The organism is Streptomyces sp. NPDC044044 (assembly GCF_056434405.1).
Genome location: NZ_JBWKFG010000006.1, coordinates 572,448 through 628,052 on the forward strand (window position 1 = coordinate 572,448; position 55,605 = coordinate 628,052).

Consider the following 55,605-nt stretch of genomic DNA (forward strand, 5'->3'; position numbering starts at 1 on the left):
CCGCGCGCTCGGCGTTCGTGGCGTGGGGCAGTGCGCTCCTGATGACGGCGGCCGTCTTCAGCTTCATGGCGGGGATCTTCCACCAGTACTACACGATCGCCCTCGCCCCCTACATCGCGGCGCTGATCGGCATGGGCGCCACGGTCCTGTGGGAGGAGCGCGCCAAGTGGTGGGCGGGCGCGCTGCTCGGCGTGACCGTCGCCGGGACGGCGTGGTGGGGGTACACCCTGCTCGGCAGGACACCGGACTACGTGCCGTGGCTGCGCTGGGCGGTGCTCGTCGGCGGCCTCGTGGGCGCGCTCGGCCTGCTGCTCGCGGCCAGGCTCGGGCGCCAACTGGCCGTCGCGGCGGTGGGACTGAGCTTCGCCGCATCCGTGGCGGGTCCTGTCGCGTACACCCTCTCCACCGTGAACAGCGCGCACACCGGGTCGATCGTGACCGCGGGTCCCGCTTCGGCGGGCGGCATGGGCGGGCCCGGCGGTGGCGGGGGCGGCAGGCCGGGCGGCGGCGGTGGCGGTGGTGGCGGGATGCAGCCGCCGAGGCAGCAGGGCAATGGCATGCAGCCCCCGACGGGTGGCCAGAACGGCGGCGGCCAGAACGGCGGCGGCATGGGCCAGCCCCCGGGCCAGACCGGCCAGAACAGCAAGCAGGGCGCCAACTCCCAGGGCCAGCAGGGCCAGCAGGGCAAGCAGGGCCAGCAGGGCCAGCAGGGCCAGCAAGGCAAGCAGGGTCAGCAGGGCAAGCAGCAGGGCGGCTTCCCCGGCACCGGCGAGCGCGGCGGCATGGGCGGAGGCGGCGGCATGGGCGGCCTCCTCAACGGCGCCCAGGTGAGCAGCAAGGCCAAGAAGCTCCTGGAGGAGAACGCCGACGACTACACCTGGGCGGCGGCGGCCATCGGCTCGCAGAACGCGGCGAGTTACCAGCTCTCCACGGGCGACCCGGTGATGGCCATCGGAGGCTTCAACGGCAGCGACCCGTCCCCGACCCTCGCGCAGTTCAAGCAGTACGTCGAGGACGGAAAGGTCCACTACTTCATCTCGGGCGGTGGCATGGGAGGCGGCATGGGCGGCGACAGCGGCACCTCCTCCAAGATCACCTCCTGGGTGGAGGACACCTTCAAGAAGGTCACGGTCGGCAGCGCGACGTTCTACGACCTGACCCAGCCGAAGAGCTGACCCACGGCTGACGGACCGGACGGGACCGGACGGGTCCGGACGGGTTCGGACGGGTTCGGACGGGGCCGACCGCACGCCGCGGTCGGCCCCGTCCGCGCTGCCTGCCATGTCTGCCGGAAACCATCTTGTACGCCGTACGGGAAATGCTTTACGGTGTACGTCGCTGACCACACGTACACCGTATAAGCAGAAGGAGAGGGAGGCATGACGGCAACGACGACCGCCGAGACCCCCACAGCCCCACAAGGGCACCCCCAGCGCTGGCTGATCCTCGGCGTCATCTGCCTCGCCCAGCTCACCGTCCTCCTGGACAACACCGTCCTGAACGTCGCCATCCCCTCCCTCACCGAGGAACTGAACGCGTCCACGGCCGACATCCAGTGGATGATCAACGCCTACTCGCTCGTCCAGTCCGGCCTGCTGCTCACCGCGGGCAGCGCGTCCGACCGCTACGGCCGCAAGAAGATGCTCACCGCGGGCCTCGTGCTCTTCGGCGTCGGTTCGCTGGTCGCGGGCCTCTCCCAGTCCTCCGGGCAGCTCATCGCGGCGCGGGCGGGAATGGGCATCGGCGGCGCGCTCCTGATCACCACCACGCTCGCGGTGGTCGTGCAGATCTTCGACGACAGCGAGCGGATGAAGGCGATCGGCCTCTGGTCGACCGTCAACTCCCTCGGCTTCGCGCTCGGCCCGCTGATGGGCGGGGTCATGCTCAACCACTTCTGGTGGGGCGCGATCTTCCTGATCAACATCCCCGTCGTGCTCCTCGCGCTCGCCGCCGTCATCAAGCTGGTCCCCGAGTCCAAGAACCCGCAGGGCGACCGCCCCGACCTGCTCGGCGCGCTGCTCTCGACCATCGGCATGGCCTCGGTCGTGTACGCGATCATCTCCGGCCCGGAGCACGGCTGGACGTCGACGCAGGTGCTCGTCGCGGCGGCGGTGGGCGTGGTCGTCCTGGGCATCTTCGTCTTCTGGGAGCTGCGGATCCCGTACCCCATGCTGGACATGCACTTCTTCCGCAACCAGCGCTTCATCGGAGCGGTCGCGGGCGCCATCCTGGTCGCCTTCGGCATGGGCGGCTCGCTGTTCCTGCTGACCCAGCACCTCCAATTCGTGCTCGGGTACGAGCCGTTGGAGGCGGGCCTGCGCACGGCGCCGATGGCGGTCACCGTCGTCGCGCTCAACCTCACCGGCCTCGGCGCGCGCCTCCTCAAGCGCACGAGCACGCCCGCGACGATCGCCATCGGCATGACCCTGCTCTCCGCGGGCCTCGCCGGGATCGCCCTGTTCGGCGGCGACAACTACACCGGGATGCTGACCGGCCTCATCGTGATGGGCGCGGGCATCGCGCTCGCCATGCCCGCCATGGCCAACGCGATCATGAGCGCGATCCCGCCGGAGAAGGCGGGTGTGGGCGCGGGCGTCAACGGCACGCTCGCGGAGTTCGGCAACGGTCTGGGCGTCGCCGTGCTCGGCGCTGTCCTGAACTCACGGTTCGCCTCACTCGTCACGGTCTCGGCGGTCTCGCTGCCCGCGGCGCTCGCGGCCGCGGGATCGGACGCCGAACGCACCAGGATCGCGGACGCGTTCTCCTCGGGCCTGGAGACCAGCCAGCTGGTGGGCGCGGTGGCCGTGCTCGTCGGGGGTCTGCTGGCAGCCGCGTTGCTGAAGCGCGCGGAGAGGGCAGACTCAGCGAAGGCGGACCGCGCCGCGGCGTCCGCATAGCATCGACGGGTGGGCGATGGACTGGCTGATTCCGTTCTGTCGCCCGCCCCGCACGACCGGTACCAGTACCGGTAACAAGAGCTCATGACCAGGAAGGTGCGCCATGGCGAAGGCAGCCGACCGCGCGAAGCGCCCCGCGCGGACCAGCGTCTGGCTGGAGGGCAAAGCCCCCCGGAACGGTGCGGGCCGCAGGAGTGATCAGCCGTCGGGCCTCGACCGGGACCGCATCACCGAGGTCACGGTCCGCCTCCTGGACGAGGAGGGCCTCGCCAAGTTCTCCATGCGGCGCCTTGCGGCGGAACTGAACGTCACGGCGATGTCCGTGTACTGGTACGTCGACACCAAGGACGACCTCCTCGAACTGGCCCTGGACGCGGCGGCCGGGGAGATGACCCTGCCCGACCCGGACGCGGCCCCGGCCGACGGGTGGCAGGAGAGGCTGCGCGAACTGGCCCAGGAGTACCGGGAGTTGCTGGTCAGGCACCCCTGGGTGTCGCCGCTCGTCGGCAACTTCCTCAACATCGGGCCGAACTGGATCAAGTTCGCGCTCGCCGTGCAGGTGGTGGTCCGCGGGACCGGCCTGCCGGTGGAGAAGCAGGCCGGTGCCATCGCCGCGGTCTTCCAGTTCGTGTACGGATTCGGCACGGTCCAGGGCCACTACATCGCGCGGTGCACCGCGGCGGGGCTCACTCCCGGGGAGTACTTCAAGGAGGCCATGGGCGCGGTCAGCGCTCATCCTGCCCTGGAGGAGACCCTGCACAGCTCCGCCGACATGATGGAGGCGCGGGGCGGGTCCACGGTCGAGGAGATGTGGGAGCTGGACTTCAGGGTGGCGCTCGACCTGCTGGTGGCGGGCATCGAGGCGACCCTGTAGCGGGCCTCTAGGCCTTCGACGCGGGGAAGCCCCCGGTGGCCACCGGGCCCCACCTCTCCGGGGTGATCCGGATGATGGACTTGCCCTGCTTCACCATGGCCTCGCGGTACTCGTCCCAGTCCGGGTGTTCACCGGAGATGTTCCGGAAGTACTCGACGAGCGGCTCCACCGACTCCGGGGAGTCGATGACCTCGGCCGTGCCGTCGACCTGGACCCAGGGGCCGTTCCACTCGTCGCTGAGCACGATGACGCTGACCCGCGGATTCCGCTTGGCGTTCCGCGTCTTGGCCCGCTCCGGGTACGTGGACACCACGATCCGCCCGGAGTCGTCGACCCCGCAGGTCAGGGGCGATCCCTGCGGGGTCCCGTCCGCCCTCGCGGTGAGCAGGACGGCCCGGTGCCGGGGGCGGACGAAGTCCAGCAACTCATCAAGGGATACGGCGGTGTTGCTAGCGATATTGGGTGCCATGCGCGGCACGATACGCCGCGGGCGGCGGGTGGAGCGTGTACCTCACCCACCACTCACCCGTCCCCCGCATCCACCCCTGACCGAACAAGCCTTTCCCGCCCACCCACCCGATTGCCCCGCAGCGATCGGTGATTCGCCGCAGTCGGGAGCGCACGGGAGGGGACATACCGGCACGGCCCCGCACCCACCCACGAACCAGACCCGCACCGCCCGCCGCCCCCACTACACCTGCGGCAACCCATCCCCCTGCACAGCCTGGATGTCCAGCTCCACTCGCAGGGTGGTCCCGATGGCCGAGATGCCCGCCTGCACCACCTGGTTGTAGTTCATCGCGAAGTCCTCCCGGCGCAGCTCCGCCGTGGCGCGGAACGCCGCGCGGGTCCCGCCCCACGGGTCCGCCCCCGTGCCGAGGTAGCTCAGGTCCAGGTCCACCGGCCGTACGACACCGTGCATCTGCAACTCACCGTGCACCGTCCAGCGGTCCGAACCAGCCGGGGTCAGGCCCGTCGACCGGTAGACGAGCTCCGGGTACTGCTCGACGTCCAGGAAGTCGGGCGACTTCAGGTGGCCGTCCCGCATGCCGTTGCCGGTGTCGATGGACGCCGACCTGATGACCGCCTCGACACGCGACTTCTCCACGTCCTCGGCGATCTCCACCCGCCCCCCGAACTCCGTGAACCGCCCGTGCACGCTGGTGATCCCCAGGTGCTGGGCGACCGCGCCCACGGTCGAGTGCGCCGGGTCGATGGTCCAGGGACCCGGCGGCGGCAGCTCGGTGCCGCCCTGCCGGGCCAGGACGATGTTGCCCACCTCGGCACGGCCGCTCGCCGTGACGAGCGCGGTCGAGGCCACGGGCGCATAGCCGACCGCGGTGACGATCACGGTGTACGGGCCAGGGGACAGGTCGGCCGCATCGCGCACCACACCGTCCCCGTCCGCCGCGGCGCGCAGCACCTGCGCGCCGGTCATGTCCGTCAGGGTGACGACGGCGTGCGACACCGCCCACCCGTCACGCGTCCGGATCCGAGCGCTGAGTCCCATCCCGTTTTTCTCCTTGCTGCCAAGCTCAAAAAGAGTGCGGCCCCCGGCGGCGGTGACACGGCCGTCCCCTGCCGTGTACGTCACCACCAACCCGGGGGCCCTTTCCACAACCGGCCCGTGCGCACTCATCCGCTCGAAGCGCGCGCACGGGCCGGGGTCAACTACTCGCCCGGGTGGGCGAGTTCGATGTCGTGGTCGCCGACACCTTCACCGGAGACGGTCAGGCCCGTCGCCACCGGCGGGTAACCGGTCGCGATGACCGTGTACTCGCCGTTGTCCAGGTCGGTGAAGGCGTACGCGCCGTCCGACCCGGTGGTCGCCGTGGAGACGACGTTGCCCGCCGCGTCCACGAGGGTGACCCGCGCGTCGTTCAGCGGCCCGCCCTTGGCCCGCACGGTGCCGAGCACCTGCGAACCGGCCTTGAGCTCGACCTCGACCCGGGTGACGCCGACCGCGCCGACCTCGACGGGCAGCGCCATCGGACGGTGCCCCGCGGCGTTCACCGCGATGGTGACCTGTCCGGGCACCAGCTCGGCGAAGGTGAACTCGCCCTGCTCACCGGTGAGCCCGGTGGCCAGGACGTCGCCGCGGACGTCGGTCACGATGACCATCGCGCCGCCGACCGGCAGCTTGCCGTCGGAGGCCCGCACCACACCACTGAGGCCGCTCGTGCCGCTCAGCAGGATGTCGTACGCGAGGGCCTCGTCGGAGACGACGATCGTGGAGGCCTGCGGCTGGAAGCCGTCGGCCGACGCGATCAGTACGTACGAACCGGCGCCGGGGGCGTCGACCGCGTAGGACCCGTCGCCCTGCGCGACCGCACGGCCCAGCTGGCGTCCCCCGAGGGAGATCAGCGTGACCGCGGCCCGCGGGACCGGAGCGCTCTCCGCGCCGCGGACGAAGCCGTGCACCGGAGTGCCGCCGCCGATGGCCTGCGGGGGAGCCTCACCGGCGGCCGATGAGGCCACGGCGGCGAGCTTCTGCGTGCCGTCGGGACCCGCTTCGGTGTGCGCGCCGACGGAGGCGAGGACCGGCTGCTGGTCGGCGGCCGTGGCGGCCGCGGAGGCCGGGGTGGCCGCCGCCGGGGTGGTGTCCGGGGCCTCGGCCGACTCGGCGGCCTGGGCCAGCGCACCTGACGTACGCAACGGAACCTCCTTGATGAAGATCGTGATCAGGAAGGCGAGGAAGGCCAGCGGGGCGGCGATCAGGAAGACGTCGGCGATGCCGTGCCCGTAGGCGCTCTCCATGACCGTGCGGAACGGGGCCGGGAGCTTGTCCAGGTCCGGGATGCCGCCTCCGCCGGTGCCGCCGTGGCCCATCTGCGCGGCCTTCGGGCCGAGGTCGGCGAGGCCGTCCTTCACGTAGTCGGTGATGCGGGTCGACATCACGGCGCCGAGCGCCGAGACGCCGATGGCGCCACCGAGGGAACGGAAGAAGGTGACGACGGAGCTCGCGGAGCCGAGGTCCTCGGGAGCGACCTGGTTCTGCGTGGCGAGCACCAGGTTCTGCATCATCATGCCGATGCCGAGACCCATCAGGGCCATGAAGATCGCGATGTGCCAGTACTCGGTGTCGTACCGCATCGTGCCGAGCAGGCCGAGACCCGCGGTCAGGAGCGCACCGCCGGCGACCAGCCAGACCTTCCACTTGCCGGTCTTGGTGATGATCTGGCCCGACACCGTCGAGGAGATGAACAGGCCACCGATCATCGGGATCGTCATGACGCCGGACATCGTCGGCGACTTGTCGCGCGCCAGCTGGAAGTACTGGCTGAAGAACACCGTGCCCGCGAACATGCCCACACCCACGAAGAGCGAGGCGAGCGAGGCGAGGGTGATGGTGCGGTTGCGGAAGAGCCGCAGCGGGATGATCGGCTCGCTCGCCTTGGACTCGACGAGCAGGAAGAGCAGGCCGAGGACGATCGAACCGCCGACCATGGCGCCGGTCTGCCAGGACATCCAGTCGTACTTGTCGCCCGCGAAGGTCACCCAGACCAGGAGCAGGCAGACGGCCGCCGTGATGAAGAAGGCGCCGCCCCAGTCGACCTTGACGTCCCGCTTCACGACGGGCAGCTTCAGGGTCTTCTGCAGCACGATCAGGGCGATGATCGCGAAGGGCACACCGACGTAGAAGCACCAGCGCCAGCCGAGCCACGACGTGTCGGTGATGACACCGCCGAGCAGCGGGCCGCCGACGGTGGCGACGGCGAAGGTCGCGCCGAGGTAGCCGGAGTAGCGGCCCCGCTCGCGCGGGGAGATCATCGCGGCCATCACGATCTGCGCGAGGGCGGAGAGACCGCCCACGCCGATGCCCTGCACGACACGGCAGGCGATCAGCATCTCGGCGCTCTGCGAGAGACCGGCGACGACCGAACCGCCGACGTAGATGATCAGGGCTATCTGGACCAGGGCCTTCTTGCTGAAGAGGTCCGACAGCTTGCCCCACAGGGGCGTGGTCGCCGTCATCGCCAGGAGCGACGCGGTGACGACCCAGGTGTAGGCGGACTGGCCGCCGCCCAGGTCGCCGATGATTTCAGGCAGGGCGTTGGAGACGATCGTCGACGACAGGATCGCGACGAACATGCCGAGCAGCAGGCCGGAAAGGGCCTCCATGATCTGCCGGTGCGTCATCGGAGCACCGGAGTCGTGCGCCGCTCCGTGCTTGGCGTGGCTGCCCCGCACACCGGATGGTGTGGTTGTTGCCATGGGCTTCCTCTTCGTTACGCGGGTGTACGGGTGGTCTCTTCGAAGGGGAGCCGGGCCGAAGCCGCACGGCAGTCCCCGAAGCTGTCGCGCAGTCGCGCGAGCAGCGTGCTGAGCTGGACGACCTCGTCGTCCGACCAGTCATGCAAGTAGTGGGTGAGCGTTTTGATCGACAGTTCGTTCAGCTCTTCGAGCTTGGTCCTGCCCTGGGGCGTGAGGCTCAGGATGCGGGAGCGCTTGTCGGCGGGGTCGGGATCCCGGCGGATCCACTCCTTCTCCGCGACATGGGCGACGTGCCGGCTGGTCACCGACATGTCGACGGCGAGCAGCTCGGCGAGCCTGCTCATCCGCATCGCGCCGTGCCGGTCGAGCAGGACGAGTACGGCGGCCGATCCACCGGGGCAGTCGTGGGGCAGACCCCTACCGAGGCCTCGCTTCACCGCACCGATGGCGCTGAGCTGTCGGGCCAGCTCCTCGTACTGACGCTGCGCGGCCACGGCACCTCCTATGTTGTTGCTTAGGGCAACGATAGAGACAGTTGGTTGCCGCAGGCAAACTAAAACTGGACCAACGCCCTAAAGAGTCGGCAAAGGTCTGGGACCGCGCTCGTAAAGTCAGTGGTCAGCGGGGGTTGGGCCGACCCCCGATGGTTCGCTAGGGTCCTGCGCTATGGCACACAACCCCCAGGGCCCCCAGAACACCCCCGACCCCGCCGGCAGCACGCAGATGTTCCGCGCCTTCGTCGACGAGTCCCCGCAGGGCCGGGCACAGCAGCCGGCGGCGGCGCCCGCGGGCCCGCGCATCGGCCTGATCATCGGCGTCGTACTCGCGATCGTGGTGGTGGCGGGAGTGGCGTGGCTGGCGCTGAAGTAAAGGACGACCCGGAGCGCCCCGCCGGGGCGCTGTAGGGGCGTGGGGAACTGCGCGCTCAGCCACATGGGCCCGCAGGTCCGCAGGTCCGCAGGCCCGCAGGTAAAGAAGACCCCCTACTTCCACTTCACGGAGACGTCCCGCGTCTCCACATGCATCCCCAGCGGCACCCGCCACGCCTCGACGCACACGGTCCAGGTCTTCTTCACGGTCTTCCCGGCGTCGACCGGCGCAGGCAGCTTCTCCGTGGATTCGATCGTCGCCCAGTCGACGCCGAGCGCGCCGATCACGTGCGTCCCGAAGGTGACCGTGCCCGAGCGCACCGGTGATCCACCGGTGTTCTTGAAGGAGACGGTCACCTTCTCGCACCAGCGATCGGCCGCGGCCTTCCGCTGCGGTTCGCCGACGCCGAGCTTCGCGGGTCCGCTCGGTCCAGTGCTGGTGGCGGGCCCGGACGGGGTGGCTGGGGCTTCGCTCGTCCCGCCCTCCGGGCTTCCCGCTGAACTTCCCTCCGTGCGACCGGGCTTGGCGCCATCGGCCGAGGAGTCATCGCCGTTCGGGGTGGCCGGGGAGCCCGAACCGGCCTTGCCGCCCGCGGGCTTGTCGGCGGAGTCGCCCGAAGAGCTCGGCCCCGGGGCCTCGGAGCCGTCGCCGCCGCCCTCGCCGTCGCCGCCGCCGTCGCCGGGAGGCGCCTCGCCGTCGAGCGGAACCAACTCCACGTCACCGGTGGGGGCGACACCCTTGCCCGCGGCCCGCTCAGGGCCCGCCGCGGCCGGACCCGTGGCCACATAGCCGTCGCCGTCCCCGCTGCCACAGGCCGCAAGGAGGCCGCCCAGGCACAGGACAGCCGTGGACGCACCCAGTACGTTCCGTATGCCACGTCGCATCGCGCCAGTGTGGCTGACGGTCCGTCAATTAGGAACCCCGTCAGCAACTCCTGTCCCCCTGCGGCGCGTTGAGCCACAGGGGGAGTGCGATCAGTCCGCGATGAGCCCTTCACGCAGCTGCGAGAGCGTGCGCGTGAGCAGGCGCGAGACGTGCATCTGCGAGATGCCGACCTCCTCGCCGATCTGCGACTGCGTCATGTTCGCGAAGAAGCGCAGCATGATGATGCGGCGCTCGCGCGGCGGGAGCTTCGCGAGCAGCGGCTTGAGCGACTCGCGGTACTCGACGCCTTCAAGGGCGCTGTCCTCGTACCCCAGACGGTCCGCGAGGGAGCCCTCGCCGCCGTCGTCCTCCAGGGCGGGCGAGTCGAGCGACGAGGCGGTGTACGCGTTCCCGACGGCCAGGCCGTCGACCACGTCCTCCTCGGACACCCCGAGCGCCTTGGCGAGTTCGGGCACGGTCGGCGAGCGGTCCAGCTTCTGGGCCAGCTCGTCGCTCGTCTTCGTCAGCGCGAGCCGCAGCTCCTGGAGGCGGCGCGGCACGCGCACCGACCAACTCGTGTCGCGGAAGAAGCGCTTGATCTCACCGACGACCGTCGGCATCGCGAACGTCGGGAATTCCACGCCCCGTTCGCAGTCGAAGCGGTCGATCGCCTTGATCAGACCGATCGTGCCGACCTGGACGATGTCCTCCATCGGTTCGTTGCGGCTGCGGAAGCGGGCCGCCGCGTACCGGACGAGAGGGAGATTGAGCTCGATCAGCGTGTCCCTTACGTAGACACGCTCCGGGCTGTCCTTGTCGAGTGCGGCGAGCCGCAGGAACAGGGAGCGGGACAGGGTGCGGGTGTCGATGGCGCCGGGAGCCCCGGTCACAACTGAACTCACAAGCGCGTCGGGCGCCGGTTCGCTCTTCGTGAGCGTGAGCACCTTCGAGCTGCCCTGGTCTGCGGACATGCCACCCCCTTGAGGTCGCGGACGGTCACGGCGGACGCTCCCGTCGGAGGAACGCAGCCTCCACCTGAATACCGGACGTGGGACTGCGGCAAACGCGGTTCCAGCAGAATGTCACATGTCGGCAACACGCTGTAGTTACATGTCGACAAATAAGAGTGACATCGATGCAGGAAAGAGGGGGTCTGGGGCTTTTCTGCTCAGGGGAACGTCGGGAACCGCTGTGAGAGCAGTCCACTCGTTACGGTTACGCCTCGATACGATTTGCGGATCGAAGTCGCGCGAAGCTTCTGGCCAGCAGTCTTGACACATGCATCTGAGAAACGCCCAATTCGGCGCTGATCTGTGATTGCGTCAGATTGCTGTAGTAGCGCAGCAGCAGGATGCGCTGTTCGCGCTCGGGCAGTTGGACGAGGAGATGGCGGACGAGGTCGCGGTGCTCGACGCCGTCGAGCGCGGGGTCCTCATAGCCGAGCCGGTCGAGCAGACCGGGAAGGCCGTCGCCCTCCTGGGCCGCCTCCAACGACGTTGCGTGGTACGAGCGTCCGGCCTCGATGCAGGCCAGGACCTCCTCCTCGGTGATGCGCAGGCGTTCGGCGATCTCCGAGGTCGTGGGCGAGCGCCCGAACGCCGTGGTGAGGTCCTCGGTCGCCCCGGTCACCTGCACCCACAGCTCGTGAAGACGGCGCGGCACATGGACCGTTCGTACGTTGTCGCGGAAGTACCGCTTGATCTCGCCGACCACGGTGGGCATCGCGAAGGTCGGGAACTGCACTCCGCGGTCGGGGTCGAAGCGGTCGATGGCGTTGATCAGGCCGATCGTGCCGACCTGGACGACGTCCTCCATCGGCTCGTTGCGGCTGCGGAAGCGGGCGGCGGCGTACCGCACGAGGGGCAGGTTGGCCTCGATGAGCGCGCCGCGGACGCGGCCGTGCTCGGGGCTGCCCGGCTCGAGCTCCTTGAGCTCGCCGAAGAGCACCTGCGTCAGGGCCCGGGTGTCGGCGCCCCTGCTGCTGGAAGTGGACCGGGCGGTCTGCGGACCCTGTCCGCCCTGTCCGCCCTGTGAGTCGTGCACGTCCTGGAGGCCCGGGGCGCCCGTGCTGGGGGTGCTGGGGGTGCTCGGTGCTTCGGGGCTGCTCGCTTGCGGGGTCACGGGTGGTGCTTCGGGCGCAGTACTGGCCGGCACGGTCAACGCCACCCCTTCTCGGTCAAGCCCAGTCAAGTCCTGTCGAGCTCAGTCAAGATCAGCCGACCCTGGTCAACTCATCCGTCAAAAGCGGTCATAGCATCACAAGACATGTGCACTGTGTGCAAGCACCCGATAACTACGTGTTGAGGGGCAAGTTGGGCCGTAAGACGCAGAAAAGCCCCTCACCGTTCCGGTGAGGGGCCCGCTTCGCGCAGGGCTGCTGAGCCGGCCGGCTCAGAACTCGTAGTCCGCGATCACCCACGTGGCGAACTCCCGCCACAGTGCGACGCCCGCCTGGTGGGCGGGGTGCTCGATGTAGCGCTTCAGCGCATCGGTGTCCTCGACCGCCGAGTTGATGGCGAAGTCGTACGCGATGGGCCGGTCGGTGATGTTCCAGTCGCACTCCCAGAACGAGAGCTCCGGGATCTGCTCGCCGAGCGCGCGGAAGGCCTTGACTCCCTCGACGACGCGCGGCTCGTCGCGCTCCACACCGTCGTTGAGCTTGAAGAGGACCAGATGGCGGATCATGCGCACTCCTGGGAAGCGGGGAGAGGAGGTGGAGGACGGCGGGCGAACCGCTCAGTCCTTGCCTCCGTTGGCGACCCATGTCATGAAGTCGCCGATGCTCTGAGCGGCGTCCGAAACCGCCTCGAAGCCTATCTGCACATAGTCCGCGGCCTTGGCCGGGTCAGTGATGATCACGTAGAGCATGAAGACGACGAGCGCGAAGAGCCCGATCTTTTTCCACTGCACCGCCACGCTCCCGGCCTCCCCTTACCTGCTGCGCTCTGTGACCCCTGTGACGGGCGAGAGTCTAACCCGGCACGTCCTCACGGGGTCTTTAAGGACCAACGGCCCGGCAGCAGAGGCCCTTTGCCGGGCCGCTCCCGGTTGCGCGAGGCGCAGGATTGGTGATGTGCCCCAGCGGATCTGGCAGGAATCCGCGGGCACGGGACTGGCCCCACTGCGGGGCCACGCGCCGTCTGCTTCCCCCGAACGACGGCGCCGGCTTGAGGGTTCCAGTCCTCATCGGGGGAAGCGGCTTGTCCCCCCGATGCCGCTTCCCCCGTCCAAGGCGGGTCAGAGCCCCGGCGCCTTCGCGGCGCCGGGGCTCTCGTGCGTGCGGGGGCGGCTTTGCCTGCCGGCGGCCTGCCCCGGGAACGACGAAGGCCCCGTCCTCGCGGACGGGGCCTTCGTATCAAGAGCGGTAGCGGTGGGATTTGAACCCACGGTGAGTTTCCCCACACTCGCTTTCGAGGCGAGCTCCTTCGGCCGCTCGGACACGCTACCGAGAGGAACTCTAGCCCAAAGTGGGCCGTGGTCCGAAATCCGTTTGGCCGACGCCCCTCAGCGCCCGCGGAAGAAGCGTGTGAGCAGCCCCGCGGCCTCCTGCGCGAGGACCCCCTGGATCACCTCGGGGCGGTGGTTCAGCCTTCTGTCGCGTACGACGTCCCAGACCGAGCCCGCGGCGCCCGCCTTCTCGTCACGCGCTCCGTAGACGACCCGGTCGACGCGGGACTGGACGAGGGCGCCCGCGCACATCGTGCAGGGCTCCAGGGTCACCACCAGCGTGCAGCCGGCCAGACGCCACTCGCCGAGCGCTGCCGCTGCCCTGCGCAGGGCGAGCACCTCCGCGTGCGCCGTCGGGTCGCCGGTCGCCTCACGTTCGTTGTGGCCCGCCGCGAGCACCGTCGTGCCGTCCGGGGACAGCACGACGGCGCCGACGGGCACATCGCCGCCCCGGACGGCCAGTTCGGCCTCGGCCAGGGCGAGCCGCATGGGCGCCCGCCAGCGGTCGCGTACGGGATCGGCTTCTCGGCCAGTCTCTCGGCCGTTCTCGCGGCCGGTTTCTCGGTCGGTCTCGGGCGGGGTGATGTGGTCGTGGTCGTTCCGGTCGGTCACACCCGGAACCTAGCGGACTGTCTCGAGCACCTCCGCCGCCCCGAGGATCTCGGCGATGTCGCTGAGCGCGTCACCGGGCTCAAGGCCGAGCAGCTCCTTCTCGGGCACGCCGAGGTCGGTCAGGAGCTCCGGGTCGCCGAGGGGCCCCGCGGGCACCGCGTCGCCCGGGGTCTCCCCCGTGTCATCGTCGTCGGCGGCGGAATCGGGGGCGGCGTCGGACTCGGCGGGTTCGCCGTCCTCCGTGCCGTCCAGGTCGAGGGCGTCCAGGTCGACACCCGGGTCGTCGGTGCCCGGCTCACGGCCGAGCATCTCGTCGGTGAGCAGGATCTCGCCGTACGAACTCCGGGCGGCGGCGGCCGCGTCCGAGACGTAGATACGAGGGTCCTCCTCACCGTCGACGCGGACGACGCCGAACCAGGCGTCCTCCTGTTCGATGAAGACGAGGACGGTGTCGTCCTCAGCGCTGCCGGCCGTGGCCTCGCGGGCCAGGTCGGTCAGATCCGACAGGGTCTCCACATCGTCGAGCTCCGTGTCGCTCGCTTCCCACCCGTCTTCGGTGCGCGCGAGCAGTGCGGCGAAGTACACCGTGACTCTCCCACTGGTCATAGACAGTGCCGGTTGACGGTTTGGGTGTCCCCCCGGCGAGTTCGGGGAGCGGGGGAGTTGCTGTTCCAAGCCCCGCCCACTCGGAATCGTGGCAGAAACCACGGCCCGAGGAGAGGTCTTCCGCCCGCTGTGTCCGCGTCGCGTTCCACGGACGGCTCTCCGGTGCCTGCGTGAGAGGTGGCCAAGACGCGGCAGCTACCAGCGGAACGTGCGCATACGCATCTGCTGACGCATCCGTGCCGCCCGGGCGCGGCGCGGCTTCACACGGTCGCGGAGCTCGATGGCCTCGGCCCGTTCGTGCAGGAACTGGGCACGGCGGCGCCGGCGCTCGGCTTCGGTCTCGCGGTCCGGCTCTCGGCCGCCGGGCTCTCTGTCCGGCATGGGCAACACCACCCCAGGTCGTACGTCCACTTTCCCCCGTACGGCGGGTTTGATGCCAGCGCGAGGTGTTCTCGGGGGTCAGGAGCGGGGGTGTGGCCGACTGCCGCCGGAGCAGCCTGGGCGGTCCCGGGAGCGGTCGGGGGGCTCAGGGCGCGGTTACTGTTGACGGCATGCGGATTCACGTCGTCGATCACCCACTGGTGGCGCACAAACTCACCACGCTGCGCGACAAGCGCACCGATTCCCCCACCTTCCGGCGCCTCGCCGACGAGCTGGTCACCCTGCTCGCGTACGAGGCCACCCGGGACGTGCGCACCGAGCAGGTCGACATCGAGACCCCGGTCACCCCGACCACCGGCGTCAAGCTGTCCTACCCGCGCCCCCTGGTCGTACCGATCCTGCGCGCCGGGCTCGGCATGCTGGACGGCATGGTGCGGCTCCTGCCGACCGCCGAGGTGGGCTTCCTCGGGATGATCCGCGACGAGGAGACCCTGCAGGCGTCGACGTACGCGACCCGCATGCCGGAGGACCTCTCCGGGCGCCAGGTGTACGTCCTGGACCCGATGCTGGCCACCGGCGGCACGCTCGTCGCTGCCATCCAGGAGCTGATCAAGCGCGGCGCGGACGACGTCACCGCCGTGGTGCTGCTCGCCGCCCCCGAGGGCGTCGAGGTCATGGAGCGCGAGCTCGCGGGCACGCCGGTGACGGTCGTGACGGCATCGGTCGACGAGCGCCTCAACGAGAACGGCTACATCGTGCCGGGCCTCGGCGACGCCGGTGACCGGATGTACGGCACCGCGGAGTAGCACTCGCGCGGGACCGCGGAGCTGCACTGTGCACGGGACCGCGGAGCAGCGCTCCGCGGTCCTTCTGGCGTGGCGTACAGCGTGGCGTGGGGTTCAGCAGTCCTTGCGGCCGCTGGACGGCGAGGACGTCGGCTCGGGCTCGGCGAGTACCGCCAGGGCCTTGTCGGCGTCCTCTTTCTTTGCCAGATCCTTGAACTTCGCGCCCAGGATGAGGTCGACCTCGCCGCCCTTGCGGGCGTCCGTCCGGCTCTCGGTGCCCGCGAGCTGAGTGCCGAGCACCGGCAGGGCGGTGTCCGTGGCGGTCCTGGCGCCGAGCAGTATCCCGGTGCCCTTGACCTTCTTGTCGTACGCCTTCGGGGCGTTGTCCACCTTGCCGACGGTGAAGCCGCGCTTCTTGAGCTCGGCCGCCACGTCCTTGGCGAGGCCGCCGCGGGGCGTCGCGTTGAAGACGTTGACCTTGATCTGGCCCGGTTTGGGCAGGGCCTTGGGGGCGGGCGGCTCGGCCGATGGGCCGGGCTCGGCGGCACAGTCGCTGCGCGAGCCCGCCGCCGTGGCCTTGCTGCCGCCGGTGAAGACGTCGATGAGCTGCAGTGTCCCCCAGCCGATCAGGCCCACCGCGACGACGGACGCGACCACCGCGAGCACGATCCTGCGGCGGCCACGGGTTCGGCGCATACGCGGATATTTGGCCCCCGTGATGCGGTACTTGCCGCCCATGCCGGGGGGAGTGAGCATGCTCATGGGCGCAGCGTAGTGCGACGACGCCGTGATGCCTACTAAATGATCATTGACTTGGGCTCAGTCCAACCCGAAAGGGTCAATGAGGGCGTGGGTGTCCCTTGTCGCGGCTGTTCGCCGGGGTCAGCCCAGTTCGAGGACGCGGGCGTGCAGCACCTGGCGCTGCTGGAGCGCGGCGCGGACCGCGCGGTGCAGTCCGTCTTCCAGGTAGAGGTCGCCCTGCCACTTCACCACGTGCGCGAACAGGTCGCCGTAGAACGTGGAGTCCTCCGCGAGGAGCGTCTCCAGGTCCAGCTGGCCCTTGGTCGTCACGAGCTGATCGAGGCGGACCGGGCGCGGCGCGACGTCCGCCCACTGCCGGGTGCTTTCCCGGCCGTGGTCGGGGTACGGCCGGCCGTTTCCGATGCGCTTGAAGATCACACGGAAAGCCTACCGGGCAAGGCTCTCCGGGCGCAGCCATGGAGACGGAGTGCGACTCTGGGAAATGACGTCGTAAATCAGGGCAAACCGGGAACACGCACGCCGGGAACAGGGGCAGAAGTGAGCGACAGCCAGCCGATGCCGTCCACGACGGGGAGCGCGAACCCCTCTAACGAGTCTTCGCCGGTCGCGGGGGTGACGACCGGAGGGCCGGGTTCCGGTGGGGTGGGTTCCGGCGAGGTGGGTTCCGGTGAGGTGGCCGCCGAGGTCGTCAGTGGGGGTGCCGCTCTGCCGCGGGAAGCCATGGAGATCGTCTCCGGGTACGCCTTCAGCGGGCCCGCGTTGGATCTCGGCGCGCTCCTGTGGGACGGGCAGTGTCTGCCCGACGCCCAGATCCGCATCCCGCTGGCCATGCTCAACCGGCACGGCCTTGTCGCGGGGGCGACCGGCACGGGTAAGACGAAGACCCTCCAGCTCATCGCCGAGCAGCTGGCCGCGCAGGGAGTGCCGGTGTTCCTCGCCGACGTCAAGGGAGACGTCTCCGGGATCTCGCTCCCCGGGGAGAGCGGCGAGAAGGTCGCCGAGCGGGCGCGGGAGGTCGGGCAGACCTGGGAGGCGACGGGCTTCCCCAGCGAGTTCTACGCACTGGGCGGGATCGGTACCGGGATTCCGGTGCGGGCCACGATCACGAGCTTCGGCCCCGTGCTGCTCTCGAAGGTGCTGCAGCTGAACCAGACCCAGGAGCAGTCGCTCGGCCTGATCTTCCATTACGCGGACCAAAAAGGGCTTGAACTGGTCGATCTGAAGGATCTGCGGGCCGTGGTGACGTTCCTGACGTCGGACGAGGGCAAGTCCGAGCTCAAGGGGATCGGCGGTCTCTCCACGGTCACCGCGGGCGTCATCCTGCGGGCGCTGACCGCCTTCGAGGCGCAGGGCATGGGCGACTTCTTCGGGGAGCCGGAGTTCGACACGAGCGAGTTCCTGCGGGCGGCGCCTGACGGGCGTGGGCTCGTGTCGGTGCTCGAACTGCCCGCCGTGCAGGACAAGCCGCAGCTCTTCTCGACGTTTCTGATGTGGCTCCTCGCGGATCTCTACAACGACCTGCCCGAGGTGGGCGACGTCGAGAAGCCGAAGCTCGTCTTCTTCTTCGACGAGGCGCATCTGCTCTTCAACGGGGCGTCGAAGGCCTTCCTGGAGGCGATCACGCAGACCGTGCGGCTCATCCGGTCGAAGGGGGTCGGCGTCTTCTTCGTGACGCAGACGCCGAAGGACGTGCCCGGCGATGTCCTCGCCCAGCTGGGCAATCGGGTCCAGCACGCGCTGCGGGCGTTCACGCCGGACGACCAGAAGGCGCTGAAGGCGACGGTCAGGACGTTCCCGAACTCGGCGTACGACCTAGAGGAGACGCTGACCGCGATCGGCACGGGCGAGGCGGTGATCACGGTCCTGAGCGAGAAGGGCGCGCCGACGCCGGTGGCGGTGACGCGGTTGCGGGCGCCGGAGTCGTTGATGGGGCCGGTGGAGGCGGGGGCGCTTGAGGGGGCGGTGAAGGGGTCGTTGTTGTACGGGCGGTATGCGGAGGCGGTGGATCGGGAGTCGGCTTACGAGAAGTTGACTGCGCGTCGGGCGGAGGCGGAGGCGGCTTCCGCTGCCGCTGAGGTGGAGAAGTCCGTGGAGCGGGGCGAGCGGGGCAAGGGGCAGGGCTCTGGTTCCGGCTCTGTCGTTGATCAGGTCGTGGGGAGCGGGATCTTCAAGTCGCTTGCGCGGTCGTTGGGGACGCAGATCGGGCGGGAGATCTCGCGGTCGGTGTTCGGGACGGCTCGGCGCAGACGCTGAGGCCGGCGGGGGCGTCCGCGTCTGCGCCGGTGGGGCCGGCGGGGTCAGCGGCCGTTCTGCTCGGCGCTGTGCTTCTTCTTGCCGTGGTCCTCGTCGTCCTCGGTCTGTGACGGGGCCGGGGCGATGGCGTCGGGGTTGGGGGCGTTGCGTACGGCTTCGGCGCGGAGGAGGGCGTGCAGGGCCGCGTACGGGTCGATGGGCATGGGTGTCTGTCCTGTCGTCGGTTCGATGCTGGTGGTGGGTTCAGTCCGGGGCGGGGACTGTCAGCAGCGGAGGACGACGGAGCGTGGGGCGGGGAGGTGGGTACGGCTGCGGGTGGGGAGGGGGTGGCTTCGGCGAGGTTCGCGGCGGCGAGCGGCTGCGGTGGTGGCGGCGGGGGCGGGGCGTCTTGTGTTGACGCGGAGTGCGCTGTCGGCGGTGTCCTGGTGGGCCTCGCCGGTGGGCTCGGTGGAGACGGCCGCGGGTGGGGCGGGGGCGGGGGCGGCTTCGGCGGGGGCCGCGGGGGCGAGGACGGCGCCCAGGAGGGCCAGCAGGATGAGGGCAGCGCGGAGCCACGCGGGGCGGGGTGGCGCGGCGCGGCTCATGAGGGGTCATGTCCCCCGGCTGGACCCTGTTGGCATGGCCCGACGCCGAGATCCGCCCTCTTGGGCTAGGAACGCCGCGGGCGGCTGACGCCGGGTCTTGGGGGTGCTGCGGTGCTGGTCCGTGTGTGGGTGCGGGGCCGTGCCGGTATGTCCGTCCTCGCTATCGTCCGGTGGCCGTGGGGCTGCTGCGGCGGGGGAGTGCCGCGAGCCGTGCTCCGGGCGGACATACCGGCACGTCCCCTCGGGTCTCGCTGCCGACTGCGGGTGCGTGGGGGCTGCTGCGGTGCTGGTTCGTGTGTGGGTGCGGGGCCGTGCCGGTATGTCCGTCCTCGCTATCGTCCGGTGGCCGTGGGGCTGCTTCGGCCCCGGAGCGCCGCGAACCGTGCTCCGGGCGGACATACCGGCCCGTCCCCTCGCGTCCGCTGCCGACTACGGGTACGTGGGTCCCGAACCGCACCCGCCGAGGCTCGTCGCCCCGTCGGCCTGCACGGCTCGCCCAGCAGCCAGTGCCCCGCTGTACCCCCCACGCCACGGGCCCTGAGGGAATCCCCCGCCGCCTGCCCCCACACCGCGCGGACTGTCCATCTGCCGTTGCTGATCTACGCGCCCCCCGGCCGACACCCACCCCGACTGCCGTACGTTCTCGTCCGCTGTTCAGCCCTCGGGTGCAGGCCGAGCCCGGGGACCCCCTCCCTGCCGCAGGGGTCCCCACTCACCCTCGTGTGCTGTTCAGACCTCCGGGCGCAGGCCGCCCACTAGCTCTCCCTGCCGCAGGGGTCTCCCCCCACCCACCCGCCAGGCGATCACCCCACCCGCCCCCCTTGCCACCGCGGGGCAATCGGGTGGGTGGGTGGGAAAGGCTTGTTCGTCCAGGAGGATGCCGGGGGTTGGAGCCCAGGGGGTTAGTTGGTGGGGGCCTTTGCTGCTGCCTTTAGTTGTTGTTTGTGGGTGCGGACCCTTTGGAGGGATTCCGGGCCCGTGATGTCCGCTACCGAGCGGTACGCGTCCGGTTCTCCGTACGGCCCCGCCGCCTCCCGCCAGCCCGAAGGCCGTACGCCCAGCTGCTTGCCGAGCAGGGCCAGGAAGATCTGGGACTTCTGCTTGCCGAAGCCGGGGAGGTCGTTCAGGCGCTTCAGGAGGTCCTTGCCGGAGGCGGCGCCCTCCCACAGGGCGGTGGGGTCGCCCTCGTAGTGCTCCACCAGGTAGGCGCAGAGCTGCTGGATCCGCTTCGCCATCGATCCGGGATAGCGGTGCACCGCCGGCTTGGTGGAGAGCAGCGCCGCGAATGCGTCGGGGTCGTACGCCGCGATCTCATGCGCGTCGAGATCGTCCGCGTTCAACCGCCGCGCGATCGTATGCGGGCCGGCGAACGCCCACTCCATCGGAACCTGCTGGTCGAGCAGCATCCCGACGAGCGCCGCAAGCGGACTGCGGCCGAGGAGCTCATCGGCTTCCGGCTCCTGGGCGAGGTGGAGGGTGACGTCCATGGAATCGATCATCCCCCGTGGGGCGCGGCTTCGCACGGTGCCCGAAATCCGCGTGCGGCCCCGGCGCCCGCCCCGCTAGCCTCGTCGTATGTCTACGCCCCGCATCTCCTAGCCAGGACACCGGTCTCCACGTCACCCGTGTGTCCATTCGCTACTGCGGAGCGTTACCTCATGATCACCGCCCGACGCATCGACGTCCGCGGCGGCGCCCGCCTCCTGCTGGCCGGCGCCTCCTTCCACATCGCCCCCGGCGACCGCATCGGCCTCGTGGGCCGTAACGGCGCCGGCAAGACCACGCTGCTCAAGACCCTCGCGGGGCAGGTCCCACCCGCCGCGGGCAGTCTCACGACCACCGGCTCCGTCGGATACCTCGCCCAGGACCCCGCCGCCGCCGACCCGCACGGCACCGTCACGGCCCGCATCCTCTCCGCCCGCGGCCTCGACCGGGCGGCGCGGGACCTGCGTACCGCCGAGAGCGCGATGGCCGCCGCCGGAAGCGACGCCGAGCAGCGCCGGGCCATGGCCGCCTATGCGCGCGCGGACGACGCGTTCCAGACGCGGGGCGGGTACGCCGCCGAGGCGGAGGCCGCCCGCGTGGCCGCCGGGCTCGGGCTGCCCGAGCACATGATGGACGCACCGGTGGGCCACCTCTCCGGCGGCCAGCGGCGCCGCGTCGAGCTGGCCCGGATCCTCTTCTCGCGCCACGACACCCTGCTGCTCGACGAGCCGACCAACCATCTGGACGCCGATTCGGTGGGCTGGCTGCGGGGGTATCTGGGGTCATGGAGTGGTGGGCTCGTGCTCATCAGTCATGACGTCGGGCTGCTCGCGGACACCGTCAATCGCGTCTTTGTGGTCGACCCCGGGCGCGCCTGTCTCGACGTGCACAACACCGGCTGGCAGACCTACCTCGACCAGCGCGCCGCGGACGAGCGGCGGCGCGGCCGTGAGCGGGCCAACGCGGAGCGGAAGGCCGCCTCGCTGCGCAGCCAGGCGGAGAAGATGCGCTCGCACGTCGCCACCGCCACCGCCGCGAAGAACATGACCCGCCGTGCCGACCGGATGCTCGCCGCCACCGAGCCCGTGCGGAGGGACGAGCGGGTCGCGCGGATCCGGCTGCCCCGGCCCGCGCCGTGCGGGCGTACTCCGCTCGGTGCGGTCAGTCTGGTGAAGGCGTACGGGGGGCGTGGAGTGCTCGGCGGTGTCGATCTCGCGGTCGACCGGGGGAGCCGGCTCGTCGTCCTCGGGCTGAACGGAGCGGGCAAGACCACCCTGCTGCGCATCCTCGCCGGGGCCGAACTCCCCGACAGCGGACGGGTGGTGCACGGCCACGGCGCCCGGCTCGGCTACTTCGCGCAGGAGCACGACACCCTCGACGGCGGCATGACGGTGCGGGAGAATCTCGCCGCCGCCGCGCCCGGCCTCACGGACGGTGAGGTGCGGGGCGTCCTGGGGTCCTTCCTGTTCCGCGGGGACGACGCCGACAAGCCCGCCGCGGTGCTCTCCGGCGGCGAGAAGACCCGGCTCGCGCTCGCGGGGCTCGTGCACTCGGGGGCGAACGTCCTGCTCCTCGACGAACCCACCAACAACCTCGACCCGGCCTCGCGGGACGAGGTGCTCGGCGCGGTGGGGACGTATCCGGGCGCGATCGTGATGGTGACGCACGACGAAGGGGCCATCGACGCGCTGCGGCCCGATCGCGTGCTGCTCCTGCCGGACGGGACCGAGGATCTGTGGGGTCCGGACCACCGGGAGCTCGTCGCGCTCGCCTAGGGCCGCGCGTGCGAGAGCGGGCCTCGCGTACGACCTCGCGTACGAGAGCGGGCCTCGCGTACGACCTCGCGTACGAGAGCGGGCCTCGCGTACGACCTCGCGTACGAGAGCGGACCGCCGCCGGGGCATCCCGGTGGCGGTCCGCCGCTCGTGGGGCTACTGGATCTCGACGGGGCCGTCGCCCTTGCCGCCGTCCCTCTTGCCGCCGTCCGCCTGGCCGTTGGCGGGCGCGCCCAAGTAGCGCTTGATGTCGACCGGTTCGCGCTCGCCCCGCGCCTGCGTCTGCGCCTGCGCGGTGGGCGTACCGAGGTTGTTGCGCACCGAGTCCAGGATCGTCAGGCCCTGGCCGACGAGTCCGGCCGCGATCTCGCCGAGGCCGTCCGCGCCGTTCAGGACGTTGACGTTGGCGCCGGACAGGCCGGTCGCCGCCTCCTTCACGATCAGCGGCAACTGGTCGATCAGCATCCGGTCCAGCGCGACACGGTCGTACGACGCGGCCGCCTCCGCCTGGATCTTCATCCGCTCGGCCTCGGCGAGGGCGAGGACCCGGATGCGCTCGGCGTCGGCCTCCGCGGGCTTGACCACCTCGGCGACCAGCTGCTGCTGGCGCAACTGGGCGGCACGCTCGGCCAGTTCGGTGCGCGCGTCGAGGACCTCCTGCTGGGCGTGCGCCTCCGCGAGGGGGCCCGCCTGGGCGGCCTTGGCCTGGGCCCGCTCGACCTCGGCGGAGTACTGGGCCTGCACGATCGCGGTCTGGCGCGCGTACTCGGCCTGGTTCCGCGCCGCCTCCTGCTCGGCCTCGGCCGCGGCCTGGGTGGCCTTGGCCTGGGCGATCTGGGCCTGGCGCTGGATGGCGGCCTTGTGCGGGGCGGACATGGCGTCGATGTAGCCGGTGTCGCCGTCGTCGATCGACTGGATCTGCAGCGAGTCCACGTGCAGACCGATCTTCGCCATCTCGGACTTCGAGGTGTCGAGGACCTCGGTGGCGAGCTTCTGCCGCTCGGTGACGATCTCCTCGACGGTCATCGAGCCGATGATGGAGCGGAGATGACCGGCGAAGATGCGGCCGGTCAGGACGGACATCTGGTCCTGGTCGGAGAGGAAGCGCTGGCCCGCGTTGACGATGCTCTCCTTGTCGTTGCCGACCTTGAAGGCGATCACCGCCCGCACCTTCAGGGCGATGCCCTGCCGGGTCACGCAGTGCTCGACGACCTCCGCCTCGCACATGGACAGGGTCAGGAAACGGGTCTTGCGGAAGATGGGGAGCACGAACTTGCCGTGCCCCGTCACCACCCGGAACGGGGCGCCGCCGAGGCCTCGTCTGCCGCCGGAGATCAGCATCGCCTCATCGGGGGCGGGAACGCGGTAACCGAACATCGATCGACTCCTCAGCCGGCGCCGTCGGCGCGGTCGCCGTCCAGCGCGTTCAACGGGCCCAACGGGTCCAACGGATCCAACGGGTCTGCCCACTTGATGACATCGACCTGGCGGCTGCCCCGCGAATGGATCACGAGCACGGTGGCGCCGTGCGGCAGCGGCTCGTCGGACCAGGCGAGAAACGTCTCGGAACCTCCTCGGATCCGCACCAGGACCTCTCCGGGCCCCGCGGATCCGCGCGTACCGATGACAAGTTCACCGGTACAGCCGATCACAGCCTCATCCGGCGCCATCGGCGGCCGCCTCCCCCATGTCATGCAGGCTCTGTCTGATTCCTGACCATAGCGGCAGGCGGGCGGGGCGCCCATGCCCGGCAGGGTCATCCAACCGTCAAGAAACGGGGTGTGCCCCTGTGTTTGCATACGTCGATGCGCCACGACACCGCCCCTCGCATCCGCCCCCGCCGCGCCCCCGACCTCCCCGCCTGCGTGGCAGCCCTCGGCCAGGTGCACATCGCCGACGGATACCCCACCAACTGGCCCGAGCGGCCGGGCGACTGGCTGGCCGGGGGATCCCTGATCGGGGCCTGGGTGGCCGAGTTCGGCGGTCGCGTCGTCGGCCACGTCGCGCTCTGCCGGAGCGGGGCGGACGACGTGGCTCCTGCTCTGTGGAGCGGGCGCACGGGCCTGGCGAGGGAGCGGGTCGCCGTCGTCAGCCGGCTGTTCGTCGCGCCCGGGGCCCGCGGGCACGGGATGGGGGCGATGCTGCTGGACCGGGTCGTCGCCGAGGCGGGGGAGCTGGGGCTGGCCCCCGTCCTGGACGTCGTCGCGTCCGACACCTCGGCCATCGCGCTCTACGAACGTACGGGCTGGCGATTCCTCGGCGCCGGGGAGCAGCACTGGACTCCGCGGCAGACCGTCGTGGTGCGGTCCTACGCCGCACCCGAGGTCGAGGTCGAGGCCGACGCCGCCCCCGAAGCCTCGGCGAGCTGAGTCACCGCCGACCGCAGCGCCTCCAGGAGCCCCCGTACCGCCGGGCGGTCCGGCGCCGGGCCCCGCACCGCCGCGTAGATCGAGCGGACCGGAACCGGGTTGTGGACCTCGCGGACCACCACGCCGGAGTGGGGTGTGTCCAGGCCGAGTTGGGGGACCAGGCTGACGCCCAGGCCCGCGGCGACGAAGCCCTGTGCCGTGGCGTAGTCCCCGCTCTCCACCACGAAGTCCGGGCTGAAGCCGGCCGCGCCACACGCCTCGAGGATGGGGTCGAGGCACGGTCCCGGCGACTCGCTTGCGACCCACGGCTCGTCCGCCAGGTCCGTCATGTCGAGCAGCTGCTTCGCGGCGAGCGGGTGCCCCGCGGGGAGCACGGCGTGGTAGCGGTCGTCCAGGAGATGCTCGAACCGGACCCCGTCCACGCCCAGTTGGCCCCGCGGCCTGACCACCAGGGCCAGATCCGCCTGCCGGTCCCGGACCTCGGGCATCGGGTCGTCGGGATCCGACAGCTTCAACTCGACCTGTACGCCGGGCTGTGCGCGCCGCAGCGCGGCAAGGGCAGGGGCGACGAGTGTCGCGCCCGCCGTCGTGAAGTACCGCATCGAGACCCGGCCCGTCCGGCCCTCCCGCAGCTCGGCGAGCGCGGTCTCCGCCTCGGCGATCTGCTTGCCGATCGTGACCGCGTACTCGGTGAGCAGCCGCCCGGCGTCCGTCGGCCGCACCCCGCGGCCGGTGCGCTCCAGGAGGGCGATGCCCGCCTCCTTCTCCAGGGCGGCCATCTGCTGGCTCACCGCGGAGGGCGTGTACCCGAGGTTGCGTGCCGCGGCCGTCACGGAGCCGCTGGTGACCACTGCCCGGAGGACCTGCATGCGCCGCGTATCAAGCATGCAGTCCAGCTTAACTCTCCCCCATGAATTCTTACGTAGAACTAATGAGGGGGGTGGGCGAGCGGTGGATAAAGTCAGCATCCGGTGCGCGACAAGTGCGCGACAACTGACCGTGTCACCGATGAACGTGTCACGGACGAAGGAGCGGAACATGTCCTACCCGGAGCCGCGCTATCTCGGCGAAGAAGGCGAGATCAACGCGGTGTTCAGGCCCGCCGACCAGGAGCCCGAGCTGGTCCGCCCCGGCGGGAACGCCACGCACTACCTCGCGACGCACGCCTCCACCGGCGGCGAATTCGGCCTCTACAAAGTGGATCTGGGCCCGAAGTCGCCCGGCCCGAGCACCCACTTCCACAAGTCGATCTCGGAGTCCTTCTTCGTCCTGTCCGGGCAGGTCCAGCTCTACGACGGCGACCGCTGGATCACCGGCGGCCCCGGTGACTTCCTCTACGTCCCGGTCGGCGGCCTGCACGCCTTCAAGAACGACAGCGACGACCCCGCCTCCATGATCCTGCTCTTCTCGCCGGGCGCCCCGCGCGAGGAGTACTTCGAGCAGGTGGCGGAGATGGCCCAGAAGGGCGGCAAGGAGTTCGGCGAGTTCCTCGTCAAGCACGACAGCTTCTTCGTCGAGCGCTGAGGGACCCCGGTGAGGATCAGTCTGCTCGGGCCGGTCAGGGCCACTGCCACTGCCACTTCCACTTCCACTTCCACCTCCGCTGCCGACGCGACGCCGGTCGACGTGGGCGGCGTACGGCTGCGCATGCTGCTCGCCGTGCTCGCCGTCGAAGGCGGGCGTCCGGTCTCCGTCGACGCGCTCGTCGACGGTCTGTGGGGCGAGCAGCCGCCCGCGGACGCGGGCAACGCCCTGCAGGCGCTGGTGTCCCGGCTGCGCAAGGCCCTGCGCGGGGCCGGGACGGTGGAATCGGTCGCGGGCGGCTACCGCCTCGCGGTGGACGCCGACGACGTGGACGCCCACCGCTTCGAGGAGCTGGCAGGGCAGGGCAGGCGCGAGCTGGCCGCGGGCAGACCGGAGGAGGCCGCCTCGACGCTCGGCGACGCCCTCGCGCTGTGGCGGGGTGCCGCCCTCGCCGATGTCCTGGAGGCGCCCTTCGCCCGCGCCGCCGCCACCCGCCTCGACGCGCTGCGCTCCGCCGCCGAGGAGGACCGCTTCGACGCCGAGCTGCGCCTCGGCCGGTACGCCGACGTCCTCGCCGATCTCGAAGCGGCGGGCGCCGAGCGTCCGTTGAGCGAGCGTCTCGCCGCCCTGCGGATGCGTGCGCTGTCGGCCGCGGGCCGCAATGCCGAGGCACTCGCCGTGTACGAGGCGATGCGGGGCAGGCTCGACGACGAACTCGGCGTCGACCCGTCGGCCGATCTGAAGGACGTCCATCTCGCCCTGCTGCGGGGCGAGTTGGAGCAGCCCGCGATCCGGCCCGAGAGCGCGCCCGCGCCGAACCGTCTCCCCGCCAGGCTCACCAGCTTCGTCGGCCGTGACGGCGAACTCGAACAGCTCGCCGCGCTCCTTTCCGCCTCCCGCCTCGTCACGCTCGTCGGGCCCGGCGGCGCGGGCAAGACCAGGCTCTCGCTCGAAGCCGTCTCCCGGCACCGGGCGTATCAGCGCGGCCGGGTGTGGTTCGTGCCGCTGGCCGGTGTGGGCACGCCGGACCAGCTGGCCGACGCCGTGCACGCCGCGCTCGGCGCCGGGCTCCCCGGCGGTGGCGCGCAGGGCGGCGCTCAGGGCGACCGCGTGACCGAGGTGCTCGACGTCGGCGAGGCCGTCCTCGTACTGGACAACTGCGAGCACCTGGTCGAGGCCGCGGCGGACCTCGCGTACGAACTCCTCGACAAACTGCCGCACTTGAGGATCATCGCCACCAGCAGGGAACCCCTCGCCATCACCGGCGAGGCGCTGTGCCACATCGGCCCGCTCGGTGTGCCCGACGGGATCCCGGAGCTCGCGGAGGCGGCGGACTCGGGGGCGGTGCGTCTGTTCACCGACCGGGCCCGCGGAGTGCGGCCCGGCTTCGCGCTCGACGCGTCCACCGTGGACGCGGTGGTGGAGATCTGCCGCAGGCTCGACGGTCTTCCGCTCGCCCTGGAGCTTGCCGCGGCCAGGCTGCGCTCGATGAGCGTCGGCCAGATCGCGCGCCGCCTCGACGACCGGTTCCGCCTCCTCACCTCGGGCAGCCGTACCGCGCTGCCGCGCCAGCGCACGCTGCTGGCGGTGGTCGAGTGGAGCTGGGACCTCCTCGACGAGCCCGAGCGGATCCTCACCCGCAGGCTGTCGATGTTTCCTGGCGGGGCGACCGTCGCCGCCCTGGAGGCGGTCTGCTCGGACGAGACGCTGCCGGCCGACGACGTCCTGTACGTCCTTGGCGCCCTGGTGGAGAAGTCCCTCCTGGACACGTCCGACGAGGCCGACGGCGAGCAGCGCTACCGGATGTCGGAGACCGTGCGCGCCTTCGCCGCGGGGCGTCTCGCCGAGGCCGAAGCCGAAGCCGAAGCCGGGGCTGGGGCTGGGGCTGGCGCCCGTGACGGTGGTGGCGGTGGCGGTGGTCGGACCGCCGCGCGCTTCTGTGCGTACTACCTCGCCATCGCCGAGGAGCACGAGCCCGCCCTGCGCACCGGCGACCAGCTCCGCTCGCTCGCCCTCTTCGACGCAGAGCACGACAACCTGGTCTCCGCGCTGCGGGCGTCCTTCGAGGCCGGGGACGCGGTGCTCGCGTCCCGGTTCGTGCGCGCGCTGTTCTGGTACTGGGGGATCAGGGGGATGAGCACCCAGTTCGAGACGTTCCTCGCCGAGGTCCTCGCCCTCGACGAAGCCCTGCCGGGACAGGCGCGGGCCGCCTTCCGCGTGGTGCGGCTCATGGCGGGCACCCCGGGAGGCTCGGACGGCTCGGGGGGCTCGGACGGTTCGGACGGCGACGAGACGTCCGTACGGACGCTGATCGAGGACTGCGAGCGGGCCGACGCGGGGGAGTTCCACCCGGCGCTGCTGCTGTGGATCCCGATGCTCGCCTTCTTCACCGGCAACGCCGACCTCGGGGAGAGCGGGCTCCGGCGCGCGTCCGAGCGGCCCGAGCCCTGGGTGCGGGCGAGCGCGCAGTGGGCGCGTGATTTCGTGCTCACCGGGCGGGGCGAGCAGCCTGCCGGTGCCGAGGCGCGCCGTGCGGCACTCGGCGGCTTCGAGACGGTGGGCGACCGCTGGGGCCTAGGCCTCGCGCTGCTCGCCGTCGGTGGCGACCACTCCCTGCGCGGCGAGCACGCCGAGGCGATCGCCGCGTACAAGAGAGCGGTGACCGCCGCGACCGAACTCGGCGCGGAGGACGACCTGTTCAACAGCCGGGCCAGGCTCGCGGCACAGCGGCTGCGCGGCGGCGACCGGGACGGCGCGCTGCGGGACATCCGGGCGGCGCAGCGGCAGGCCAAGGAGCGGGGCTACCGGCGGATGGAGGCCGAGATGCTCTTCAGCCTCGCCGATCTGCACCGCAGAACAGGGGAGTTGGACCAGGCCGAGCTCGTCCTCGACCGCCTGGACGCCGTCGCGGGGCGGCTGGCCCTCCCCGAGGCCATGGCCCGCGACCTGATCGCGGGCGCCCGGCTTGCCAACCGGCTCGCGCAGGGCGACGCGGTGCGGGCGCGGGAGCTCCTGCCGAGGGCGGTGGGCGGTGCGTTCGCCCGGGGTGAGGTCGCGGACCTCGCGCAGGCCGCCGAACTCCTCGCCCGGCTGCTCCTGCTGGAGGGCGACGCGGCGGGGGCGGCCACCGTGCTGGGGACGAGCGAGGCCGTCCGGGGTGTGTTCGACGAGGGGGATCCGCAGCTGCGGGAGCTGGTCGCCGAGCTGGTGGAGCGGCTCGGTGAGGCGGCGTACGAGGAGGCGTACGGCCGGGGTGCCGGGCTGCCGAGGGCGGACGCGCTGAACCGGCTGACCGCGGAGGCGGGTCAGCCGGTGGCGTCCTAGCGGGGGCCCGAGTCGGCACGGTGGGGCTCAGGCGGCGCGCTTGCGGTACGCCCGCATCGCGAGGGGGGCGAAGACCGCGATCACCGCGGCCATCCAGGCCAGGCTGCCGAGCAGCGGTCCCGCGACCTCGCCGCCGTTGAGCAGACCGCGCATGGTGTCGGCCATCAGGCTGACGGGGTTGACGTCCGACCAGACCTGCAGCCATCCCGGCATGGTGCGGTCCGGGACGAAGACGTTGCTGGCGAAGGTGAGCGGCAGGACCAGGACCGTCATCAGGCCCTGCACCGAACCGGGGGTCTTGACCAGCATCCCGATGTACACCGACATCCAGGAGAAGCTGACGGCGAAGCCGATGAGCATGACGAGCGCGGCCGACGCGGCCAGCGGGTTCGTGTCCGTGCGGTAGCCCATGACCAGGGCGAGCGCCACGAGCGTACCGAGGCAGACCACGTACCGGACGACGTCGGCGAGCACCGCTCCGATCAGGGGCGCGGAGCGGGCGATCGGCATGCTGCGGAAGCGGTCGAAGATGCCGGTGCTCGCATCGGCGTTGAGCGAGACGCCGATGCCGATGCTGGCCTGGAAGACGGTCATCACCATGATGCCGGGCGTGATCATCTGCAGGTAGGCGTCGGTGTCGCCGCCCGCGATGGCGCCACCGAAGAGGTAGACGAACATCAGCAGGAACACGATCGGCGTCAGGACGACATCGACGAGGCGTGCGGGCGACTTGATGAACTTGGTGATGCCGCGCCCGGCGAGGGCGAGACTGTGCCGGGCGGCCTTGGCCGGGGTGATGCGGAGCGCGGAGGCGCTGGACTGCGGGGCGGTGGGGAGGGTGACGGCGCTCATGACGGGTCCTTCCGGTCGATGTGCTGGGGGAGTTGGGGGAGGGCGCTGCGGGGTGCGGACCAGGAGCTAGGCGGCCTTCTCGGCCTTCTCGGCCGTCCTGCCGGTCAGCGCCAGGAAGACCTCGTCCAGGCTGGGCAGCCGCAGCCCCAGCTCGTCGGCGGTGATCCCGGCCCCGTCGAGGCGTCGTACGAGGGCGGACATCAGCATCGGGTCGTCGACCGGCACGGTGAGCAGGCCGTTGTCCGCATCCCGCTGCGGCTTCGCGCCGGTGAGCTCGGCGAGGATGCCGCTCACGGCGTCCAGATCACGCTCGACGGTCGGCCGCACCTGCAGCGTCTGACCGCCGACCCGGCGCTTGAGCTCGGCGGGACGCCCTTCGGCGACGACGCGGCCACGGTTGAACACCGTGATGGAATCGGCCAGTTGGTCGGCCTCCTCCAGATACTGCGTGGTGAGCAGCACCGTGGCCCCGTCCGCGACGAGCCGCCGCACGACCGCCCAGACCTCCTTGCGGGCGTGCGGGTCGAGCCCGGTGGTCGGCTCGTCCAGATACAGGACCTGGGGCCGTCCGACGAGGCTCGCCGCGAGGTCGAGGCGGCGCCGCATCCCTCCGGAGAAGGTGCTGATCGGCCGCTGGGCGGCCTCGGTCAGCTCGAACTGCTCAAGGAGTTCGACGGCCCGCGCCTTGGCGTCCCGCCGCGACAGATCGAGCAGCCGCCCCAGGAGTACGAGGTTCTCGGCCCCGGACAGCTCCTCGTCGACGGAGGCGTACTGACCGGTGAGCCCGATCAGGCCCCGGACCCGCACCTGGTCCCTGACCACGTCGTGGCCCCCGACGGTGGCGTGCCCCGCGTCCGGCCGCAGCAGCGTCGACAGGATCCGCACGGTGGTGGTCTTCCCTGCGCCGTTCGGCCCGAGCACCCCGATCACCTTGCCGGCCGGGACCTCCAGGTCGACGCCGTCCAGCGCGACGAAGTCCCCGTACTTCTTGACCAGTCCCTCGGCCTTGATGGCGTACGACATCTTGTCCTCCTCAGACCCGCTCGGGCCTCCGTTCGGGCCCTCGTCGTTCTCGATGGACACGACGATGCCGACCGCCGCTGACAGCGTGCGGACCGCGCGCTGACAGCGACGGCCGGGGGCTGTCAGGACCTGTCAGGACCTGTCAGGGCAGGCGGGATGAGGGCAGGCGGGTCACCCGCCGATTGCGGGCCGGGCCGAGCGGCGGGATCCTGGAAGAGGTCAGCTCCGCTGCTGACGGGGGGTGCCAGGACGCCGGCGCACATCCGCTCACCGACGGCCCGACAGGGGAGAGGCCGGGTGGGAGAAGCGGTCCGCGTCTCGGCAAGGAGCCCGTCATGGACGGCACCACCCTCGACGACATGAGAGCCGCGCTCCGCGGCCCGGTCATCGGCCCGCAGGACTCCGAGTACGACCGGGCCCGCACGATGTACAACGCGATGATCGACAGGCGCCCGGCAGCCCTCGTGCGGTGCTCGGACGCGGCGGACGTCATGGCGGCCGTCGACTTCGTCCGCGACCGGGGTCTGGAACTCGCCGTCCGGGGCGGCGGCCACAGCGGCGCCGGGCTCTGCGAGGTCGACGACGGCGTCACCATCGACCTGTCGCCCATGCGCTGGGCACGCGTCGACCCGGTGGCGAGGACGGCCCGGGTCGGCGGCGGCAGCCAGCTCGGCGACCTCGACCACGCGGCCCACGCCTTCGGCCTCGCCACCCCCGCCGGAATCATGTCGACGACGGGCGTCGGCGGCCTCACCCTCGGCGGCGGCCACGGCCACCTCACCCGCAAGTACGGCCTGACGATCGACAACCTCGTCGCCGCGGACGTCGTCCTGGCCGACGGAAGCTTCGTCACCGCGAGCGAGTCCCAGCACCCCGACCTGTTCTGGGCGCTGCGCGGCGGCGGCGGGAACTTCGGCATCGTGACCTCGTTCCGCTTCCGGCTGCACCCGGTGGGCGACGTGGTCGTCGCGGTCACCGTGTGGCCCGTCGACATGACGCGCGACGTGCTGCGCTGGTACCGCGACTTCCTGCCGCAGGCCCCCGACGACCTGAACGGCTTCTTCGCCGCGCTCACCGTCCCGCCGGGTCCGCCGTTCCCGGAGGAGATACACGGCCAGAAGATGTGCGGTGTCGTGTGGTGCTGGACGGGCGACCCGGACGACGCCGAGAAGGCCCTGGCCGCGGTGAACGAACCGGGCCCGCCCGCCTTCCACTTCACCGCGCCGATGCCCTACCCGGCGCTGCAGAGCATGTTCGACGAGCTGATCCCCACCGGACTGCAGTGGTACTGGCGCGGGGACTTCTTCGACCGGATCACCGACGGCGCGATCGACGTGCACGCCAAGTACGCCGAGAACCTCCCCACCGACCTGTCGACCATGCACCTCTACCCGGTCGACGGCGCCGCCGCCCGCGTCGACCAGGAGGACACCGCGTGGGGCTACCGCGACGCGGTCTGGTCAGGAGTCATCGGCGGCGTCGACCCGGACCCGGCCAACGCGGGGACGATCAGACAGTGGTGCGTCGACTACTGGGAGGAGCTGCACCCGCACTCCATGGGCGGCGCCTACGTGAACTTCATCGGCGAGGACGAGAGCCACAGCCGTGTGAAGGCCACCTACCGCGACCACTACGCCCGGCTCACCCGCATCAAGAACGCCTACGACCCGGAGAACCTCTTCCACGCCAACCAGAACATCGCGCCCGCTTCGTGAAGGCCTGGGCGGACGGGGGCGGAGAACGTCGAAGGGCCCCACCGCGAACGGTGGGGCCCTGCAACGTTAGTGCCCGGTGAGGCACTGGCGGAGGATACGAGATTCGAACTCGTGAGGGGTTGCCCCCAACACGCTTTCCAAGCGTGCGCCCTAGGCCACTAGGCGAATCCTCCGCCGCAAACAATACAAGACGTTGAGGAGTGCTCGCGAACACGATCCGCCTCCGGTCCCGAGATCGCTCCCGAGATCGCCCCGAGATCGTCCCGAGGCGGGTGCCGGGGCCGGACCGACGTGGCTTCCGGCCCAGGGAATCCGCTAGGGTGGGCGTCAGCCCCTCACGTGGCGCTATCTGACTGAACTCCCCCAGGGCCGGAAGGCAGCAAGGGTAGGTTGGCTCTGGCGGGTGCGTGGGGGGCGCTTTGCGTTCGCGGTATGTGTTGTCAGTGGGCGCCTATAACCTCGTATGCGTGTCGTCTCTCGCGTTGTACCGCCGCTATCGCCCGGAGTCGTTCGCCGAGGTCATCGGGCAGGAGCATGTAACCGACCCGCTGCAGCAGGCGCTGCGCAACAACCGGGTCAATCACGCCTACCTGTTCAGTGGTCCGCGCGGCTGCGGCAAGACGACCAGCGCGCGCATCCTGGCCCGCTGCCTCAACTGTGAGCAAGGTCCCACTCCGACGCCCTGCGGCGAGTGCCAGTCCTGCAAGGACCTGGCGAGGAACGGCCCGGGTTCGATCGACGTCATCGAGATCGACGCCGCTTCGCACGGCGGTGTGGACGACGCCCGTGATCTGCGCGAGAAGGCCTTCTTCGGCCCGGCGAGCAGCCGGTACAAGATCTACATCATCGACGAGGCCCACATGGTCACGCCGGCGGGGTTCAACGCCCTGCTGAAGGTGGTGGAGGAGCCGCCGGAGCACCTCAAGTTCATCTTCGCGACGACGGAGCCCGAGAAGGTCATCGGGACGATCCGCTCGCGCACGCACCACTATCCGTTCCGCCTCGTGCCGCCCGGGACGCTCAGGGAGTATCTGGCGGACGTGTGCGGCCGGGAGCAGATGGCCGTCGAGGAAGGCGTGTTCCCGCTGGTCGTGCGGGCCGGTGCCGGTTCCGTGCGTGACTCGATGTCCGTCATGGACCAGCTCCTCGCGTCCGCGGCCACGGACGGTGTGACGTATGCCATGGCGACGTCCCTTCTCGGTTACACGGACGGGACGCTGCTCGACGCCGTGGTGGAGGCCTTCGCCTCGGGGGACGGGGGCGCCGCCTTCGAGATCGTCGACCGCATCATCGAGGGCGGCAACGACCCGCGGCGTTTCGTCGCCGATCTTCTGGAGCGGCTGCGGGACCTGGTGATCCTCGCGGCGGTTCCGGACGCGGCGGAGAAGGGGCTCATCGACGCCCCGTCGGACGTCGTGGAGCGGATGCAGGCGCAGGCCGGTGTCTTCGGCGGCGCCGAGCTCAGCCGCGCGGCCGACATCGTGAACGAAGGCCTGACGGAGATGCGGGGGGCGACCTCGCCCCGGCTGCAGCTCGAACTGATCTGCGCGCGCGTGCTGCTTCCGGCCGCGTATGACGACGAGCGCTCGCTCATGGCCCGCCTCGACCGGCTGGAGCGGGGCGGCAACTTCATGGCGGGCGGCCAGGGCGGCGGTCCCGGTCCCGCGATGGCGTACGTCCCTGGGCCCGATGTCCATGCGGGAGCGCAGCCGCAGGGTGGCGGTGGCGCGGGGCCGCAGGCGGCTTCGGTTCCGCCGGTTCCGCCGGTCCCGCCGGGGGGCGGGGCTGCGGCGGCGCGGGCTGCTGTGCGGGGCGGAGGGGCGGTGCCTGAGGCTGAGGCGCCGGCTGCTGCTCCTGCTCCTGCTCAGGCGGCACCATCGCCGCCGGTGCAGGCGGCTCCTGCTCCCGCACCTGCTCCGGAGGCTCCGGCTGCTGCCGCGCCGTCCGGTGAGCGCCGCCCCGGTGGGTGGCCCACGGCTTCGGCGCCGGGGAGCGGGCCTGCGCAGGAGGCCCCTCGTCCGGGTGGCTGGCCCACGGCCGCGTCCGCGGGCGGCGGTGCTCCGGCCCCGCAGCAGCCGGCTCCTGCTGCCCCTGCTCCGACGCCTGCTCCGGCTGCGGCTTCGGCTGCGCCCCAGGCTCCGGCTCAGGCTCATGCTCCGGCTCCGGTGGGCGGACCCGATCCGCGCACCCTGTGGCCGAACATCCTCGACGCGGTGAAGGGCCGCCGCCGCTTCACCTGGATCCTGCTGAGCCAGAACGCCCAGGTGGCGGGCTTCGACGGGACGACACTGCAGATCGGCTTCGTCAACGCGGGCGCGCGGGACAACTTCGCCAGCAGCGGCAGTGAGGACGTGCTGCGGCAGGCGCTGTCCGAGCAGTTCGGGGTGCAGTGGAAGGTCGAGGCGATCGTCGACCCCTCGGGGGGCTCCGCGCCGCCGCCCGCGGCGGGCAACTTCGGAGGCAGCGCGCCGCCGCCGGCCCGCCCGGCTCCGCAGCAGCAGCAGCAGTCGCCGCCTTCGCCGCCGCCTGCCTCCGGCCGGGCCCAGGCGCAGGCGCAGGCCTCCGCACCGGCCCCGGAACGGCACGTCCCGGACCACGTGTCCGCGGAGGACGACATCCCGGCGGACGATGACCCCGACCTGGTCGAGTCGGCGCTGTCCGGCCACGACCTGATCGTCCGCGAACTGGGCGCCACGATCGTCGAGGAATACAACAACGAACCCTGATCCACTGCGTGGCTGCCGCGGTGCGGTGCCGCCGCCTGCCCCGCTCGCTGGTCCGTCGGCGGCTTCGCCTGTGGCCCGGCGGGCCCGGCCACCCGGACTGTCCCGCCGCTTCGCTCCGGATCTCCGGTCCGCTGGCTCCGGACTGTCCCGCCGCTTCGCGGCGGATCTCTCCCACCCGCCCACCCGTTACCCCGTAGCGCGGGGTCGGGTGCAGGGGAGCAAGGGTGCCGGTGCCCTGCCCCGCCGTTTCGCGCCGGGTCTCCGGTCCGCTGGCCCCGGACTGTCCCGCCGCTTCGCGCCGGACTTCTCCCGCCCACCCACCCGTTCACCCCGGGGCAATCGGGTGGGTGGGCGGGAAACATCCGCCGCGGAGCGGCGGGCCAGTCCGGGGCCGGCCCGCAGGCGAAGGCGCGGCGCCCCCAGCCAGGGAGAGCCAGCGGCGCCCCAGCCAGGGAGAGCCAGCGGCGCCCCCAGCCAGGGAGAGCCGATCGAGCGCCGGGCGACGGGCCCGTCCAGCCGCGGAGAACCGCAGAAGCCCCCCCAGCCTGGAGGAACGTACAACCGCCGGAGGCTCCCCCGCTGGGGCTCCCGTACGAACGCACCGGCCCGCGCCAGCTAGGCTGACGCCCGTGAAGGTCCTCGTCATCGGCAGTGGTGCCCGCGAACACGCCCTGTGCCGCTCTCTGTCCCTCGACCCCGGCGTCTCCGCCCTGTACTGCGCCCCCGGCAACGCCGGCATCGCGGACGTGGCCGAGCTGCACCCGGTCGACGCCCTCGACGGCAGCGCGGTGTCCGCCCTCGCCACCACCCTCGGCGCCGAGCTGGTGATCGTGGGCCCGGAGGCGCCGCTCGTCGCCGGAGTCGCCGACGCCGTACGCGACGCGGGCATCCCCTGCTTCGGGCCCTCCGAGGAGGCCGCCCAGCTGGAGGGCTCCAAGGCCTTCGCCAAGGACGTGATGGCGGGCGCCCAGGTCCCCACCGCGCGGTCCTACGTCTGCACGACCCCCGAAGAGATCGATGAGGCGCTCGACGCCTTCGGGGCGCCCTACGTGGTCAAGGACGACGGGCTCGCCGCCGGCAAGGGCGTCGTCGTGACGGACGACATCGACGCCGCCCGCACCCACGCCCTCGCCTGCGACCGCGTCGTCATCGAGGAGTTCCTCGACGGCCCCGAGGTCTCCCTCTTCGCCATCACGGACGGCGTCACCGTCGTACCGCTCCAGCCCGCGCAGGACTTCAAGCGCGCGCTCGACGGCGACGAAGGCCCGAACACGGGCGGCATGGGCGCCTACTCGCCGCTCCCCTGGGCCGACCCGAAGCTGGTCGACGAGGTCATGCAGAGCGTGCTCCAGCCGACCGTCGACGAGCTGCGCCGCCGCGGCACCCCGTTCTCGGGGCTGCTCTACGCGGGCCTGGCGATCACCAGCCGCGGCGTACGCGTCATCGAGTTCAACGCCCGCTTCGGCGACCCCGAGACGCAGGTCGTCCTCGCCCGCCTGAAGACCCCGCTCGCCGGGGTCCTGCTGGCCGCGGCGAACGGCACCCTCGTCGACCTGCCCCCGCTGCGCTGGAGCGACGACGCCGCGGTGACCGTGGTCATCGCCTCGCACAACTACCCGGAGACCCCGCGCACCGGCGACCCCATCGAAGGACTCGGCGACGTCGCGGCACAGGATGCCCCGGACGCGTACGTCCTGCACGCGGGGACGAAGCGCGACGGCGACGCCGTGGTCAGCGCGGGCGGCCGTGTGCTCTCCGTGACGGCGACCGGCACGGATCTGACCGCGGCGCGCGAGCGCGCGTACGCGGCGCTGTCCCGCATCCGCCTCGACGGCTCCCAGCACCGCACGGACATCGCGGCGAAGGCGGCGAAGGCAGCGGCGTCGGAGGCGTAGCCAAGGCCCATAAGGGGCCCCAACGGACGCCCCATGGATGCCGCACAAAGACCACATATAGGCCACATAGAGGCCGCATGAAGGCCACGAAGGCCACATAGAGGCCCCGCACCGGGCCCTGTAAAGGTCATCCTCGCGTCGCCCGCGAACCGCTCCCAGGCCCCGGATCTGACACTGGATCCGGGGCCTGACCGTCATCCACCTTTACCCAAAGCCATTCCATCGAGTGACCGCTGGCCCATCCGGCTGACGATGCCCGGCGCCCCAACTAGGGTGCGGCGCAAGCGGTTAAGGGTGCCCAGAGCCAAACAGACCACCGGCATTGCGATGTCAGTGGCGGGTGCCACAGTGGGGGAGTGAGCAAATCCATCGGCGGCTGCCGTCCGCCCGCAGTCCCGGCCCACGGCCGGGGAGCAGGCGGCACAGGCAGCAGGGGGTGACATCGGTCGTGTCAGGTACGGGTGTGGAGGTGGGCGTGCAGTCCGCACGTTCCCAGGCGCTCGCCGTGCTGCGCATCCGCAGCAGGGCGCTCGCCGTCGCACTGCTGCCCGCCGCCGTCGCCGTCGTGCTGATCGCGGGCGGGGCCACGGGCCATGCCACCGGCGGGAGTTGGGACGTCGTGCGCGGCGTCGTGACGGTCGTCGCCGTCCTCGTGCTGATCGCCGCCGCGGGCATCGCGCTCGTCGTCGCGCGGTCCAGGCCCGCCGTCAGCCCGACCGTCCCGATCGCCGAGGGCTCGGCCCCCGATCTGTATCGCCTGGTGCGGGACCTCGCCGACCGCCTGGACGTGCCCGCGCCCTCGGCGATAGCGCTCACCCCGGACTGCGACAGCTGGCTGGAGGACCGCACGCACCCCGCGCACGGCCCGCCCGCGGAGGCCCCCGCCGACGCGCCGGAGCCGGCGGGCAACGGCGTCGGTGACAGTCGCCCCGCCCCGCGCCGCCAGGCCCCCGCGGCTCCGGTGCTCGTCATCGGCTCCCCGTTCCTGTGGTGGATGCGGGTCGGCGAGCTCCGCGCGGTGCTCGCCCCCGTCGTGGCCGGCACGGGCCCCTCGGCGCATCCCGACATAGCCGCGGCCCGGCGCTTCATCCGCGGCCTCGACGCCGCGGTCGCGGTCACCTCCGCCCCGGGGCGCGGTCCGCTCGTGCGCACGGTCCTCGGCGGCGCCGGCTGGGTGGTGCGGCTGCTCCTGCGCAGCTGCCGCGGGCACGCGGGCGAGATGGAGCGCGGGGTCGCGGCGGCCGCCGCCGAGCGCGCCCAGGCCGTGGACTACGGGGTGCGGATCGTCGCCCAGGAGCAGGTGGGCCTGGCGTATGCCGGGTGGGACCGGCTCCTGACCAAGGTCGCGCTGCCCGCCTGGCGGATGGGCCGCTGGCCCTCGCGTCTCGACGCGGGCGTCGTCTCCGCCCTCACCGAGCTCTCCCGCAGGGACCGCCTGGCCGAGGGCTTCACGTCCCGCCTGGGCGAGCGCCCTGCCTGTGACCTCCTGGAGGAGCCGGGCTCGGTGGACGAGGCGGCTTCGCTGCTCGCCGCCCGCCTCTTCCACGGCGGCCCCGCCGAGCAGGGGCCCGACTGGGCGCCGGTGGCGTGGCAGGAGTATCCGGACGAGGTCGTCGACCGCAAGTGGCGCATGGACGCCGCCCGCCTCCACCGGGTCCTCGACTCCCTGGGCGTCGGCCACTCCGCCGACCCGACGGCCCCCGAATCCGAGGGGCCGACGCTGGGCCGCGTACTGGACCATCTGACGGCGGAGGGCAACGGAACAGACCTCGCGACCGAGCCCACCGCGGCCGCCCTCGTCCCGGGCAGCGCGGAGCCCCTGGACGCCGAGTTGCCCGCGTACGGCGAAGGGCCTGCGCACGGCGAGGAGTCCGCGTACGGCGAAGAGCCCGTCGACCCCGAAGTGTCCGCGTACGGCGAAGAGCCCGTCGACCCCGAAGAGTCCACCGACGGCCCCGGCGGACTCCTTGCCGCGGGCCTCAGCGCGGAGATCGCCCGCGAGGAAGCCGCCGCCCCGCCCCGCCCCGCGCCCACGGGACAGGGCCCGGACGACGCGCTCTGGGACGACGGCATGCTCCCGCTGTTCCCGCTCCAGCCGCCGCGTACGGGACGGGAGTTGCTGGCCGATCACGTCACGGCCCTGGTCTGCTGCGCGGCCGTGGACACGGCGGACGCGGCCCCCGGACTCGACTGGCTCGACGGCCCGTCCCTCCTGATCGACGGCGAACGGGCGGCGGACCTCACACCGCACGTCCGGAGCCTCGTGGAGGACGGTAACTCCATCCCGCTGCGCGGCTGGCTGGCCCGCCTGGGCGTCCGCCCGGAGAAGCCGGTCCGGCTGGTCTGAGCCTTCACTCCCCGGAACACCCCCTTCCGTTCTCGTCGATTAGCGACGAACGGTGACGGAGTGCGTGCGTAATGTGATGTGCTGGGGTCGACCGCCGGTCCGGACATGCCACCAGCGCCACCAGACACGGACAGCACCGGACACCGGCAACGCACAGCGCAGCGCACGGCAGAGCAATCTCGGGGGAGCAGCGAGGGAGGGGTACACATGGGGTCGGAGCAGATCCGCAGGTGGGAATCGGGCGCCTTGGCGCACGCCGTGACCGACCCCTTCGGCCAAGGGCCTCTGCCTTGGCTCCGAGGCGCCGAGCACTATTTCGACGACACGGGCCAGGTCGTCCCCTGGTACGTCGACCACGCTCCGTCACCAGGCGCGCAGAACATCCCCGCGCCCCGCAACCGCACCCGTACGAACGGCCCCCGCACCGCCGACGACGTGCACGGCCAGATCAAGGGCTTCGCCTCCACCGGCGCCGCGGCCCCCGGCGAGGCGATCGACTTCCACGTGACGGTGGACCCGCCCCAGCAGTTCAGCGTCGACATCTACCGCATCGGGCACTACGGCGGAGACGGCGCCAGCAAGATCACCACGAGCCCGCGCCTCTCCGGCATCGTCCAGCCGCCCCCGCTCACCGCCGACCGCACGGTCTCCTGCCACCACTGGTGGCTCTCCTGGCGTCTGCAGATCCCGAGTTACTGGAGCGTCGGGGCGTACGTGGCGGTGCTCACGACGGTCGACGGCTATCGCTCGCACGTGCCGTTCACGGTCCGCGACGACCACCGGGCCGATCTGCTCCTGCTCCTGCCGGACATCACCTGGCAGGCGTACAACCTCTACCCCGAGGACGGCCGCACGGGCGCCAGCCTCTATCACGCGTGGGACGAGAAGGGCCGCCTCCTGGGCGAGAGCGAGGCCGCCCACACGGTCTCCTTCGACCGTCCGTACGCGGGCGCGGGCCTGCCCCTGCACGTGGGCCACGCCTACGACTTCATCCGCTGGGCCGAGCGGTACGGCTACGACCTCGCGTACGCCGACACCCGCGACCTGCACGCGGGCCGCATCGATCCGACCCGCTACCGAGGCCTGGTCTTCCCGGGCCACGACGAGTACTGGTCGTCGAACATGCGCCGCACCACGGAGAAGGCCCGCGAGCACGGCACATCGCTCGTCTTCCTCTCCGCCAACACCATGTACTGGCAAGTGGAGTTGGGCCCTTCCCCGTCCGGCGTGGCGGACCGCCTGCTGACCTGCCGCAAGCGCAACGGCCCCGGGAAGCCGACCCTCTGGCGCGAGCAGGACAAGGCCGAACAGCAGCTCCTGGGCATCCAGTACGCGGGCCGGGTCCCCGAGCCCGCCCCCCTCGTCGTGCGCAACGCCGACCACTGGCTGTGGGAGGCGACCGGCGCGCACGAAGGGGACGAGATCGAGGGCCTGGTCGCGGGCGAGGCCGACCGCTATTTCCCGCGCACCGCGCTCCCGGAGCACCAGGGCCGCATCCTCCTCGCCCACTCTCCGTACGAGGACTCCGACGGCGCCACCCGCCACCAGGAGTCGTCCCTCTACCGCGCGCCCTCCGGCGCCCTGGTCTTCGCCTCGGGCACCTTCGCCTGGTCCCCGGCGCTCGACCGCCCCGGCCATGTGGACACCCGCGTCCAGCGCGCCACGGCCAACCTCCTGGACCGCATCTGCAAACGGGACTGAGGACCGCCCGTCGCCCTCTGGGCAACCCCTGGCCAAAAGCTGCTCCCCCATGCGGGAGAATCAGCAGTATTCAGTCAGAACCACGGGGAGGAACCGTGTCCGGATTCGTAGAAAAGCCCGAGCCGCTTCAGGTGCCGGGCCTGGTGCATGTGCACACCGGCAAGGTGCGCGACCTGTACCGGAACGAGGCGGGCGACCTCGTGATGGTCGCGAGCGACCGCATGTCCGCCTACGACTGGGTGCTGCCCTCGGAGATCCCTGACAAGGGCAGGGTCCTCACGCAGCTCTCCCTGTGGTGGTTCGACCAGCTCGCCGACCTCGTCCCGAACCACGTCATCTCCACCGACGTACCGGCCGGCGCCCCCGCCGACTGGGAGGGCCGCACCACGGTCTGCAAGTCCCTGGCGATGGTCCCGGTCGAGTGCGTCGCCCGCGGCTATCTCACGGGCTCGGGCCTGGTCGAGTACAACGCGTCGCGCACCGTCTGCGGCCTCGCGCTGCCCGACGGCCTCAGCGACGGCTCGGAGCTGCCCGCCCCGATCTTCACGCCCGCCACGAAGGCGGAGGTCGGCGAGCACGACGAGAACGTGAGTTACGAGGAAGTGGCCCGCCAGGTGGGCGCGGACACGGCGGCCCAGCTCCGCCAGGCGACCCTCGCGGTCTACGGCCGGGCGCGCGACATCGCCCGCGACCGCGGCGTGATCCTCGCCGACACGAAGTTCGAGTTCGGCTTCGACGGCGAGGACCTCGTGATCGCCGACGAGGTCCTCACCCCCGACTCGTCCCGCTTCTGGCCCGCGGACAGCTGGCAGCCGGGCCGCGCCCAGCCGTCGTTCGACAAGCAGTTCGTCCGCGACTGGCTGACCTCGCCCGCCTCCGGCTGGGACCGCAAGAGCGAGCAGCCGCCGCCCCCGCTCCCGCAGGACGTGGTGGACGCCACGCGCGCCAAGTACATCGAGGCGTACGAGCGTCTGACGGGCATGGCCTGGTAGCGGCAGCCCTCGGATACGCGAAGAACCCCCGGGCCGAGAGGCACCGGGGGTTCTTCATGTGGAGCGGACGACCAGGTTCGAACTGGCGACCTCAACCTTGGCAAGGTTGCGCTCTACCAACTGAGCTACGTCCGCGCTGCGCCGAAGCGCGAGGACAACTATACCCAACCCCGCTCGCGTGCGAGACGCACCGCGGCATGACGGTTCTCCGCCCCGGTCTTCGTGACGGCCGACGAGAGGTAGTTGCGGACGGTCCCCTGGGACAGCGCGGCCCGCTCGGCGATCTCCGCGACGGGCGCGCCGTCGGCGGCCAGTTCGAGCACTTCGGCCTCTCGGGCGGTCAGCGGCGAGTCCCCGGCGGAGATCGCGTCGGCGGCCAACTCCGGGTCCACATAGCGGTTACCAGCGTGAACGGTGCGGATGATCTCGGCGAGGCGCTGCGCGCTCACGGTCTTCGGCACGAAGCCCCGCACCCCCACCGCGAGCGCCCGTTTGAGATGCCCCGGTCTGCCATGACTCGTCACGATCATGGTGCGGCAGTGCGGCAGTTCGTCCCGCAGCGATGTGGCCACCGTCACACCGTCGGCGCCCGGCATCTCCAGATCGAGCACGGCCACATCGGGCCGGTGGGCCCGCGCCATGGCGAGCGCCTCGGGGCCCGAGGCGGCCTCGGCGACCACGACGAGATCGTCCTCAAGCGCGAGGAGTGCGGCGAGTGCGCCGCGGATGAGGTGCTCGTCGTCGGCGAGCAGCACGCGCAGGCTCATGGCGCGACCCTTTCGGCTTCCTGATGGCGGACCTGTCGGGGGCCGTCCTGCCCGGGGCGGGCGAGCGGCACCTCCGCGGCGAGGCGGAACCGCCCGTCCCGTGAAGCGAAGTCCAACGTCCCCTCCACCGCGGCGAGCCGCTCCCGAAGCCCGGCGAGGCCGGACCCCTTGCTGCCCTCCGGCATGGTCTCGGGCACTCCGTCGTTCTCGACGACCAGCGTCGTACGGTCGTCGGTGATCGTCAGGGTGATGTCACACCGCTGCGGATCCCCGTGCCGCAGCACATTGGTGGTCGCCTCCCGCACGACCCACCCGAGGGCGGACTGCACGGCGACCGGAAGCCCCGCCGACGACCCGCTCACCCGGCAGTCGATCCCCGCCGCCTCAAGGACTCCTTGCGCACCGGCGAGTTCGACCGCGAGATCGGACTCCCGATACCCCCGCACCACTTCCCGTACCTCCCGCTGTGACTCCTGCGCGATCCGCTGCACCTCGACCATCTGGTCGACGGCCTCGGGCCGCCCCCGCTTCGCCAGCTGCACGGCCAGCTCGCTCTTCAGCGCGATGACGGCGAGGTTGCGCCCCATCACGTCGTGCAGGTCACGCCCGAACCGCAGCCGCTCCTCGGCGACCGCGAGCCGCGCCTCGACCTCGCGGGCCCGGTCGGCCTCCCACATCACGGAGAGCGTCCAGGCGCCGCAGCGCGAGGACAGGAGGGAGATCAGCGTGCCGAGGGCGACCACCAGCGCCGTGCCCACGAGCCGCCCGTCGCGGACGCCGACCGCGGCGAACCCGGCCACGATCGCGGTGTCGATCACGGCGAACCGGACGAAGAAGGTGCGGATCGGTACGGCGAAGGCCAGCGACTGTCCGTAGGGCATCACCGCGAACATCGTGGCGAGGATCAGCGTCCCCTCCTTGACCCCGCCCACGGCCTGCAGGGCGAGCACGAGGCCAAGGACCACGACCATGAGCGCGAACGCCACGGCGAGGTCGAGGCGCGGTGGCTCCGCGCGCTTCAAGTAGTGATCGAGGGAGCGGCGCAGCGTGCGGTTGACGTGGACGCACTGCAGGACGGCCACCCCGATCAGCGAGCAGCCGAGGATCAGCGGCACCGTCTCGTGCCGCAGGCTCAGGCCCAGCGGCACCGAGCCCCAGCTGAAGAAGAAGAGCCAGGGCATGGCGTGCCACATGGCCATGCTCTGGAGCTCGACCTTCTCGATCTTGCTCCGCTCATGCCAGCCGCGCTGCAGCCCCCGGAATCGGCCGACCACCACTTGACCCCTTCCTCAACGCCGGGGTTCCCAGCGGAACCACCGTCGTACAGCAAACACCGAGACCACGGTCCAGGCCACAGCGGTCGCCAGAGCCCCCAGGGTCTCGGCGCCGGAGAGCTCCCCGGTCCAGCCGCCGCGCACCAGCGTGATCACCGGGCTCAGCGGAAGGAGCTCGCAGACCGATGCCACCTTGTCCGGCATGACCTCGAAGGGGACGAAGAGGCCCGAGCCGAACATCGACGCGAACGTCAGGGGCATGGCCATGACCTGCGCCGACTCCACGGACCTGCTGAAACTGGCGGTGACCGCGCCGAGGGCGCCGAACATCACCAGGCCGAGGAGTACGCCGATCACGGCGAGGTGGGGTGCGCTCGGCGCCCCCGCGCCGAGCAGCGCGGCACAGCCGATCGCGAGGACGACGCACTGCGTCAGGCCGATGGCGACGGAGGGCAGCGCGGCCCCGGCAAGGATCTCCGGATCCCGCAGCTCACCGGTGCGCAGCCGCTTGAGGACGAGCTCCTCGCGGCGCGCGGCGAAGACGGTGACCAGCGCGGAGTAGACGGCGAAGAGCAGGGAGAAGCCGATGGCCCCGGGCACCACGACGGCCCCGACGGAGAGGCCGTTGCCCTTCAGGTCCATGCTGTCGGCGACCTGGCGCAGGCTGAACGGCATCGCCAGCGGCACGAAAAGGGCGGCGAACAAGGTCCCCTTGGTGCGTCCGAGCAGCGTCAGCTCGGCCCGCGCCAGCGCCCGCATCCGCCCCACGGGGGTCGTCGTCGCGGCGCTGTTCGCCGTCGTCGTACTGATGACACTCATGCCACCGTCTCCTTCCGCGCGACACCAGCTGCACCAGTCGCACCAGCCGCGTCCGCGGCACCTTCGGCACCCTCGGCGTCCCGCGCGATGCGCAGGAACGCCTCCTCCAGCGAAGCCGCCCGTACGTCGAGCCGGCCGAGCTCGACGTTCGCGTCCCGCGCCCACAGCAGCAGCCCCGTGGCCGCCCGCTGCAACTCATGCGTACGCAGCCGGACCCGTCCGCCGACCACCTCGTGGTCGCTCACGCCGAGCTCGCCCAGGGGCGGCAGATCCCCGACGAAGTACCCGGTGGGCAGTTCGAAGGAGACCTGCGAGGGCTGCTGGGCCACCACGTCGGCGACCCGTCCTTCGGCCGCGATCCGCCCCTCGTGCATGATCGCGAGCCGGTCGGCGAGGTTCTCGGCCTCTTCGAGGTAGTGCGTGGTGAGCAGCACGGTCGTGCCGTTGTCGCGCAGGGCCCGCACCAACTCCCAGGTCTCGCGGCGCCCTTCGGCGTCGAGGCCGGTCGTCGGTTCGTCGAGGAAGAGCACTTCGGGCCTGCCGATGAGCGCCGTCGCGAGGTCGAGCCGCCGCTTCTCACCGCCGGACAGCATCTTCACGCGTACGCCGGCCCGCTTGCCGAGCCCCACGATCTCCAGAGCCTCCGCGGCGGGACGGGCGCCGCTGGTGCACCCCGCCCACATCCGCACGGTCTCCGTGACCGTCAGTTCGGAGGGAAAGCCGCCCTCCTGGAGCATCACACCGATCCGGTGGCGCACGGCGCCCCGCTCGGCGTACGGATCGTGCCCGAGCACCCTCACCCGCCCCCCGGCGGGTGAGGCGAGCCCTTCGAGGAGTTCGAGGGTGGAGGTCTTGCCCGCGCCGTTGGTCCCGAGCAGCGCGAAGAGCTCACCCCGTCCGACGGAGAACGAGACTCCCCGGACCGCCTCGAAACCGCCCCCGTACACGCGCCGCAGATCGGTCACGTCGATCACTTGGTCAGTCATGAGAAAAGCGTCCCCCGGGCACGGGCGCCGGAGCAGTGCGCGCTGTCACCGGCTCGCATGACAAATGTCAGAAGGCGATCAACAGCGGGGGGCGCAGGGCGCATACGAAGAAGGCCCCGGTCGCGATGACCGGGGCCTTCTTCTCTGGAGCGAACGACGAGGTTCGAACTCGCGACCTCAACCTTGGCAAGGTTGCGCTCTACCAACTGAGCTACGTTCGCATTGCCTCCGACCAGCTCTCACTGATCGGCGCGAGCACCAGCCTACCGCACTCGAAAGAGTGCCTGATCGGCGATGCAGAGCGGGTGACAGGAATTGCACACTGCGCCTTCCCCCTGGAAGGGGGATGTTCTACTACTGAACTACACCCGCAAGACTCCGTGAGGTTCGGGCCTTTCGGCCTTGCCCCTCGGCGTGCTCCAGACTTTAGCCGACCGGCGGGGGTGCAGGTCAAGTCGGTTGCCGAGGGGCCCTCCTGGCCGGGCGTCGGCCCAGGTCGGTGGGCCGTCCCCCGAGCGTCGGCCGGCCGCCCTTCGCGCGTCAGTTGGCCGCCTCGAAGGCCTCGTAGACCTTCTTCGGGATGCGGCCGCGCGGCGGCACGTCCATCTGGTGCGAGCGGGCCCAGGCGCGTACGGCCGCCGGGTTCGCGGCCACCGTCGTGTGCTTGAAGGCCTTGCCGGACTTCGACTGCTTGCGGGCGGCGTCCAGGTACGGGGCAAGTGCCTTGCGCAGTTTCTTGGCATTGGTTTGATTGAGGTCGATCTCGTACGACCTGCCGTCAAGACCGAAGGCGATCGTCTCCGCCGCATCCCCGCCGTCGATGTCGTCAGAGAGAGTGACCACGACACGCTGCGCCACGAATATCGGTCCCTTCGTGCGGCTCTACCGCCTTGACGTGCGGTGATGCCGACTGTCCGGCTGTTATGGGGCACTGTTATGTGCAAAGCATCGGCTAATGCCTTTTCCTTTGTACAGTGCCCGGCATTGCATTGTGAAGCCCGACTAAATCCGCCCGCGTGTCCGGACGCAATGGTGATGCGTGATCTTTTCCGGGATTTTTCGCGAAGGTGCCCTGTTCGATACATGAGTAGAGGTAGGAACGTGACCGTCCTCACGTAGGTTTCTACGAATCTACGCGAGTAGAATTTTTGTGCGGGTAGTCTGAAGGGACCGCTCAGCCAGCACCACACACCGGGAGTGCCAGTGGCACGCGTCGTAGTCGACGTCATGCTCAAGCCGGAGATCCTCGACCCCCAGGGCCAGGCGGTGCAGCGTGCACTGCCGCGCCTCGGATTCAAGGGGATCGCCGACGTACGTCAGGGAAAGCGCTTCGAACTCGAGGTGGACGGGCCCGTCGATGACGCAGCCCTCGCCCGTATCCACGAGATGGCGGAAACCTTCCTCGCCAACACCGTGATCGAAGACTTCTTCGTAAAGGTGGAGGAAGAGAAGTGACTGCTCGAATCGGAGTCGTCACTTTCCCCGGAACGCTCGACGACCGCGACACCCAGCGCGCCGTCCGCGTCGCCGGCGCCGAGGCCGTGCCGCTCTGGCACCGGGACAAGGACCTGAAGCAGGTCGACGCCGTGGTGCTTCCCGGTGGATTCTCGTACGGCGACTATCTCCGGGCCGGGGCCATTTCACGGTTTTCGCCCGTCATGGAGTCGGTCATCGAGCAGGCGAAGGCCGGGATGCCGGTTCTCGGCATCTGCAACGGCTTCCAGGTGCTCACCGAGTCGCACCTGCTGCCCGGCGCGATGCTGAAGAACAACCACCTGCACTTCATCTGCCGCGACCAGAAGCTGCGCGTGGAGTCGGCCGACACCGCCTGGACCGCCGATTACGAGGCCGGCCAGGAGATCTCCGTACCGCTGAAGAACATCGACGGCCGTTACGTCGCCGATGAGCGGACCCTGGACATGCTCGAGGCCGAGGGGCGGGTCGTCTTCCGCTACCTGGACGTGAATCCGAACGGGTCGCTGCGCGACATCGCCGGTGTCTCGAACGCCGCGGGCAACGTCGTGGGCCTCATGCCGCACCCCGAGCACGCCGTCGAGCCGCTGATCGGGACCGGTCGCACCGACGGCCTGGGATTCTTCACCTCGATCCTGAAGAAGCTGGTCAACGTCTGATGACTCTGGACACCGTCAAGCACGCCGCCGAGACCCCCGAGGTCAAGCTGCCCTGGGCCGAACTGGGCCTGAAGGAAGACGAGTACGCGCGCGTACGCGAGATCCTGGGCCGCCGTCCCACCGGCGCCGAGCTCGCCATGTACTCCGTCATGTGGTCCGAGCACTGCTCGTACAAGAGCAGCAAGGTCCACCTGCGCCAGTTCGGCGAGAAGGCCCCCGAGAACGACGCCATGCTCGTCGGTATCGGTGAGAACGCGGGCGTCGTCGACGTCGGCAACGGCTATGCGGTCACCTTCAAGGTCGAGTCGCACAACCACCCCTCGTACGTCGAGCCCTACCAGGGCGCGGCCACCGGTGTCGGCGGCATCGTCCGCGACATCATCGCGATGGGCGCGCGCCCGGTCGCGGTCGTGGACCCGCTGCGGATGGGCGCCGCCGACCACCCCGACACGAAGCGTGTCCTTCCGGGTGTCGTCGCGGGCATCGGCGGCTACGGCAACTGCCTGGGCCTGCCGAACATCGGCGGCGAGCTCGTCTTCGACGCCTGCTACCAGGGCAATCCGCTGGTCAACGCCGGTGCGATCGGTGTGATGCGGCACGAGGACATCCACCTGGCCAAGGCCTCCGGTCCCGGCAACAAGGTCATCCTCTACGGGGCCCGCACCGGTGGCGACGGCATCGGCGGCGCGTCGATTCTCGCGTCCGAGACCTTCGACGACACCAAGCCGAGCAAGCGCCCGGCCGTCCAGGTCGGCGACCCGTTCCAGGAGAAGCTCCTCATCGAGTGCACCCTGGAGGCCTTCGCCGAGAAGCTGGTCGTGGGTATTCAGGACCTCGGTGCCGCCGGACTCTCCTGCGCGACCTCCGAGCTGGCGTCCAACGGCTCCGGCGGCATGCGCGTCGAGCTGGACGACGTACCGCTTCGTGACTCCACGCTCACTCCCGAGGAGATCCTCATGAGTGAGTCGCAGGAGCGCATGTGCGCGGTCGTCGAGCCCGAGAAGGTCGAGCGCTTCCTCGCGATCTGCGAGAAGTGGGACGTCATCGCCACCGTCGTCGGCGAAGTGACCGACGGCGACCGGCTCGAGATCTTCTGGCACGGCGAGAAGATCGTCGACCTCGACCCGCGCACCGTCGCCCACGACGGCCCGGTCTACGAGCGCCCCTACGCCCGGCCGAAGTGGCAGGACGCCCTCCAGGCCGACGACGCCAACAAGCTGGCCCGCCCGGCGAGTTCGGACGAACTGCGCGAGCAGGTCCTTGCGGTCGTCGCGTCGCCGAACCAGGCCTCCAAGGCGTGGGTGACGGACCAGTACGACCGTTTCGTGCAGGGCAACACGGTGCTCGCGCAGCCCGAGGACTCCGGCATGGTCCGCATCGACGAGGAGACCGGCCTCGGTGTCGCCCTCGCCAATGACGGCAACGGCCGGTACTCGAAGCTCGACCCGTACGCCGGCGCGCAGCTGGCCCTGTCGGAGGCGTACCGCAACGTCGCCGCGACCGGTGCCCGTCCGCTCGCCGTGTCGGACTGCCTGAACTTCGGTTCGCCCGAGGACCCGGACGTCATGTGGCAGTTCGCCGAGACCACCCGTGGCCTCGCCGACGCCTGCCAGATCCTGGGCACCCCGGTGACCGGAGGCAACGTCTCCCTCTACAACCAGACGGGCGAGGCGGCCATCCACCCGACGCCCGTCGTCTCCGTCCTCGGTGTGATCGACGACGTCGCACGGCGCACGCCGATCGCCTTCGCCGAAGAGGGCCAGCTCCTCTACCTGCTCGGTGACACCACCGAGGAGTTCGGCGGCTCGGCCTGGTCGCAGGTCGTCCACGACCACCTCGGCGGGCTTCCCCCGAAGGTCGACCTGGAGCGCGAGCGGCTGCTCGCCGAGATCCTGATCTCGGGCTCGCGCGACGGCATGATCGACGCGGCGCACGACCTCTCGGACGGCGGCCTCGCGCAGGCCGTCGCCGAGTCCTGCCTCCGCGGCGGGAAGGGTGCGCGCCTGGTCGTCCCGGACGGTCTGGACGCGTTCACCCTCCTGTTCTCCGAGTCGGCGGGGCGCGCGGTCGTCTCCGTGCCGCGGAGCGAGGAGCTGCGCTTCACCGACATGTGCGGGGCGCGGGGCCTTCCCGCGACGCGTATCGGTGTGGTCGACGGTGACGCAGTGGAGCTGCAGGGCGAGTTCACGCTGACGCTCGGCGAGATCCGCGAGGCGCACGAGGGGACCCTTCCGGGGCTCTTCGCCTGAGGTTCTCCTGATCGAAGCCCCTGTCCGGACCAGCTGGTCCGGACAGGGGCTTCGGCGTTTCTGCTTGCTTGAGGTTACGTAATTACGTAATCTCGATACATGGATCTGGAAGAGCGCGTCGCCGAGCTGGAACGGCGCATGGCGGAGCTGGAGAGCGTGGGTGCCGCCGCGCCGGCCGTGGGCGAGGGTGACTTCTGGGCCCTGGAGGCGCTGAAGGCCCGGCTGCCCGAGGCGCAGGTCCCGGACGGTGCCGTCGTGTTCACCGGGGCGGTGCGCGTGCCGACGGGCGAGCGGTACGAGTGGCAGTACGGCCACACGACCGAGCAGCTCCTCGGCGATGACTGGTCCGAGGCCGCGGAGTCGTTCGCCGCGCTCGGGCATCCCGTGCGGCTGAGGCTCCTTCGGGAGATCCTCGGCGGCCGGCGCACCGCCGCCGAGCTCGCGGAACTGGAAGAGATCGGCACGACCGGCCAGATCTACCACCACCTGCGCCAACTGACCGGCGCGGGCTGGCTGCACGCCACGGGGCGCGGCCGCCACGAGGTTCCCGCGGGGCGGGTCGTCCCGCTGCTCGTGGTGCTGTCGGCCTCGCGTCCCTGAACCGACGACTGGGGGAACCACCATGTCTGTACGTCAGCGCAAGTTCGCCGTACGGCTTCAGTATCTGCTGGTGCTGTACGTCATCGGCCAGGTGATCTCCGGGTTCTTCGTGGACCTGCCGTACCCGTACTGGGCGGGCTGGATCCCGATCGCCGGGGTGATCGTGATCGCCCTCGCGCGGCGCGGGTCCGTCAGCAGGGCGACAACGGCCGAGCCTCCGGCCGCCCGGGAGATCGCCCCGCCCGTCACCGGCCGCTGGACCGCCCTGAACAGCCCCGCCGACAAGGTGCCGAGCCACGGCACGCACGGCCTCGGGCAGACCTACGCCATCGACATCGTGGCCGAGCCCGAGAAGGGGGCCCGTCCCGCCTTCGCCTGGCTCTGGCCGATCGCGCGGGGCAATCGCGACTTCCCCGCCTTCGGGGCACCTCTCCTCGCCGTCGCCGATGCCACCGTCGTCCACGCGGAGGACGGCCAGCGGGACCACCTCAGCCGCAACTCCCTCGCCGCACTGCTCTACTTGATGATCGTCGAGGGCATCGGCAGGACGCTGGGCGGAGCCCGCCGCGTCGTCGGCAACCACATCGTGCTCGACCTCGGTGAGGGGACGTACGCCGTGTACGCCCACGTCCAGCAGGGCTCGCTCGCGGTCCGTGCGGGGGACACGGTCGTCGCCGGGCAGGTCATGGCCCGCTGCGGGAACTCCGGCAACTCCACCGAACCCCACGTGCACTTCCAGCTGATGGACGGCCCCGACCTGGACACCGCGCGGGGCGTGCCGTTCCGCTGGCGGGGGATCGGAGTGCCCGCGAACGGCGAGACGTTCACGGTGGGGGAAGAAGCCGTCCCGGTACCGTGACCTGCATGACTGAGGAGCTGGGGCTGCGTGCGCGCAAGAAGAGGCAGACCGCGTCGCGGATCTGGCAGGCAGCCGTGGACCTCTGCTCCGAGCGGGGCTTCGACCACGTCTCCGTCGCGGAGATCGCCGAGGCGGCCGACGTATCGAAGATGACCGTCTTCAACTACTTCGGCACCAAGGAAGGCGTGATCGTCAGCCCCATGGAGGAGCACGTCGGCGATGCCGCCCGTGCGGTGCGCGAGCGGCAGCCGGGGGAGTCCGCGGTTGCCGCGATGCGCGGCCAGTTCCTGGAGCAGGTCACCGGGCGTGACGCCTCGATCGGCCTCAGCGGCGACCCGCGCACCCTCAAGGTGCGCCAGCTCATCAGCGAGACGCCGACCCTCGCGCACCGCATGGTCAGCTTCCACATGCGCAGCGTCCAGCTCCTCGCGGACGCCCTCGCCGAGGAGACGGGCGACATGCTCCTCGCCCGGGTCGCCGCCGCCCAGCTGATCGGCGCCCGGAACGCGCTCATCATGGAGAACCACCAGCGCTCCCTCGTCGACGACCCGCTCGACGAGATCGCGAAGGACTGCGCCGCGTCCGCCGAGCGCGTCTTCGGCCAGGTGGAAAAGGGTCTCCAGGGGTACCCCGGGAAGAATTAGGCTCGGCCCATGCCACCGGCCAAGAAGCGCACGCGTCTCTACGACTCCGCCAAGATCCGCACCGCCGTGCTCGCCCAGTTCGGGAACGTACGGGAAGCGGTCGGCGCCCTGGAGCCCGAGCAGCTCGCCCTGCCGACCCGGCTCGGGAGCTGGACCGTCCGCGAGCTGGCCGCGCACCTCACGATGGCCCTCGGCGGCGCCACCCGCTTCCTCGCCATGCCCGAGCCCGCGGCACGCGAAGTGGCCCTGCTGGACTGGCCGTTCGCGACCGCCTCGGCCGCGGCGCAGGTCGACGAGGCGGCGCGGGCCTTCGCCGCGCAGGAGGATCTGGCCGGGCTGTACACGCGCACGCTCGCCGGTTTCGAGGAGGCGCTGCCCGCTGTCACGGCCGGCCGGCTCATCCCCACCCGGTTCGGCGCGATGGCCCTCGACGACTTCCTGGTCACCCGCACCGTCGAACTCGTCGTCCACACCGACGACCTGAACGACGCGGTGCCGGGTCTGGACGTCCCGTACGACCGTCAGGCCCTGGCCGCCTGCACCCGGCTGCTCGCCGACGCCCTCGCCGTGAAGGTGCCCGGCGGCGCGGTCGAGGTCAGGATCCCGCCGTTCGCCGTGGTCCAGTGCGTGGAAGGCCCCCGGCACACCCGCGGCACCCCGCCGAACGTCGTCGAGACCGACCCCCTCACCTGGATCCGCCTCGCGACCGGGCGCAGCGACTGGAAGACGGCCCTCGACGCGGCGAAGGTCAGCGCGAGCGGGGAGCGGGCGGATCTCGCTGCGCTGCTGCCGGTCATGAGCTAGCCGGGGCCGCCCGGCGGGCGGGAGGGGAACCAGATCACCCACTTGTCCCGTCACAGCGGCATGCAGAAGCAACGACTGACTCCGACCGTCATGGCCCTGGCCGCCGCGGGCATGCTCACCGCGTGCGGCACCGAGACCGGCTCAGGCAGCGGGTCCGTCGGGTCTGAATCGTCCCTCACCGGCGTCCACTGGAGCGTCGAGAGCGTCACGGTGGACGGCAAGAAACAGCAGGCCCCGGCCGACGCCTACGTCAAGATCGGCGACAAGGGGAAGGCCGAGGGCAACTACGGCTGCAACGGCTTCTCCGCGGACGTCTCGACGGACGGCGAAAGGGTGGACTTCGCCAACGCCATCTCCACCAAGCGGGGCTGCGACGAACTGGACTTCGAGGACGCCTTCAAGGGCGCCCTGGGCAAGGGCGACCTGAAGGCCGCGGTCGAGGGCGACAAGCTCACGCTCACCACCGACAAGGGAGACCGCGTGGCCCTCACCTCGGAGCCGGACGTCCCGCTGACGGGCACCAAGTGGAACGTGAACGCCATCGGCGACGCCAAGGCGGCGACGCCCCTGCCGAAGGAGGTGGCGGGCAAGGCCCATCTGACCTTCGGCAAGGACGGCACCGTCCGGGGCAATCTCGGCTGCAACACCGTCTCGGCCGAGGCGGAGGTGAAGGACGGGAAGATCACCCTGGGTGCCCCGCGGACCACCCGGATGATGTGCCAGGGGGCCGCGGGCGACACCGAGAAGAAGCTCCTCAAGCTCTTCGACGGCAAGGTGAGTTACCGCCTGAGCCACGGCGGCCTCTCGCTCACCGCGGCCGACGGCACGGTCGTCAGCGCGAACGCCGACCAGAAGCAGAAGAAGTAGCGACGCGGCGGGTGCGGGACTTCAGCAGGAACGCCCCGCCGAAGGCGAGCATCAGGCCGCCGCCGATGGAGTAGGCGAGCGTGGTGTCGGAGTCGCCGCCGGTCTCGGCGAGTTCGGTGGAACCGCCTTCGGGGCGCGCTTCGTGGGGGGCTGCGGCGTCGTTGGCAGCCGCAGAGCCGTCGGGGCTTGCGGCGTCGTCGGGGGCTGCCGCGGCCTCGTCCCGCGCGGGCTCAGCGGCCTTCGCGGGGGCCGCCGGCGCCGCAACCCCGTCCAGGCTCACCTGCACCGTCGCCGCGTCCGCCGCCGCTTTGACGACCTTGACCTCGACCTTCCTGGCCTCGTCCGTCAGCGTCGCCCCCGCCTTGAGCGCGTCGGCGTCGGCCGGGGCTTCGCCGCCGGTGGACTCGTCGGCGTCCGGCGTCGGGTCGATGAGCGCCGACTTCGCGTAGTCCTTCTCCGGCACCCGGTAGGCGTGCACGCCCTGGATCTCGCCGTCGACGGTGCCTGACTTGTGCCGCAGCTCCACGACCAGGCGGTCGTCGCCCAGCGGGATGTCGAGCGCGCGGACCCCGCCGCCGCTCCCGTACAGCGGACGCAGCGTGTACGTCGCCGACTTGGCGGGCCTGGCCACCTCGCCACCGGTCAGCCACTTGTTGTGCAGGAGCTCGGGCGAGGTGAGCCCGGCCTCCCAACCGCCCCCTCCCATGGGGGTCTTGTGGCTGGTGC

Annotated in this window: 52 protein-coding genes, 5 tRNA genes and 1 other RNA gene (2 of these 58 running past the window's edge); 25 read left to right on the forward strand and 33 right to left on the reverse strand. The window is 71.1% G+C overall.

What is annotated here, in order from left to right; all coding sequences use genetic code 11:
• The 3 genes from AC07AG_RS25105 to AC07AG_RS25115 form a co-directional block, all read left to right on the forward strand.
• Positions 1-1,175, forward strand: the 3' portion of a protein-coding gene (locus AC07AG_RS25105; protein ID WP_478757810.1) for an ArnT family glycosyltransferase. It extends 1,105 nt beyond the left edge of the window; the window shows 1,175 of its 2,280 coding nt (coding positions 1,106-2,280); its start codon lies beyond the left edge, outside the window; it ends in the stop codon at positions 1,173-1,175.
• A 204-nt stretch (positions 1,176-1,379) separates the two neighbouring features.
• Complete coding sequence (locus AC07AG_RS25110) at positions 1,380-2,897, forward strand: MFS transporter (RefSeq protein WP_478757812.1); 1,518 nt, start codon at positions 1,380-1,382, stop codon at positions 2,895-2,897.
• Between the two features lie 103 nt (positions 2,898-3,000).
• Entirely contained in the window at positions 3,001-3,771 is a 771-nt protein-coding gene (locus AC07AG_RS25115) for a TetR/AcrR family transcriptional regulator (protein WP_478757814.1), read from the forward strand.
• A gap of 7 nt (positions 3,772-3,778) precedes the next feature.
• Here AC07AG_RS25115 and AC07AG_RS25120 read toward each other — a convergent pair whose 3' ends face one another.
• The 4 genes from AC07AG_RS25120 to AC07AG_RS25135 all read right to left on the reverse strand — a co-directional run bounded on the left by AC07AG_RS25120 (position 3,779) and on the right by AC07AG_RS25135 (position 8,480).
• Positions 3,779-4,240 (reverse strand): PPOX class F420-dependent oxidoreductase, encoded by a 462-nt coding sequence (locus AC07AG_RS25120; protein ID WP_478757815.1) that lies wholly within the window; start codon positions 4,238-4,240, stop codon positions 3,779-3,781.
• Positions 4,241-4,462: 222 nt separating this feature from the next.
• Positions 4,463-5,281: a YceI family protein gene (locus AC07AG_RS25125; protein ID WP_478757817.1), complete on the reverse strand. Its 819-nt coding sequence runs from the start codon at positions 5,279-5,281 to the stop codon at positions 4,463-4,465.
• A 161-nt stretch (positions 5,282-5,442) separates the two neighbouring features.
• Entirely contained in the window at positions 5,443-7,911 is a 2,469-nt protein-coding gene (locus AC07AG_RS25130) for an MFS transporter (protein WP_478757930.1), read from the reverse strand.
• An 89-nt stretch (positions 7,912-8,000) separates the two neighbouring features.
• Positions 8,001-8,480: a MarR family winged helix-turn-helix transcriptional regulator gene (locus tag AC07AG_RS25135; protein ID WP_249589005.1), complete on the reverse strand. Its 480-nt coding sequence runs from the start codon at positions 8,478-8,480 to the stop codon at positions 8,001-8,003.
• Between the two features lie 172 nt (positions 8,481-8,652).
• Between AC07AG_RS25135 and AC07AG_RS25140 the strand changes: the two genes are divergently transcribed.
• Entirely contained in the window at positions 8,653-8,856 is a 204-nt protein-coding gene (locus AC07AG_RS25140) for a hypothetical protein (RefSeq protein WP_249589006.1), read from the forward strand.
• Positions 8,857-8,969: 113 nt separating this feature from the next.
• Here AC07AG_RS25140 and AC07AG_RS25145 read toward each other — a convergent pair whose 3' ends face one another.
• From AC07AG_RS25145 to AC07AG_RS25185, 9 genes are all read right to left on the reverse strand, one after another.
• Positions 8,970-9,740, reverse strand: a complete 771-nt coding sequence (locus AC07AG_RS25145; protein ID WP_478757820.1) for a hypothetical protein — start codon at positions 9,738-9,740, stop codon at positions 8,970-8,972.
• A 90-nt stretch (positions 9,741-9,830) separates the two neighbouring features.
• Positions 9,831-10,691 carry an RNA polymerase sigma factor SigF gene (locus AC07AG_RS25150; RefSeq protein WP_249589008.1) on the reverse strand — a complete coding sequence of 287 codons (861 nt, stop codon included), beginning with the start codon at positions 10,689-10,691 and terminating at the stop codon, positions 9,831-9,833.
• Between the two features lie 244 nt (positions 10,692-10,935).
• Positions 10,936-11,874 carry an RNA polymerase sigma factor SigF gene (locus AC07AG_RS25155; protein WP_478757821.1) on the reverse strand — a complete coding sequence of 313 codons (939 nt, stop codon included), beginning with the start codon at positions 11,872-11,874 and terminating at the stop codon, positions 10,936-10,938.
• A gap of 237 nt (positions 11,875-12,111) precedes the next feature.
• Positions 12,112-12,405, reverse strand: a complete 294-nt coding sequence (locus AC07AG_RS25160) for a Dabb family protein (RefSeq protein WP_249589009.1) — start codon at positions 12,403-12,405, stop codon at positions 12,112-12,114.
• 51 nt (positions 12,406-12,456) lie between these two features.
• Positions 12,457-12,636 (reverse strand): hypothetical protein, encoded by a 180-nt coding sequence (locus tag AC07AG_RS25165; protein WP_160505981.1) that lies wholly within the window; start codon positions 12,634-12,636, stop codon positions 12,457-12,459.
• 446 nt (positions 12,637-13,082) lie between these two features.
• Positions 13,083-13,167: transfer RNA gene (locus tag AC07AG_RS25170), tRNA-Ser, on the reverse strand.
• A 57-nt stretch (positions 13,168-13,224) separates the two neighbouring features.
• On the reverse strand, positions 13,225-13,656 hold the full coding sequence (gene tadA / locus AC07AG_RS25175; RefSeq protein WP_478757931.1) for a tRNA adenosine(34) deaminase TadA: 432 nt from the start codon (positions 13,654-13,656) through the stop codon (positions 13,225-13,227).
• A gap of 132 nt (positions 13,657-13,788) precedes the next feature.
• Positions 13,789-14,364, reverse strand: a complete 576-nt coding sequence (locus tag AC07AG_RS25180) for a tRNA adenosine deaminase-associated protein (RefSeq protein WP_478757823.1) — start codon at positions 14,362-14,364, stop codon at positions 13,789-13,791.
• Positions 14,365-14,580: 216 nt separating this feature from the next.
• A complete protein-coding gene (locus AC07AG_RS25185; protein WP_160505980.1) occupies positions 14,581-14,766 on the reverse strand; it encodes a hypothetical protein in 186 nt (61 codons plus the stop codon).
• Positions 14,767-14,936: 170 nt separating this feature from the next.
• Between AC07AG_RS25185 and upp the strand changes: the two genes are divergently transcribed.
• On the forward strand, positions 14,937-15,572 hold the full coding sequence (upp, locus tag AC07AG_RS25190; RefSeq protein WP_135331553.1) for a uracil phosphoribosyltransferase: 636 nt from the start codon (positions 14,937-14,939) through the stop codon (positions 15,570-15,572).
• Positions 15,573-15,665: 93 nt separating this feature from the next.
• On the opposite strand, the gene AC07AG_RS25195 is transcribed toward upp, so the two are convergent.
• A complete protein-coding gene (locus tag AC07AG_RS25195; protein ID WP_478757824.1) occupies positions 15,666-16,313 on the reverse strand; it encodes a LytR C-terminal domain-containing protein in 648 nt (215 codons plus the stop codon).
• 120 nt (positions 16,314-16,433) lie between these two features.
• Positions 16,434-16,730 (reverse strand): type II toxin-antitoxin system VapB family antitoxin, encoded by a 297-nt coding sequence (locus AC07AG_RS25200; RefSeq protein WP_003955420.1) that lies wholly within the window; start codon positions 16,728-16,730, stop codon positions 16,434-16,436.
• Between the two features lie 303 nt (positions 16,731-17,033).
• Between AC07AG_RS25200 and AC07AG_RS25205 the strand changes: the two genes are divergently transcribed.
• Complete coding sequence (locus AC07AG_RS25205) at positions 17,034-18,566, forward strand: helicase HerA-like domain-containing protein (protein ID WP_478757932.1); 1,533 nt, start codon at positions 17,034-17,036, stop codon at positions 18,564-18,566.
• A gap of 44 nt (positions 18,567-18,610) precedes the next feature.
• Here AC07AG_RS25205 and AC07AG_RS25210 read toward each other — a convergent pair whose 3' ends face one another.
• From AC07AG_RS25210 to AC07AG_RS25220, 3 genes are all read right to left on the reverse strand, one after another.
• Complete coding sequence (locus AC07AG_RS25210; RefSeq protein ID WP_478757825.1) at positions 18,611-18,769, reverse strand: hypothetical protein; 159 nt, start codon at positions 18,767-18,769, stop codon at positions 18,611-18,613.
• A gap of 60 nt (positions 18,770-18,829) precedes the next feature.
• Positions 18,830-19,150 (reverse strand): hypothetical protein, encoded by a 321-nt coding sequence (locus AC07AG_RS25215; RefSeq protein ID WP_478757826.1) that lies wholly within the window; start codon positions 19,148-19,150, stop codon positions 18,830-18,832.
• 902 nt (positions 19,151-20,052) lie between these two features.
• Positions 20,053-20,637, reverse strand: coding sequence for an HhH-GPD-type base excision DNA repair protein (locus AC07AG_RS25220; protein ID WP_478757828.1), 585 nt, complete (start codon positions 20,635-20,637; stop codon positions 20,053-20,055).
• A gap of 171 nt (positions 20,638-20,808) precedes the next feature.
• Between AC07AG_RS25220 and AC07AG_RS25225 the strand changes: the two genes are divergently transcribed.
• Positions 20,809-22,410 carry an ABC-F family ATP-binding cassette domain-containing protein gene (locus AC07AG_RS25225; protein WP_478757830.1) on the forward strand — a complete coding sequence of 534 codons (1,602 nt, stop codon included), beginning with the start codon at positions 20,809-20,811 and terminating at the stop codon, positions 22,408-22,410.
• A gap of 156 nt (positions 22,411-22,566) precedes the next feature.
• Here AC07AG_RS25225 and AC07AG_RS25230 read toward each other — a convergent pair whose 3' ends face one another.
• Together AC07AG_RS25230 and AC07AG_RS25235 are read right to left on the reverse strand one after the other, a co-directional pair.
• A complete protein-coding gene (locus AC07AG_RS25230; RefSeq protein ID WP_478757831.1) occupies positions 22,567-23,787 on the reverse strand; it encodes a flotillin family protein in 1,221 nt (406 codons plus the stop codon).
• Between the two features lie 11 nt (positions 23,788-23,798).
• Entirely contained in the window at positions 23,799-24,080 is a 282-nt protein-coding gene (locus AC07AG_RS25235; RefSeq protein WP_478757833.1) for a hypothetical protein, read from the reverse strand.
• Positions 24,081-24,215: 135 nt separating this feature from the next.
• Between AC07AG_RS25235 and AC07AG_RS25240 the strand changes: the two genes are divergently transcribed.
• The gene (locus AC07AG_RS25240) at positions 24,216-24,779 is read left to right on the forward strand and encodes a GNAT family N-acetyltransferase (RefSeq protein WP_478757834.1); all 564 of its coding nucleotides are present in this window, start codon (positions 24,216-24,218) and stop codon (positions 24,777-24,779) included.
• On the opposite strand, the gene AC07AG_RS25245 is transcribed toward AC07AG_RS25240, so the two are convergent.
• A complete protein-coding gene (locus tag AC07AG_RS25245) occupies positions 24,719-25,666 on the reverse strand; it encodes a LysR family transcriptional regulator (RefSeq protein ID WP_478757835.1) in 948 nt (315 codons plus the stop codon). The two genes, AC07AG_RS25240 and AC07AG_RS25245, sit on opposite strands and share 61 nt — an antisense overlap.
• Before the next feature lie 151 nt (positions 25,667-25,817).
• Here AC07AG_RS25245 and AC07AG_RS25250 point away from each other — a divergent pair, with 151 nt between their 5' ends.
• Positions 25,818-26,303, forward strand: a complete 486-nt coding sequence (locus tag AC07AG_RS25250) for a cupin domain-containing protein (RefSeq protein WP_478757836.1) — start codon at positions 25,818-25,820, stop codon at positions 26,301-26,303.
• A gap of 9 nt (positions 26,304-26,312) precedes the next feature.
• Positions 26,313-29,627, forward strand: coding sequence for an AfsR/SARP family transcriptional regulator (locus tag AC07AG_RS25255; protein WP_478757837.1), 3,315 nt, complete (start codon positions 26,313-26,315; stop codon positions 29,625-29,627).
• Positions 29,628-29,654: 27 nt separating this feature from the next.
• Here the strand turns inward: AC07AG_RS25255 and AC07AG_RS25260 are convergent, their stop codons facing one another.
• Both AC07AG_RS25260 and AC07AG_RS25265 read right to left on the reverse strand, forming a co-directional pair.
• Complete coding sequence (locus AC07AG_RS25260; protein WP_478757839.1) at positions 29,655-30,479, reverse strand: ABC transporter permease; 825 nt, start codon at positions 30,477-30,479, stop codon at positions 29,655-29,657.
• Positions 30,480-30,545: 66 nt separating this feature from the next.
• Entirely contained in the window at positions 30,546-31,502 is a 957-nt protein-coding gene (locus AC07AG_RS25265) for an ATP-binding cassette domain-containing protein (RefSeq protein ID WP_478757841.1), read from the reverse strand.
• 335 nt (positions 31,503-31,837) lie between these two features.
• Here AC07AG_RS25265 and AC07AG_RS25270 point away from each other — a divergent pair, with 335 nt between their 5' ends.
• A complete protein-coding gene (locus AC07AG_RS25270; protein WP_478757843.1) occupies positions 31,838-33,217 on the forward strand; it encodes an FAD-binding oxidoreductase in 1,380 nt (459 codons plus the stop codon).
• An 85-nt stretch (positions 33,218-33,302) separates the two neighbouring features.
• Here AC07AG_RS25270 and AC07AG_RS25275 read toward each other — a convergent pair.
• Positions 33,303-33,390, reverse strand: a tRNA-Ser gene (locus tag AC07AG_RS25275).
• 153 nt (positions 33,391-33,543) lie between these two features.
• Here AC07AG_RS25275 and ffs point away from each other — a divergent pair.
• From ffs to AC07AG_RS25305, 6 genes are all read left to right on the forward strand, one after another.
• Positions 33,544-33,642: signal recognition particle sRNA small type (ffs, locus tag AC07AG_RS25280), an RNA gene on the forward strand.
• Positions 33,643-33,684: 42 nt separating this feature from the next.
• The gene (locus AC07AG_RS25285) at positions 33,685-35,943 is read left to right on the forward strand and encodes a DNA polymerase III subunit gamma and tau (RefSeq protein WP_478757845.1); all 2,259 of its coding nucleotides are present in this window, start codon (positions 33,685-33,687) and stop codon (positions 35,941-35,943) included.
• Positions 35,944-36,572: 629 nt separating this feature from the next.
• Positions 36,573-37,838, forward strand: a complete 1,266-nt coding sequence (purD, locus tag AC07AG_RS25290; protein ID WP_478757846.1) for a phosphoribosylamine--glycine ligase — start codon at positions 36,573-36,575, stop codon at positions 37,836-37,838.
• Positions 37,839-38,286: 448 nt separating this feature from the next.
• On the forward strand, positions 38,287-40,185 hold the full coding sequence (locus AC07AG_RS25295; protein WP_478757848.1) for a hypothetical protein: 1,899 nt from the start codon (positions 38,287-38,289) through the stop codon (positions 40,183-40,185).
• A gap of 207 nt (positions 40,186-40,392) precedes the next feature.
• Complete coding sequence (locus AC07AG_RS25300; protein ID WP_478757850.1) at positions 40,393-41,886, forward strand: N,N-dimethylformamidase beta subunit family domain-containing protein; 1,494 nt, start codon at positions 40,393-40,395, stop codon at positions 41,884-41,886.
• 95 nt (positions 41,887-41,981) lie between these two features.
• Positions 41,982-42,878 (forward strand): phosphoribosylaminoimidazolesuccinocarboxamide synthase, encoded by an 897-nt coding sequence (locus AC07AG_RS25305; protein ID WP_478757851.1) that lies wholly within the window; start codon positions 41,982-41,984, stop codon positions 42,876-42,878.
• 59 nt (positions 42,879-42,937) lie between these two features.
• Here AC07AG_RS25305 and AC07AG_RS25310 read toward each other — a convergent pair.
• From AC07AG_RS25310 to AC07AG_RS25345, 8 genes are all read right to left on the reverse strand, one after another.
• Positions 42,938-43,013: transfer RNA gene (locus tag AC07AG_RS25310), tRNA-Gly, on the reverse strand.
• 23 nt (positions 43,014-43,036) lie between these two features.
• Positions 43,037-43,645, reverse strand: coding sequence for a response regulator transcription factor (locus AC07AG_RS25315; RefSeq protein ID WP_249589031.1), 609 nt, complete (start codon positions 43,643-43,645; stop codon positions 43,037-43,039).
• Complete coding sequence (locus AC07AG_RS25320) at positions 43,642-44,922, reverse strand: sensor histidine kinase (RefSeq protein WP_478757852.1); 1,281 nt, start codon at positions 44,920-44,922, stop codon at positions 43,642-43,644. Before AC07AG_RS25320 ends, AC07AG_RS25315 begins: the two co-directional genes overlap by 4 nt.
• Before the next feature lie 12 nt (positions 44,923-44,934).
• Positions 44,935-45,738: an ABC transporter permease gene (locus AC07AG_RS25325; RefSeq protein ID WP_478757853.1), complete on the reverse strand. Its 804-nt coding sequence runs from the start codon at positions 45,736-45,738 to the stop codon at positions 44,935-44,937.
• Complete coding sequence (locus AC07AG_RS25330) at positions 45,735-46,724, reverse strand: ABC transporter ATP-binding protein (RefSeq protein ID WP_478757855.1); 990 nt, start codon at positions 46,722-46,724, stop codon at positions 45,735-45,737. The genes AC07AG_RS25325 and AC07AG_RS25330 overlap by 4 nt, the downstream gene beginning before the upstream one ends.
• A gap of 145 nt (positions 46,725-46,869) precedes the next feature.
• Positions 46,870-46,945 (reverse strand) — tRNA-Gly (locus tag AC07AG_RS25335).
• Between the two features lie 79 nt (positions 46,946-47,024).
• A tRNA-Gly gene (locus AC07AG_RS25340) sits at positions 47,025-47,096 on the reverse strand.
• 168 nt (positions 47,097-47,264) lie between these two features.
• Positions 47,265-47,582, reverse strand: a complete 318-nt coding sequence (locus tag AC07AG_RS25345) for a histone-like nucleoid-structuring protein Lsr2 (RefSeq protein ID WP_249589035.1) — start codon at positions 47,580-47,582, stop codon at positions 47,265-47,267.
• A 345-nt stretch (positions 47,583-47,927) separates the two neighbouring features.
• On the opposite strand from AC07AG_RS25345, the gene purS reads away from it, so the two are divergent.
• The 8 genes from purS (at position 47,928) to AC07AG_RS25385 (ending at position 54,879) form a co-directional block, all read left to right on the forward strand.
• Complete coding sequence (gene purS, locus AC07AG_RS25350; RefSeq protein WP_135332092.1) at positions 47,928-48,179, forward strand: phosphoribosylformylglycinamidine synthase subunit PurS; 252 nt, start codon at positions 47,928-47,930, stop codon at positions 48,177-48,179.
• The gene (purQ, locus tag AC07AG_RS25355) at positions 48,176-48,856 is read left to right on the forward strand and encodes a phosphoribosylformylglycinamidine synthase subunit PurQ (protein ID WP_478757857.1); all 681 of its coding nucleotides are present in this window, start codon (positions 48,176-48,178) and stop codon (positions 48,854-48,856) included. The genes purS and purQ overlap by 4 nt, the downstream gene beginning before the upstream one ends.
• Positions 48,856-51,105, forward strand: a complete 2,250-nt coding sequence (gene purL / locus AC07AG_RS25360) for a phosphoribosylformylglycinamidine synthase subunit PurL (RefSeq protein WP_478757858.1) — start codon at positions 48,856-48,858, stop codon at positions 51,103-51,105. Before purQ ends, purL begins: the two co-directional genes overlap by 1 nt.
• Positions 51,106-51,204: 99 nt before the next feature.
• Positions 51,205-51,705 carry an ArsR/SmtB family transcription factor gene (locus AC07AG_RS25365; protein WP_478757860.1) on the forward strand — a complete coding sequence of 167 codons (501 nt, stop codon included), beginning with the start codon at positions 51,205-51,207 and terminating at the stop codon, positions 51,703-51,705.
• Between the two features lie 22 nt (positions 51,706-51,727).
• Positions 51,728-52,564 (forward strand): M23 family metallopeptidase, encoded by an 837-nt coding sequence (locus AC07AG_RS25370; protein ID WP_478757862.1) that lies wholly within the window; start codon positions 51,728-51,730, stop codon positions 52,562-52,564.
• A gap of 5 nt (positions 52,565-52,569) precedes the next feature.
• Positions 52,570-53,208: a TetR/AcrR family transcriptional regulator gene (locus AC07AG_RS25375; RefSeq protein WP_478757864.1), complete on the forward strand. Its 639-nt coding sequence runs from the start codon at positions 52,570-52,572 to the stop codon at positions 53,206-53,208.
• A gap of 9 nt (positions 53,209-53,217) precedes the next feature.
• On the forward strand, positions 53,218-54,012 hold the full coding sequence (locus AC07AG_RS25380) for a maleylpyruvate isomerase family mycothiol-dependent enzyme (RefSeq protein ID WP_478757865.1): 795 nt from the start codon (positions 53,218-53,220) through the stop codon (positions 54,010-54,012).
• A 60-nt stretch (positions 54,013-54,072) separates the two neighbouring features.
• Complete coding sequence (locus AC07AG_RS25385) at positions 54,073-54,879, forward strand: META domain-containing protein (protein WP_478757867.1); 807 nt, start codon at positions 54,073-54,075, stop codon at positions 54,877-54,879.
• On the opposite strand, the gene AC07AG_RS25390 is transcribed toward AC07AG_RS25385, so the two are convergent.
• On the reverse strand, positions 54,845-55,605 hold the 3' portion of the coding sequence (locus AC07AG_RS25390) for an LPXTG cell wall anchor domain-containing protein (protein WP_478757868.1). 598 nt of this gene lie beyond the right edge of the window; the window shows 761 of its 1,359 coding nt (coding positions 599-1,359); the start codon falls outside the window, past its right edge; the stop codon is at positions 54,845-54,847. The genes AC07AG_RS25385 and AC07AG_RS25390 overlap by 35 nt on opposite strands.

Excerpts from the sequence above, each read along its gene's own strand:
- AC07AG_RS25110 (WP_478757812.1), top strand. The coding sequence starts at position 1,380 with ATGACGGCAACGACGACCGCCGAGACCCCCACAGCCCCACAAGGGCAC.
- AC07AG_RS25115 (WP_478757814.1), top strand. The coding sequence starts at position 3,001 with ATGGCGAAGGCAGCCGACCGCGCGAAGCGCCCCGCGCGGACCAGCGTC.
- AC07AG_RS25120 (WP_478757815.1), bottom strand. The coding sequence starts at position 4,240 with ATGGCACCCAATATCGCTAGCAACACCGCCGTATCCCTTGATGAGTTG.
- AC07AG_RS25125 (WP_478757817.1), bottom strand. The coding sequence starts at position 5,281 with ATGGGACTCAGCGCTCGGATCCGGACGCGTGACGGGTGGGCGGTGTCG.
- AC07AG_RS25130 (WP_478757930.1), bottom strand. The coding sequence starts at position 7,911 with ATGACGCACCGGCAGATCATGGAGGCCCTTTCCGGCCTGCTGCTCGGC.
- AC07AG_RS25140 (WP_249589006.1), top strand. The coding sequence starts at position 8,653 with ATGGCACACAACCCCCAGGGCCCCCAGAACACCCCCGACCCCGCCGGC.
- AC07AG_RS25145 (WP_478757820.1), bottom strand. The coding sequence starts at position 9,740 with ATGCGACGTGGCATACGGAACGTACTGGGTGCGTCCACGGCTGTCCTG.
- AC07AG_RS25150 (WP_249589008.1), bottom strand. The coding sequence starts at position 10,691 with ATGTCCGCAGACCAGGGCAGCTCGAAGGTGCTCACGCTCACGAAGAGC.
- AC07AG_RS25160 (WP_249589009.1), bottom strand. The coding sequence starts at position 12,405 with ATGATCCGCCATCTGGTCCTCTTCAAGCTCAACGACGGTGTGGAGCGC.
- tadA (WP_478757931.1), bottom strand. The coding sequence starts at position 13,656 with ATGCGGCTCGCCCTGGCCGAGGCCGAACTGGCCGTCCGGGGCGGCGAT.
- AC07AG_RS25185 (WP_160505980.1), bottom strand. The coding sequence starts at position 14,766 with ATGCCGGACAGAGAGCCCGGCGGCCGAGAGCCGGACCGCGAGACCGAA.
- upp (WP_135331553.1), top strand. The coding sequence starts at position 14,937 with ATGCGGATTCACGTCGTCGATCACCCACTGGTGGCGCACAAACTCACC.
- AC07AG_RS25195 (WP_478757824.1), bottom strand. The coding sequence starts at position 16,313 with ATGAGCATGCTCACTCCCCCCGGCATGGGCGGCAAGTACCGCATCACG.
- AC07AG_RS25205 (WP_478757932.1), top strand. The coding sequence starts at position 17,034 with ATGGAGATCGTCTCCGGGTACGCCTTCAGCGGGCCCGCGTTGGATCTC.
- AC07AG_RS25210 (WP_478757825.1), bottom strand. The coding sequence starts at position 18,769 with ATGCCCATCGACCCGTACGCGGCCCTGCACGCCCTCCTCCGCGCCGAA.
- AC07AG_RS25215 (WP_478757826.1), bottom strand. The coding sequence starts at position 19,150 with ATGAGCCGCGCCGCGCCACCCCGCCCCGCGTGGCTCCGCGCTGCCCTC.
- AC07AG_RS25220 (WP_478757828.1), bottom strand. The coding sequence starts at position 20,637 with ATGGACGTCACCCTCCACCTCGCCCAGGAGCCGGAAGCCGATGAGCTC.
- AC07AG_RS25225 (WP_478757830.1), top strand. The coding sequence starts at position 20,809 with ATGATCACCGCCCGACGCATCGACGTCCGCGGCGGCGCCCGCCTCCTG.
- AC07AG_RS25230 (WP_478757831.1), bottom strand. The coding sequence starts at position 23,787 with ATGTTCGGTTACCGCGTTCCCGCCCCCGATGAGGCGATGCTGATCTCC.
- AC07AG_RS25235 (WP_478757833.1), bottom strand. The coding sequence starts at position 24,080 with ATGGCGCCGGATGAGGCTGTGATCGGCTGTACCGGTGAACTTGTCATC.
- AC07AG_RS25240 (WP_478757834.1), top strand. The coding sequence starts at position 24,216 with ATGCGCCACGACACCGCCCCTCGCATCCGCCCCCGCCGCGCCCCCGAC.
- AC07AG_RS25245 (WP_478757835.1), bottom strand. The coding sequence starts at position 25,666 with ATGCTTGATACGCGGCGCATGCAGGTCCTCCGGGCAGTGGTCACCAGC.
- AC07AG_RS25250 (WP_478757836.1), top strand. The coding sequence starts at position 25,818 with ATGTCCTACCCGGAGCCGCGCTATCTCGGCGAAGAAGGCGAGATCAAC.
- AC07AG_RS25260 (WP_478757839.1), bottom strand. The coding sequence starts at position 30,479 with ATGAGCGCCGTCACCCTCCCCACCGCCCCGCAGTCCAGCGCCTCCGCG.
- AC07AG_RS25265 (WP_478757841.1), bottom strand. The coding sequence starts at position 31,502 with ATGTCGTACGCCATCAAGGCCGAGGGACTGGTCAAGAAGTACGGGGAC.
- AC07AG_RS25270 (WP_478757843.1), top strand. The coding sequence starts at position 31,838 with ATGGACGGCACCACCCTCGACGACATGAGAGCCGCGCTCCGCGGCCCG.
- AC07AG_RS25300 (WP_478757850.1), top strand. The coding sequence starts at position 40,393 with ATGGGGTCGGAGCAGATCCGCAGGTGGGAATCGGGCGCCTTGGCGCAC.
- AC07AG_RS25315 (WP_249589031.1), bottom strand. The coding sequence starts at position 43,645 with ATGAGCCTGCGCGTGCTGCTCGCCGACGACGAGCACCTCATCCGCGGC.
- AC07AG_RS25325 (WP_478757853.1), bottom strand. The coding sequence starts at position 45,738 with ATGAGTGTCATCAGTACGACGACGGCGAACAGCGCCGCGACGACGACC.
- AC07AG_RS25330 (WP_478757855.1), bottom strand. The coding sequence starts at position 46,724 with ATGACTGACCAAGTGATCGACGTGACCGATCTGCGGCGCGTGTACGGG.
- purL (WP_478757858.1), top strand. The coding sequence starts at position 48,856 with ATGACTCTGGACACCGTCAAGCACGCCGCCGAGACCCCCGAGGTCAAG.
- AC07AG_RS25365 (WP_478757860.1), top strand. The coding sequence starts at position 51,205 with ATGGATCTGGAAGAGCGCGTCGCCGAGCTGGAACGGCGCATGGCGGAG.
- AC07AG_RS25370 (WP_478757862.1), top strand. The coding sequence starts at position 51,728 with ATGTCTGTACGTCAGCGCAAGTTCGCCGTACGGCTTCAGTATCTGCTG.
- AC07AG_RS25375 (WP_478757864.1), top strand. The coding sequence starts at position 52,570 with ATGACTGAGGAGCTGGGGCTGCGTGCGCGCAAGAAGAGGCAGACCGCG.
- AC07AG_RS25380 (WP_478757865.1), top strand. The coding sequence starts at position 53,218 with ATGCCACCGGCCAAGAAGCGCACGCGTCTCTACGACTCCGCCAAGATC.
- AC07AG_RS25385 (WP_478757867.1), top strand. The coding sequence starts at position 54,073 with ATGCAGAAGCAACGACTGACTCCGACCGTCATGGCCCTGGCCGCCGCG.